This window comes from Actinoplanes sp. NPDC051388, from assembly GCF_055586225.1.
Genome location: NZ_JBVJIP010000004.1, coordinates 341,976 through 398,232, shown reverse-complemented (window position 1 = coordinate 398,232; position 56,257 = coordinate 341,976). Strand labels below are relative to the sequence as shown.

General features: G+C 69.8%; 51 protein-coding genes (2 of these 51 only partly in view). 22 read left to right on the top strand and 29 right to left on the bottom strand.

Translation table 11 applies throughout. The annotated features are described in order from the left end of the window. The 3 genes in view from ACZ6TI_RS13585 to ACZ6TI_RS13575 are tightly spaced (each overlapping or abutting the next) and all read left to right on the top strand, a layout consistent with a single transcriptional unit that may run on beyond the window. On the top strand, positions 1–491 hold the 3' portion of the coding sequence (locus ACZ6TI_RS13585; RefSeq protein WP_465345333.1) for a PadR family transcriptional regulator. The gene continues 100 nt to the left of window position 1, outside the view; only the last 491 of its 591 coding nucleotides appear in the window; the start codon falls outside the window, past its left edge; its stop codon occupies positions 489–491. Next, complete coding sequence (locus ACZ6TI_RS13580) at positions 488–1,213, top strand: ABC transporter ATP-binding protein (RefSeq protein WP_465345332.1); 726 nt, start codon at positions 488–490, stop codon at positions 1,211–1,213. The genes ACZ6TI_RS13585 and ACZ6TI_RS13580 overlap by 4 nt, the downstream gene beginning before the upstream one ends. Continuing rightward, the gene (locus ACZ6TI_RS13575; protein WP_465345331.1) at positions 1,210–3,951 is read left to right on the top strand and encodes an FtsX-like permease family protein; all 2,742 of its coding nucleotides are present in this window, start codon (positions 1,210–1,212) and stop codon (positions 3,949–3,951) included. Before ACZ6TI_RS13580 ends, ACZ6TI_RS13575 begins: the two co-directional genes overlap by 4 nt. A gap of 431 nt (positions 3,952–4,382) precedes the next feature. On the opposite strand, the gene ACZ6TI_RS13570 is transcribed toward ACZ6TI_RS13575, so the two are convergent. The 7 genes from ACZ6TI_RS13570 to ACZ6TI_RS13540 form a co-directional block, all read right to left on the bottom strand. Continuing rightward, complete coding sequence (locus tag ACZ6TI_RS13570) at positions 4,383–5,393, bottom strand: hypothetical protein (protein WP_465345330.1); 1,011 nt, start codon at positions 5,391–5,393, stop codon at positions 4,383–4,385. A gap of 93 nt (positions 5,394–5,486) precedes the next feature. Continuing rightward, positions 5,487–6,386, bottom strand: a complete 900-nt coding sequence (locus tag ACZ6TI_RS13565) for a protease inhibitor I9 family protein (RefSeq protein WP_465345329.1) — start codon at positions 6,384–6,386, stop codon at positions 5,487–5,489. A 194-nt stretch (positions 6,387–6,580) separates the two neighbouring features. After that, the gene (locus ACZ6TI_RS13560) at positions 6,581–7,849 is read right to left on the bottom strand and encodes a serine hydrolase domain-containing protein (RefSeq protein WP_465345328.1); all 1,269 of its coding nucleotides are present in this window, start codon (positions 7,847–7,849) and stop codon (positions 6,581–6,583) included. 369 nt (positions 7,850–8,218) lie between these two features. Next, complete coding sequence (locus ACZ6TI_RS13555) at positions 8,219–10,021, bottom strand: DUF1996 domain-containing protein (protein ID WP_465345327.1); 1,803 nt, start codon at positions 10,019–10,021, stop codon at positions 8,219–8,221. 196 nt (positions 10,022–10,217) lie between these two features. Further along, a complete protein-coding gene (locus ACZ6TI_RS13550; protein ID WP_465345326.1) occupies positions 10,218–11,117 on the bottom strand; it encodes a lactonase family protein in 900 nt (299 codons plus the stop codon). Then, entirely contained in the window at positions 11,117–11,449 is a 333-nt protein-coding gene (locus tag ACZ6TI_RS13545) for a hypothetical protein (protein ID WP_465345325.1), read from the bottom strand. The genes ACZ6TI_RS13550 and ACZ6TI_RS13545 overlap by 1 nt, the downstream gene beginning before the upstream one ends. Before the next feature lie 206 nt (positions 11,450–11,655). Further along, entirely contained in the window at positions 11,656–12,660 is a 1,005-nt protein-coding gene (locus tag ACZ6TI_RS13540) for a LacI family DNA-binding transcriptional regulator (protein WP_465345324.1), read from the bottom strand. 163 nt (positions 12,661–12,823) lie between these two features. On the opposite strand from ACZ6TI_RS13540, the gene ACZ6TI_RS13535 reads away from it, so the two are divergent. Genes ACZ6TI_RS13535 through ACZ6TI_RS13515 form a run of 5 tightly spaced genes read left to right on the top strand, consistent with a single transcriptional unit; the run spans position 12,824 to position 18,284 of the window. Further along, positions 12,824–13,849, top strand: coding sequence for a zinc-dependent alcohol dehydrogenase family protein (locus tag ACZ6TI_RS13535; RefSeq protein ID WP_465345323.1), 1,026 nt, complete (start codon positions 12,824–12,826; stop codon positions 13,847–13,849). A gap of 45 nt (positions 13,850–13,894) precedes the next feature. Further along, complete coding sequence (locus ACZ6TI_RS13530; protein WP_465345322.1) at positions 13,895–15,376, top strand: xylulokinase; 1,482 nt, start codon at positions 13,895–13,897, stop codon at positions 15,374–15,376. Between the two features lie 6 nt (positions 15,377–15,382). Beyond that, positions 15,383–16,162, top strand: coding sequence for an ATP-binding cassette domain-containing protein (locus tag ACZ6TI_RS13525; protein WP_465345321.1), 780 nt, complete (start codon positions 15,383–15,385; stop codon positions 16,160–16,162). Continuing rightward, entirely contained in the window at positions 16,159–17,250 is a 1,092-nt protein-coding gene (locus ACZ6TI_RS13520) for an ABC transporter permease (RefSeq protein ID WP_465345320.1), read from the top strand. Before ACZ6TI_RS13525 ends, ACZ6TI_RS13520 begins: the two co-directional genes overlap by 4 nt. Further along, positions 17,247–18,284 (top strand): ABC transporter substrate-binding protein, encoded by a 1,038-nt coding sequence (locus ACZ6TI_RS13515; protein WP_465345319.1) that lies wholly within the window; start codon positions 17,247–17,249, stop codon positions 18,282–18,284. The genes ACZ6TI_RS13520 and ACZ6TI_RS13515 overlap by 4 nt, the downstream gene beginning before the upstream one ends. Positions 18,285–18,363: 79 nt before the next feature. On the opposite strand, the gene ACZ6TI_RS13510 is transcribed toward ACZ6TI_RS13515, so the two are convergent. Continuing rightward, entirely contained in the window at positions 18,364–19,041 is a 678-nt protein-coding gene (locus ACZ6TI_RS13510) for a hypothetical protein (RefSeq protein ID WP_465345318.1), read from the bottom strand. A gap of 10 nt (positions 19,042–19,051) precedes the next feature. Here ACZ6TI_RS13510 and ACZ6TI_RS13505 point away from each other — a divergent pair, with 10 nt between their 5' ends. The 4 genes from ACZ6TI_RS13505 (at position 19,052) to ACZ6TI_RS13490 (ending at position 23,366) form a co-directional block, all read left to right on the top strand. Further along, positions 19,052–20,434 (top strand): FGGY-family carbohydrate kinase, encoded by a 1,383-nt coding sequence (locus ACZ6TI_RS13505; protein ID WP_465345317.1) that lies wholly within the window; start codon positions 19,052–19,054, stop codon positions 20,432–20,434. Then, a complete protein-coding gene (locus ACZ6TI_RS13500) occupies positions 20,431–21,321 on the top strand; it encodes a tagatose-bisphosphate aldolase (RefSeq protein ID WP_465345316.1) in 891 nt (296 codons plus the stop codon). Before ACZ6TI_RS13505 ends, ACZ6TI_RS13500 begins: the two co-directional genes overlap by 4 nt. A 99-nt stretch (positions 21,322–21,420) precedes the next feature. Continuing rightward, on the top strand, positions 21,421–22,398 hold the full coding sequence (locus ACZ6TI_RS13495) for a LacI family DNA-binding transcriptional regulator (RefSeq protein ID WP_465345454.1): 978 nt from the start codon (positions 21,421–21,423) through the stop codon (positions 22,396–22,398). A 92-nt stretch (positions 22,399–22,490) separates the two neighbouring features. Further along, complete coding sequence (locus ACZ6TI_RS13490; protein ID WP_465345315.1) at positions 22,491–23,366, top strand: expansin EXLX1 family cellulose-binding protein; 876 nt, start codon at positions 22,491–22,493, stop codon at positions 23,364–23,366. Between the two features lie 104 nt (positions 23,367–23,470). Here the strand turns inward: ACZ6TI_RS13490 and ACZ6TI_RS13485 are convergent, their stop codons facing one another. The 3 genes from ACZ6TI_RS13485 to ACZ6TI_RS13475 all read right to left on the bottom strand — a co-directional run bounded on the left by ACZ6TI_RS13485 (position 23,471) and on the right by ACZ6TI_RS13475 (position 27,458). Beyond that, positions 23,471–25,156, bottom strand: coding sequence for an MFS transporter (locus tag ACZ6TI_RS13485; protein ID WP_465345314.1), 1,686 nt, complete (start codon positions 25,154–25,156; stop codon positions 23,471–23,473). Positions 25,157–25,425: 269 nt separating this feature from the next. Then, a complete protein-coding gene (locus ACZ6TI_RS13480; RefSeq protein ID WP_465345313.1) occupies positions 25,426–25,893 on the bottom strand; it encodes a GGDEF domain-containing protein in 468 nt (155 codons plus the stop codon). A gap of 521 nt (positions 25,894–26,414) precedes the next feature. Next, positions 26,415–27,458, bottom strand: a complete 1,044-nt coding sequence (locus tag ACZ6TI_RS13475) for a LacI family DNA-binding transcriptional regulator (protein WP_465345312.1) — start codon at positions 27,456–27,458, stop codon at positions 26,415–26,417. Between the two features lie 197 nt (positions 27,459–27,655). Here ACZ6TI_RS13475 and ACZ6TI_RS13470 point away from each other — a divergent pair, with 197 nt between their 5' ends. Continuing rightward, positions 27,656–28,807, top strand: coding sequence for a sialidase family protein (locus ACZ6TI_RS13470; protein WP_465345311.1), 1,152 nt, complete (start codon positions 27,656–27,658; stop codon positions 28,805–28,807). A 26-nt stretch (positions 28,808–28,833) separates the two neighbouring features. On the opposite strand, the gene ACZ6TI_RS13465 is transcribed toward ACZ6TI_RS13470, so the two are convergent. Genes ACZ6TI_RS13465 through ACZ6TI_RS13450 form a run of 4 tightly spaced genes read right to left on the bottom strand, consistent with a single transcriptional unit; the run spans position 28,834 to position 33,435 of the window. Then, entirely contained in the window at positions 28,834–30,306 is a 1,473-nt protein-coding gene (locus tag ACZ6TI_RS13465; protein ID WP_465345310.1) for a lyase family protein, read from the bottom strand. Next, positions 30,303–31,145, bottom strand: a complete 843-nt coding sequence (locus tag ACZ6TI_RS13460; RefSeq protein ID WP_465345309.1) for a carbohydrate ABC transporter permease — start codon at positions 31,143–31,145, stop codon at positions 30,303–30,305. Before ACZ6TI_RS13460 ends, ACZ6TI_RS13465 begins: the two co-directional genes overlap by 4 nt. After that, positions 31,142–32,122, bottom strand: coding sequence for a carbohydrate ABC transporter permease (locus ACZ6TI_RS13455; RefSeq protein ID WP_465345308.1), 981 nt, complete (start codon positions 32,120–32,122; stop codon positions 31,142–31,144). The genes ACZ6TI_RS13460 and ACZ6TI_RS13455 overlap by 4 nt, the downstream gene beginning before the upstream one ends. After that, complete coding sequence (locus tag ACZ6TI_RS13450) at positions 32,119–33,435, bottom strand: ABC transporter substrate-binding protein (protein WP_465345307.1); 1,317 nt, start codon at positions 33,433–33,435, stop codon at positions 32,119–32,121. Before ACZ6TI_RS13450 ends, ACZ6TI_RS13455 begins: the two co-directional genes overlap by 4 nt. Positions 33,436–33,561: 126 nt before the next feature. Between ACZ6TI_RS13450 and ACZ6TI_RS13445 the strand changes: the two genes are divergently transcribed. Together ACZ6TI_RS13445 and ACZ6TI_RS13440 are read left to right on the top strand one after the other, a co-directional pair. Further along, positions 33,562–34,569: a LacI family DNA-binding transcriptional regulator gene (locus tag ACZ6TI_RS13445; RefSeq protein WP_465345306.1), complete on the top strand. Its 1,008-nt coding sequence runs from the start codon at positions 33,562–33,564 to the stop codon at positions 34,567–34,569. Between the two features lie 261 nt (positions 34,570–34,830). Continuing rightward, positions 34,831–35,688 (top strand): immunity 49 family protein, encoded by an 858-nt coding sequence (locus ACZ6TI_RS13440; RefSeq protein WP_465345305.1) that lies wholly within the window; start codon positions 34,831–34,833, stop codon positions 35,686–35,688. A gap of 32 nt (positions 35,689–35,720) precedes the next feature. On the opposite strand, the gene ACZ6TI_RS13435 is transcribed toward ACZ6TI_RS13440, so the two are convergent. From ACZ6TI_RS13435 to ACZ6TI_RS13420, 4 genes are all read right to left on the bottom strand, one after another. Then, positions 35,721–36,869, bottom strand: coding sequence for a PQQ-dependent sugar dehydrogenase (locus ACZ6TI_RS13435; protein WP_465345304.1), 1,149 nt, complete (start codon positions 36,867–36,869; stop codon positions 35,721–35,723). Positions 36,870–37,003: 134 nt separating this feature from the next. Continuing rightward, positions 37,004–38,476, bottom strand: a complete 1,473-nt coding sequence (locus tag ACZ6TI_RS13430) for a HoxN/HupN/NixA family nickel/cobalt transporter (protein ID WP_465345303.1) — start codon at positions 38,474–38,476, stop codon at positions 37,004–37,006. Then, positions 38,476–39,585, bottom strand: coding sequence for a DUF3500 domain-containing protein (locus ACZ6TI_RS13425; RefSeq protein WP_465345302.1), 1,110 nt, complete (start codon positions 39,583–39,585; stop codon positions 38,476–38,478). Before ACZ6TI_RS13425 ends, ACZ6TI_RS13430 begins: the two co-directional genes overlap by 1 nt. A 60-nt stretch (positions 39,586–39,645) precedes the next feature. Then, positions 39,646–39,819 (bottom strand): hypothetical protein, encoded by a 174-nt coding sequence (locus tag ACZ6TI_RS13420; RefSeq protein WP_465345301.1) that lies wholly within the window; start codon positions 39,817–39,819, stop codon positions 39,646–39,648. A gap of 31 nt (positions 39,820–39,850) precedes the next feature. Here ACZ6TI_RS13420 and ACZ6TI_RS13415 point away from each other — a divergent pair, with 31 nt between their 5' ends. The 3 genes from ACZ6TI_RS13415 (at position 39,851) to ACZ6TI_RS13405 (ending at position 42,964) form a co-directional block, all read left to right on the top strand. Next, a complete protein-coding gene (locus ACZ6TI_RS13415; RefSeq protein WP_465345300.1) occupies positions 39,851–40,852 on the top strand; it encodes a LysR family transcriptional regulator in 1,002 nt (333 codons plus the stop codon). Between the two features lie 57 nt (positions 40,853–40,909). Further along, complete coding sequence (locus ACZ6TI_RS13410; RefSeq protein ID WP_465345299.1) at positions 40,910–41,599, top strand: GntR family transcriptional regulator; 690 nt, start codon at positions 40,910–40,912, stop codon at positions 41,597–41,599. A gap of 129 nt (positions 41,600–41,728) precedes the next feature. After that, on the top strand, positions 41,729–42,964 hold the full coding sequence (locus ACZ6TI_RS13405) for a M50 family metallopeptidase (protein ID WP_465345453.1): 1,236 nt from the start codon (positions 41,729–41,731) through the stop codon (positions 42,962–42,964). A gap of 25 nt (positions 42,965–42,989) precedes the next feature. On the opposite strand, the gene ACZ6TI_RS13400 is transcribed toward ACZ6TI_RS13405, so the two are convergent. Beyond that, a complete protein-coding gene (locus ACZ6TI_RS13400; protein ID WP_465345298.1) occupies positions 42,990–43,979 on the bottom strand; it encodes a phosphoglycerate dehydrogenase in 990 nt (329 codons plus the stop codon). A 79-nt stretch (positions 43,980–44,058) separates the two neighbouring features. On the opposite strand from ACZ6TI_RS13400, the gene ACZ6TI_RS13395 reads away from it, so the two are divergent. After that, a complete protein-coding gene (locus tag ACZ6TI_RS13395; RefSeq protein ID WP_465345297.1) occupies positions 44,059–45,141 on the top strand; it encodes a tartrate dehydrogenase in 1,083 nt (360 codons plus the stop codon). A 3-nt stretch (positions 45,142–45,144) separates the two neighbouring features. Here the strand turns inward: ACZ6TI_RS13395 and pqqB are convergent, their stop codons facing one another. Genes pqqB through ACZ6TI_RS13375 form a run of 4 tightly spaced genes read right to left on the bottom strand, consistent with a single transcriptional unit; the run spans position 45,145 to position 48,123 of the window. After that, positions 45,145–45,972, bottom strand: a complete 828-nt coding sequence (pqqB, locus tag ACZ6TI_RS13390; protein ID WP_465345296.1) for a pyrroloquinoline quinone biosynthesis protein PqqB — start codon at positions 45,970–45,972, stop codon at positions 45,145–45,147. Further along, positions 45,969–47,327 (bottom strand): pyrroloquinoline quinone biosynthesis protein PqqE, encoded by a 1,359-nt coding sequence (gene pqqE, locus ACZ6TI_RS13385; protein ID WP_465345295.1) that lies wholly within the window; start codon positions 47,325–47,327, stop codon positions 45,969–45,971. Before pqqE ends, pqqB begins: the two co-directional genes overlap by 4 nt. Next, positions 47,324–48,016 (bottom strand): pyrroloquinoline-quinone synthase PqqC, encoded by a 693-nt coding sequence (gene pqqC, locus ACZ6TI_RS13380; protein ID WP_465345294.1) that lies wholly within the window; start codon positions 48,014–48,016, stop codon positions 47,324–47,326. The genes pqqE and pqqC overlap by 4 nt, the downstream gene beginning before the upstream one ends. Continuing rightward, the gene (locus ACZ6TI_RS13375) at positions 48,001–48,123 is read right to left on the bottom strand and encodes a hypothetical protein (RefSeq protein ID WP_465345293.1); all 123 of its coding nucleotides are present in this window, start codon (positions 48,121–48,123) and stop codon (positions 48,001–48,003) included. Before ACZ6TI_RS13375 ends, pqqC begins: the two co-directional genes overlap by 16 nt. A gap of 247 nt (positions 48,124–48,370) precedes the next feature. On the opposite strand from ACZ6TI_RS13375, the gene ACZ6TI_RS13370 reads away from it, so the two are divergent. From ACZ6TI_RS13370 to ACZ6TI_RS13360, 3 genes are all read left to right on the top strand, one after another. Beyond that, the gene (locus ACZ6TI_RS13370) at positions 48,371–48,931 is read left to right on the top strand and encodes a hypothetical protein (protein ID WP_465345292.1); all 561 of its coding nucleotides are present in this window, start codon (positions 48,371–48,373) and stop codon (positions 48,929–48,931) included. A 7-nt stretch (positions 48,932–48,938) separates the two neighbouring features. Next, positions 48,939–49,538, top strand: coding sequence for a hypothetical protein (locus ACZ6TI_RS13365; protein ID WP_465345291.1), 600 nt, complete (start codon positions 48,939–48,941; stop codon positions 49,536–49,538). A gap of 82 nt (positions 49,539–49,620) precedes the next feature. Further along, the gene (locus ACZ6TI_RS13360; RefSeq protein ID WP_465345290.1) at positions 49,621–50,673 is read left to right on the top strand and encodes a glucose 1-dehydrogenase; all 1,053 of its coding nucleotides are present in this window, start codon (positions 49,621–49,623) and stop codon (positions 50,671–50,673) included. 268 nt (positions 50,674–50,941) lie between these two features. Here the strand turns inward: ACZ6TI_RS13360 and ACZ6TI_RS13355 are convergent, their stop codons facing one another. The 5 genes in view from ACZ6TI_RS13355 to ACZ6TI_RS13335 are tightly spaced (each overlapping or abutting the next) and all read right to left on the bottom strand, a layout consistent with a single transcriptional unit that may run on beyond the window. Next, positions 50,942–53,008: a hypothetical protein gene (locus ACZ6TI_RS13355; protein ID WP_465345289.1), complete on the bottom strand. Its 2,067-nt coding sequence runs from the start codon at positions 53,006–53,008 to the stop codon at positions 50,942–50,944. Beyond that, a complete protein-coding gene (locus tag ACZ6TI_RS13350) occupies positions 53,005–53,634 on the bottom strand; it encodes a prepilin-type N-terminal cleavage/methylation domain-containing protein (RefSeq protein ID WP_465345288.1) in 630 nt (209 codons plus the stop codon). The genes ACZ6TI_RS13355 and ACZ6TI_RS13350 overlap by 4 nt, the downstream gene beginning before the upstream one ends. Further along, positions 53,631–54,071 carry a type IV pilus modification PilV family protein gene (locus ACZ6TI_RS13345; RefSeq protein ID WP_465345287.1) on the bottom strand — a complete coding sequence of 147 codons (441 nt, stop codon included), beginning with the start codon at positions 54,069–54,071 and terminating at the stop codon, positions 53,631–53,633. Before ACZ6TI_RS13345 ends, ACZ6TI_RS13350 begins: the two co-directional genes overlap by 4 nt. Then, on the bottom strand, positions 54,071–55,144 hold the full coding sequence (locus tag ACZ6TI_RS13340; protein ID WP_465345286.1) for a type II secretion system F family protein: 1,074 nt from the start codon (positions 55,142–55,144) through the stop codon (positions 54,071–54,073). Before ACZ6TI_RS13340 ends, ACZ6TI_RS13345 begins: the two co-directional genes overlap by 1 nt. Beyond that, positions 55,141–56,257: the 3' portion of a GspE/PulE family protein gene (locus tag ACZ6TI_RS13335; RefSeq protein ID WP_465345285.1), read on the bottom strand. The gene runs 683 nt beyond the window's last position; the window shows 1,117 of its 1,800 coding nt (coding positions 684–1,800); its start codon lies off the right edge, out of view; it ends in the stop codon at positions 55,141–55,143. The genes ACZ6TI_RS13340 and ACZ6TI_RS13335 overlap by 4 nt, the downstream gene beginning before the upstream one ends.

The following is a 56,257-nucleotide window of genomic DNA, read 5'->3' as shown; positions in this document are numbered from 1 at the left end:
CGCTGAATATCGGGCAGGTCTACACGACGCTTTCCCGGCTGGAGCGCGACAAGCTGGTGTGCCCGCTTGCGGAGAGCAGCACCGGGCAGCGGCCCTACGAGATCACTGACGCCGGGCGCGCGGAACTGGCGCTGTGGTTCGCCACCCCGATCAGCCACGATGACCGGCCGCGTGACGAACTGGCGATCAAGTTGGCGTTGGCGCTGACGACGCCGGGTGTCGACGTGGCTGCAGTGGTCCAGACCCAGCGCACCGCCACCATGCGGACGATGCAGGAGTACACGCGCCTGAAGAACCGCACCGACCATCCCGCCGACCTGTCCTGGCGCCTTGTGGTGGACGCGATGGTGTTCCACGCGGAGGCCGAGGTGCGCTGGCTCGACCACTGCGAGGCCAGCTTGCTGCGCTACGACCCACCGCCGGTGTCCGAAAAGACGCCGGTGTCCGAGCAGGAGGCTGGAGACGAAGCCGAACGGGAGGCAGCGAGATGACGGTCCTGGAGCTGCGAACGGTGCACCGGGTGCACGGCGCCGGGCAAACGGCCGTGCACGCCCTGCGCGGAGTGACGCTCACCGTCAGGGCGGGCGAGCTGGTCGCGGTGATGGGTGCGTCCGGATCAGGCAAGTCGACGCTGCTCAACCTGGCCGGCGGCCTGGACCGCCCGACGGAGGGCGACGTGGTCGTCGACGGCACGGTACTGGGCGGATGCAGCAGACGCGGGCTGGCCACGCTGCGCCGTCGCCGGATCGGTTACGTGTTCCAGGACCTGAACCTGCTCTCCAGCCTCACCGCGGCCGAGAACGTGGCGCTGCCGCTGGAGCTCGACGGCATGCGGGTGCGCCGGGCCCGGCGGTTGGCGCTGGAGGCGCTGTGCGAGGTGGAACTGGACGGCTACGGTCCACGCTTCCCGGACGAGATGTCCGGCGGCCAGCAGCAGCGGGTGGCGATCGCCCGGGCGCTGGTCGGGCAGCGGCGCCTGATGCTGGCCGACGAGCCGACCGGCGCGCTGGACTCGCAGACCGGTGAGGCGGTGCTGCGCCTGCTGCGCTCCAAGGTCGACGGCGGGGCGGCCGGCGTACTGGTCACGCACGAGGCGAGGCACGCCGCCTGGGCCGATCGGGTGGTGTTCCTGCGCGACGGACTCATCGTCGATACGTCCGGCCCGCTGGACCAGCCCGAGGAGCTGCTGACCACGCCCGGCGGTGAAGGATGAGTGGCTGCCGCGCCGCGCTGCGGGTGGCGCGGCGTGAGGCACGGCGGGCCAGGGGACGCTCGGCGCTGGTCATCGCGATGATCGCGCTGCCGGTGGCGGTCATGGCGTTCGCGTCCGTCACGTACGACACCTTCACGCTGCGCCCCGACGAGGAGGCCGACCGGCTCATGGGCGCCGGACAGGCCGCTATGCGGTGGCCGCAGGAAGACCCGCTGTATCAGGATCCGGCCGAGCTGTTCTACATTTCCGCACCGCAGACAGCGCCCACCGGGCCCACCGGGCCCACCGGGCCGGAGGAGCAGGAGGCCGCATCGACGCTGCCACGGCTTCTGGCGCTGCTGCCACCGGGCAGCCGGGCGATCAGCGACCACACGGGCCAGCTGACCGTGCACACCGCGACCGGCATCGGTGTCGTCGCGACCCGGACCCTGGACTACACCGACCCCCTGGCGCGCGGCGTCCTGCGTCCGGTTGCCGGGCGCCCGCCAGCCGCCGCCGACGAGGTGGCCCTGACCCCGGCGGCCACCGCCCGGCTGGGTGCGCGGCTCGACGGCACCGTGCGCCTCGCCGACGGCAGTCGCACCCTGCGCGTGGTTGGCCTGGTGGAGGACCCGACCGACCTGCGGGCAACGGCGATCGTCGTGCGCCCCGGTGGCCTGCCGCAGGAGATGCTGCCCGTCGACGCGCGTGAGGTGACCTGGTTGGTCGCCACGCCCGGTCCGCTCACCTGGAACCAGGTCAAGCAGCTCAACACCCGCGGGGTGGTCACGGTCTCTCGGCACGTGCTCGCGCATCCGCCGAGCGTGGACGAGCAGTACCCGGAGCTCCCGCGGGAGGGTGATTCGGAAGCCGGCATCCTCACGCTGATCGCCGGGCTGGCGATCCTGGAGATCGTGTTGCTTGCCGGACCGGCGTTCGCGGTCAGTGCCCGGCGCCGCCGCCGCGACCTCGCGTTGGTCGCCGCCGCCGGCGGCACGCCGGCACAGGTCCGCCGGATCGTGCTCGCCGACGGTGTCGTGCTCGGCGCGATCGCCGCCGGGGCCGGCGTCGTGCTGGGTGTCGCCGTGGCCGTCGGCGGCCGCCTCTGGCTGGAGGAGCACCTCACCCACGTGAGGTCGGGCGCGTTGCGGGTCTTCCCGCTGGCGTTGGCGGTGCTCGCGGGTGTGGCCGTGGTGACCGGGGTGTTGGCCGCGCTGGTGCCCGCCTGGATCTCCTCCCGCCAGGACGTCGTGGCCGCTCTGGCCGGGCGGCGCGGGATCACCCGGTCGCGGCGGCGATGGGTGCTGCTCGGCATGGCGCTCGGCGCGGCGGGCGTGGCCACCGCCGCCGTCGGCGCCTGGAGGGTCGCCGCGCCGCTCGTCTTCGCCGGACTGGTCGCCGCCGAGCTCGGGCTGGTGCTGTGCACGCCGGCCATCGTGGGCCTGGTAACCCGGTTCGGCCGCTTCCTTCCGCTGGCCCCGCGCATCGCGCTACGCGACACGTCCCGTAACCGAACCGCGGCGGCCCCGGCGATCTCCGCCGTGATGGCCGCAGTCATGGCCAGCCTCTTCGTCGGAGCGGTGCTCGCCGCGAGCAACGCCCGCGACCGGGCGGACTACCGGCCGCTGGGACGGGCCGGAGACGTGTTCGTGACCGCCACCAACACCGGGCAGACGACGCGGCCGAGCGGCTCGTCCGCGATGCCGCCCGAGGTGTCGTCGGCACTGCGCAGCACCCTGCCGGTTTTGCAGATCCACCAGATCGGCGAAGCGACGTGCGCCACCCAGGAGTGCGTCGTGTTCGCGCGCACGCCACCCGAGCACCGCTGCCCCTATGCGAACCTCGACCAAGGGCACGATCCGACCGCCGCCGAGCAGCGTGCCGCCCGCCGCGACGCCCGATGTGACGGCGTCGACATTCCGTACGACTACCTCGGCGGAGCGTTCAGTTCCAACGTCGGCATGACGTTCGTCATCGATCCCGAGGCGGTGGGCGCCCTCGTCGACAGTCCTGCCGAGGGGGCCGCGCAGGCGTCCGCCGCCATGCGCGCCGGAGCCGTCGTCGTCGACGACCCGCGCCAACTGGACAACGGTCGGGTGACGTTAGAGGTGCACACTGGTCCCTCCCGCGAGGAGATCCGCACCATCACGGCACCGGGCTTCGCGTTCCCGGACCGGCCACGCGCGCCGCTGGCTCTGCTCAGCCCGGACACCGCACGGTCGCTGGGCCTCTCCAGCACAACCCTGGTGACGCTGGGCACCACCAGCCGCGTGCCGACGCTCGCCGAGCAGGACCGGCTGCGGGCCGTGCTCGGCAACGAGTACGACGTGCTGGTCGAGCGCCGCCCACCGTCGGACAACGCGTCGCTGCTGCTGCTGGCCATCGTGGCTGGTGTGATCACCCTCGGCGCCGCCGCGATCGCCACCGGACTCGCCGCTGCCGACGGCCGCGCGGATCTCGCCACACTAGCCGCCGTGGGCGCGTCCCCGTGGGTGCGCCGGGCGCTCTCGCTCAGCCAGGCCGGGGTCATCGCCGGACTCGGCTCGGTGCTCGGCGGGATCGCGGGCCTCGGCGCCTCAACGGCGGTACTCGCGGCCGACAACCGGAACTTCGACAACACCTGGCCCGTTCCTACGCTGTACCCGATCGCAGTGCCCTGGCTGAACGTCACGATCGCGCTGCTCGTGGTACCTGTTGTGGCGATGCTCGGCGCCGGCCTGCTCACCCGCTCCCGGCTGCCGATCGAGCGGCGACTTTAGCGAGTGGGGCGACTCTACAATCCAGGGCCGCCGACCTGAACGCCATGATCGACACTTGGGACAAGTCACTTCCCGGACCCGCCGAACCCAGCCTGGAACAACCCTTGTGATCACCGCTTGCATATAGACGGGTGCCGTGATCGAGTGCACGCTCATCGCCAGATCCGCGTGTCAATCAGTTCCATACCGAACGCCAACAGGCAGCGAAGCTCTAGTTGGTGCCAGCCGAGGTTCGCGCGGGCCGGTCGTGGCACGTCTGACGTGTCCTGGGCATGTCAGGTCGTCCTTGGCGGCTTCGCCATCTGGGCGCAGGCCAAGGAGGACCAGGAAAGCCTGGTCCGGGGCCCATGCCATCCTCGTGGACGGCGGATCGAATGCCGCGGCCGTCGGCGGGGACTCGCGACCGACTGCTGCGGAGGGGCACTGCACGGTCAGGTGCCCGGCCGGCGAAGGTGGTAACTCAATACTGCGAGGACCAGCAGGTTGAAGGGCAGCTCGGCGACCGCGGCGAACTGGCTGTCGGTGAAGTTGAAGATCTGGCTCACCAGCAGCTCGACCAGTACCGCGACCCGGAACCAGCCGTACGCCGCGCGCTTGTCGGCCCGCCACCGCAGGAGCCCGGCCACCACGCACGCCAGGGCGACGCTGCGGGCCACAGCCCCGCCGGCTATCGCACCGGGCTCGGCGCCGGAGCTCAGGTCGTGGCCCGTCGTCAGGAAAAGCGCCTCGCTCACGAACACCACCGCGACCACCACCCGCGACACGATGAACAGGCCCAGGACCGCCGGCGTGAACCAACGCCCGTCCAGCAGCCGCCGCGCGACCGCCTCGGCCCGGTCGAGCAGGTCTTGCACCCGTTGCGAGTGCCCGCGGTGCGGCGCGGCGGAGAGCAGCCTGCGCACGGCCTCGACCGCCTCGCCCTCCTGTCCGGCCAGCAACTCGTCCGCCGCGTGACGCTGCCGGCTGGTCAGTCCCGAGGTCACCCCGGCGGAGGCCAGTTGCGCGGCGGTCGCCAGCCGGTTCCGGTCCTCGACCGCCCGCCGCGTGCGCAGTTGGGAGGCGGACACCAGCAGCGCGGCGAAGACGAGATAGATGATGGCCGCGGCGGGTCGGTAGAAGTAGTCGTTGCGCTGGGTGATGAACTTGCCCACCTCGTCCACGAACAGACCCAGGCCCACCCCACCCAGTACGGCCGTGCCGGTCCGCGCGCCGCCACCGGCGAAGAGCAGGGCGCACAGCAGGCCGGCGAGCATGAGCAGGCCGCCCCACAGAACGTGCGCGATGTGTAGGGTGCCGCCGCCCACCTGCGGATAGCCAGCCAGGACCAGGAAGGCCCGGACGATCAGGACAGTGGCGACGCCGGACAGCGCCATTAGCTGAAGGTAAGCCGCACCGTCGGTGACCGTGGTCAGCGGCCGGCCACCGCGGGAAGCAATGAGCATCAGTCCAGCATAGTTACGAAGATCGACCGCCGGCCGCCTGCTCCCGACGTCAGGCGGAGGCTGGTTTCGTGGTCAACCGGACGTCCGTAGTCGTCAGCACACCTGGGCATAGGAGTTGTCCTCGACGTCCACGACGTCAGGGTCTTGGCGTAGGGCTTGCACTTGAGCATCCGTCATGTCGGCGGCGAAAGCGTTGATGCTGCTGTACACGCTGCTTGGAGACACCCCGGCTCGTGCGGCGACTGTCACTGGATCACCGCTGAGGCGAATGTTGACGAAATACTGACCATCGACGCGGTGCTCCTGCGGGACGCGAAAGTGTGGCGCTAGTCGATGGGGGTCGCGCTCGATCCGTTCGATGTCGGGATCCTGGGAAATGGCGATGCCACCTGCGGTCGCAGGGTTTTCGGCCTGCCCGCCGGTCAGTGTGGCTGCGAACCCCCACGAGGCGATGCGATACAAGCTCTCGGGCTCAACACGGTGACGGCTCAGGACCTGATACGGGTCGGCCGCTCCGGGCTTGATGAACACGAGGTAGTCGCGGGAGGTTCCACGTTCGATGCCCCGCGCCTTCGATGAGTCTGGTTCGGGCTCGGGGCTGTTGAGCATGTCGGCGAGGTCGTAGCCGAATTCGCGGGCCTTGGCGACCAGATGCGCAGGGGGACGACCCTGCCGCCGCACCACTTCGGCGAGCGTCATCCTGCGCTCATGAACGTGACGCAGGAGAGTGCCCGGATCAGCATCCCAGGGCTGGTAGGCGTTCGGATATTCGTCAATCAGCGCGTCGTAGTCGACCGGCGGCTCCTGAATCGTCACCCGGACCGAACGCAACGATCGCGTCGGAAGATTCGCGAACCCACCGACGGCATCACTGACGAACACAAAATCCGGTGTCATCGTCACAAGATGTGCCGGATGAATCTGGACTTCGCCGTCCTGCTCGATCGCAACCGAGTACGGCACGTACACCGTGGAGTCAGCCCAATCCGTCATGAGACCATTTTCTTTGCCAGATGGCGCCAGGCCAACGCGCGCGTCCACATTCTCGTCCCCGAGCGATCTTCAGCAACGCCTGAAATGGATCTCAAGACGGAGCATGGCCACCAACTACCAGGCTGGGCGTGAACCCACTCACGAAAACGCCAGGAGATCCCTTCTCCTCGTGCCGGCCCGGCCGTGCCGGCGCGTCAGCCGCCGCCGCCTGGTGGCGGGTTGACTGGCGCGCCGGTGATGGCAGCCTCTTGCCGCAGGAGGAGGTCCTGTATCTGCACGTTGTCGTCGTTGCTGAGGGCGACACCTACCCAGCCGGTGTCTGGGTAGATGCTCCAGTTGGCGCCGATGCCGGGGCCCGCGCCGCCGCGCCCGATCACCCACTGGCCGTTGCTGATGCTGAGCGGCATCGTGTACCCGTGGAACGACGTGGGCTCCGGACCGGGGAGCTTGGCGCCGGCGAACAAATCGGCGTAGGGCCGGTCCAGTAAGGTCCCGTCGCGAAGCGCTTCGGCGAACCGGACCAGGTCCGGCGCGGCGGCGAAGCCGTCGCCTGAGGCGTGACCGATGAAGCTCCGGCCCGGATTCCTGCCTTTCAGGGGCGGGAACACACTGCCCTTGTCCAGGTTGCGGACGGCGTCCACCAGGCTGCCGTCGGCTTGCAGCATGTACGGGTGCGCGATGTGCTCGTCGGTGAGCCACTGGTCCCTGGTGTAGAACGCCGAGCGGCTCATGCCGCAGCGCCGGAAGACATGCTCGTGCACGTAGTCCCAGAACGTCATGCCGGACACGGCCTCCACGATCTGCGCGGCCATGGCCAGGCCGACGCCGGCGCCGGGAAGGTGACCATTGGACCCCGCGCCGGGTACCCCCACCAGCGTCGCCTGCCGGGCCCACTGCTCGCTGTACTCGTGCACCTCCGCCCGGCTGTGGAAGACGCGTTGCCAGTCCGGCATCGGGGCGTCCAGCCCGGAGGTGCTGGTGAGCAGGTGGTGGATGGTCACCTGCTCGGCGATATCCGGGGCGATGCCGGTCAGGTGTTTGCCCACCGGGTCCGACAGCGTCACCCTGCCCTGCTGCAGCAACTGCAGGACGGCCACCGACAGGAAGGGCTGGCTGGCCGAGGAGAGGTTGAACGCGATGCCCTCGTGGTTGCGGATCCCCTTCTCCTTGTCGGCCATGCCGTAGCTGCGTGACAGCACCGTCCGGCCCCGGTGCGACAGCAGCACTACGCCGGAGAACTTGCCCTCGGCGGCGAGCTTCGCCACGTACCGGTCGAAGGCTCCACCGGGCCGGGTGTCCGGCGGAATCCGGTCGCGCCCGGCCGAGCCGGTGGGGACCGAGTGGGCGCTGGCGGTCCTGACGCCGACCAGCGGCGCGCCGGCCGCCGCCACGCCGGCGGCAGCCAGCCCGCCCCATGTGACCAGCCGCCGCCGGTCGATGCCACGTACCGAATCGGAGTCCATGATCACAGGCCTTTCCCGGTGGACAAAACCTGGTGTTGACAGTGATGCGCTGTGGTCCATGCCTCCACTGAAGACGAATGACTGTTGCGGCGGTGTAAGCGAATTTCGATATGCGCGCAATACATCGAATCCCCGCGCATGATCCACTCCTGCGATCCTTACCAGTGGCATGGCTCATCGGCGCGCGGGCGGCGATCACGACCGGATGGCGGAGTGGTCGCGAGCCCGACTATGGTCGGCCGCTGGTCGACGGCAGCTGACCGTTACGCCTCTACGGTGGCCGCCGAGTGGCCGCCCTCCATGCCAACTGCGCCGCCGAGGTCGGTGAACCTTGGCGGCGCAGTTGGGGTGTCGGTGCGTGGACTTCGGTCAGCGGCAGGTCTTGCCCTTGTTGATGCAGGTGGCGATCTTCTGCATGGTTTGGGCGGAGTTCACGTTGATGAAGTCGTTGTGGTCGGAGAAGGGGTTGTGGTCTTCCTCGGGGAAGGAGTCCAGCGCGAACTGTCCCTTGGTCTGCACGTCGCGGGGGATGTCGTAGGAGATGGTGATTCGCAGCTGGGGGATGGCGACGAAGCCCTGCTTGCAAGCGCCGGTGTTGGGGTCGGCGAAGGCGAGGTGATCGCGGTGGTTGGTGCTGTCGATGTTCTTGCCGTCCCAGCAGCCGGGGAAGTCCTGCACGCGCTGGACCTGCTGACCGGCGGGGCAGATCGGGTATTTGTCGGAGAGCCGGTCGGTGAAGCCGGAGCAGGTCCAGGTGGCGCGGGCGTTGGCGGGGCCGCGGCTGGTCGGCTTGGCGTCACCGGTGAGCGCTCGCAGGAACTTCGGCATGGGCACCACCTTGCTGGTGGGGTTGCCGCGGTACTCGATCAGCACGGCCGCAGGCCGGACGATGCCGCCGGTGTTGTTCGGCAGTTCCAGGTTGGGGCCCTGCGGGTCCGGCAGCGCGGGGGGCGTGGCCGGAGCCGGCTGGCCGTTCTGCCCGTTCTGGCCCTGACCGTTCTGGCCTTGGTTGTTCTGGCCCTGGCCGGCGTTTGGCTGGCCGCTCAGCGTGCAGCCAGCGAGCCGCTCGAGCCCTTGCGGACGGGCAGCGGCGCGGCCGATGGCGATGCCGATGCGGTCGAGCACCGCGGTGCGCTTGGCCTTCAGCGGGCCGAGGATGGCGTTGTCGACGAAGTTCTTCCCGCCCTGCCCGCGCGTAGTGACCAGTCGCTCGTTGGCCTCGGACAGCTGCCGGTCCAGCTCGGCGAGGCTGCGGTTGACCTCGTCGAGGGCTCGGGCGGGCACGCCGGGCAGCTTGTCACGCACGGTCGGGCACTGGATCTGCGCGGAGGCGGCCAGGCCGGCCTTCACACTGGCGGTCGAGTGACGCATCGCGGCGTGCATGCCGTCGTAGTCAGTGTCGCACTCCACCAGCGACACCATGCCGGAGGTGCGGCCGCCGCCGGCCGCGGCGATGCTGTCGCTGATGCCCTTGACCAGCTCGCCGCGCTGGGTCCGCAGGTCGGCCAGGACGGAGGCGTTGAGGCGGGCGTCGATGCGGCCCTTGCTGGTGGCCATCCGCTTGTTGGCGGCGGCGACTGCTCGATCGAGTGCGGCCAGGCGGGCGTCGACCGCGGCCCTGGCCCGAGCCGGCACGGCGGGCAGCCGGTCACGCACATTGGGGCAGGTCACCATCGGGGTCGTCGCGGCGAGGGCGCGTGCGGTGTCGTTCCCGGAGCGGACGGTCTTGTCGATGCGTACGACCGGCCAGAAGTACGAGGACTTGTCGCCGTTCTTGCAGGTGGTGCCGGAGGCGTCCAGGTCGGCGTTGGAGGAGTTCGTGGTGATGGCGAGGTTGCCGATGAAATCGTGCAGGTGTTCGGCGCCGTTCTTGATTCCGGGCTGCGCGACCGGGTTGTCCGGGCTGAACTTGCCGTTGCCGTTGGTGCCACAGTCCACGACGAATGAGCCCTTGGAGGCCTTCGCGCCGGGCGCCGGGTTCTGCACGTTGGGCCGCACGTTCTGGATGGGGACGAACTGGTTCAGTTCGGTGGCCGCGTCCGCGCTGCCCTTGCCACCGCTGGTGATGAATGTCGCGGTCAGTGCCCCAGACGCGGCGACGACCGCCGCCGCCATGATGATCCTCGTGGTGCGTTTCTGCATGAGCCCTACTCGGCGTGGTGTGGTTCGCACGCTCTCCTCCTCGTAGCCTCTTGGTGCCGGGGCGGCTCCGGTAGAGAGTCGCCACTCGCAGGTACGGGCGGCACGATGCGGCGGACGGGTTCGAGGTCACCGCGTAAGCAGCCGGTAAGAACTCGGGCAACCGACCTTTCACCGCCGAACTCCCTACCGGACCGGGGCCGCCGTCTCCTCCGCCACGACCGCGGCCTCAGGGACTCCCACCTGCCATGAGTCCCGCAGGGCGAGCACTTCGGCTGTCGGCGCAGCGAATCCGCCGAGGCGGCCACCGATCGGTGGCCGCCTCGAGTGTGCCGTCGGCCGTGGCGGCCAGGTCGATCGGGCCGGCGCCCGGGGCCTTGGCCGGTTCGGCGTCCGGGTTCTCCTTCGCGGCCTCGGCCGCGGCGGCCACCTCCGCGACCGCTTCCGGGCCGCCGGCGTCGGCGATCACGCCGTCCTCACCGCCGATGCTGATCTTTCCCCTGCCGTCGATGGTGTAGAGGCTGATGGTGGAGCTGCCCGGGTTGGTGCCGTAGAAGAACTTTCCGGCCCGGGTGATCCAGCACAGCACCTGCTGGCCCGACTCCACCGACGGAGTGATGACCTTGAGGGTGCCGTCCTTGCGCAGCGTGTACGAGGTGACGCCGGATTTGGCGGCCTCGGTGACGAGCAGGTGGCCGGCCTGGTCGAAGACGAACGAGAACGGCACGTCCCCGGTCGACGTGGTGGTGACCGGCTTGGCGGAGAGCATGCCGTCGTGGGCCGCCGCGAAGACCTCGATCGTGTTTTTGCTCTTCGTGGTGACCAGCATGTGCCGACCGTCGGGGCTGAAGCCGACCTGGGGCGGGGAGTCGGTGAACAGCGGCACGGCGTCGTTGGTGATGCCCAGGTTCCGGGTCGAGCCCCGCAGCGGGCGCAGCCCGTCGTGGGTCAGCCGGAACCCGGTCACGTTCGTGGTGCCGCCGGCGTTGAGGACATAAACGGTCCGGCCGGACACCGCGATGCTGACCGGGAAGTCACCGCCGGACTTCACCGTGCGCGGGTGGGTGAGTTTGCCGTCTCGCACCCGGAAGGTGGTGACCGAGTTGCTGCCGGCGTTCACCGCGATCATCACGTTGGTCCGGCGGTCGAAGACGAGCGATTCTGCGACGCGAGGGGGTCGAACGGGTTGTCCTTCTGAGCGCCGCCGCGGCCCCCGGTCGGGTACTCACCGGCGGCCGTCAGCTTGCCGTCGGCCGCGCGCCGGAAGGCCAGGACCGAGTTGCGCTCCGGGTCATTCGACTGGACGAAGACCATCCCGCCGCGTCCCGCCGCCGCGCCGCCCCTGGCTGCCTTGGAGTTCTTGCCGGCGGGATTCTCATGCGCCGAGGCGATCCCCGTGGACACACCACCGGCCGTCAACAACAGGCCCACCGCCAACGCGATACCGGTTCTCCTACGCATGTCTGCCCCTACCTCCGACGAACGAACAGTGCATTCCGTCATCCGGTACGGCACCGCCGCGGTGTCAGTTGAACGTCGGAGCCCGTCGTAAGGACTGCGTAATGCCTTCCGCAGCAGAGTCTCCCTGCCATGGCGGGCGGTCGGCTGCTGATTCGGCTACTCAGGTCGCTCGCGATCTCCGCAGCCAATTTGAGCGGTAGCGCGACTTACCCGACAGCTGCGGGTTGGCGGCAACCGCAGCCGCGGAGGATCAGGGGGACCGGGAGCACGATCTTGCGCTTCATCCGGCGGTGGGGATGGTCGATGCGGTCGAAGAGGCGGGTCGCGGCGACCCGGCCGACCGACACCGGATCCTGGTCGATCACGGATGGCGGCGGTTGGATCGCTTCGGCCAGGGGGAAGTCGCCGAAGCTGATCAGTGGGATCGTGCTGTGCCCGACGCGTTGCAGGGCCGGGATGACACCGATGGTGCACCAGGCGTTGGAGGAGAAGATCGCGGTCGGCGGTTCGTCCAGTGTCAACAGGTCGACGGCGGCCTTCCCGCACGCGGCTTCGGTGGTGTGCCCGACCGCGACTATTCGTGGATCCTCCGGGATGCCTGCTTCAGCGAGCGCGGCCCGGTAGCCCTCGAGGCGGCGTGCCGTCGTGGCGGTGGTGATCTTGTCGCCGATGAAGGCGACACGGCGATGGCCGTGTCCGATCAGGTGCCTGGTGGCTTCCTGGGCGCCGGCCTGGTCGTCTTCGACGACGCTGTCTGCGGTGATCCGCGCGGGCATCCGGTCGATGAACACGATGGTGGTGCGGTCCTGCCACGACCGAAGATAGGACTGGTCGGCGGAGACCGGGGTGGTGATGAGTCCGGTCAGTTGCCGCCCGAGCAGGGCTTCCACACGACCCTGTTCGTCGGCGCCGTTCTGCCCGAGGCTGGAGATGAAGACGGCGGCGCCGCGGGACCGTGCGATCTGTTCGACCTCGCGGGTCAGGGTCGCGAAGAACGGGTCGGAGATGTCCGGGATGGCCACGCCGATCACCGGATCGCGTCCTGATCGAAAGGTCCGGGCCAGGAGGTTCGGAACGTACTTCAGCTCCGCGATGGCCTGCTGCACGCGGCGGCGAACATCGTCGGACACGTACTTGTCGTCGTTCATCACTCGCGACACCGTCTTGGCGCTGACGCCGGCGTGCTTCGCGACCTCGCGCATCGTGCTCATGGGGTCAACCTCCCGACCAGTGACGATACGCATGACACCGGTGTCTGTCACCGATGACATACGTTCAAGATTTGTGGCATGACACCGGTGACAGACACCGGTGTCATGTCCTAGTCTCCGTTACAGCCGAGTTACGAATCGGTACCGTACAGCTGGAGGCTTCATGAAGGCAGTCGTCTACGAAGCAGCACGCAGCTACGCCATCAAGGACATCCCCACGCCGGAGGCGGGCCCTGGAGAGGTGCGGATCAAGGTCGATCAGGTCGGCGTGTGCGGTACTGACCTACACATCCACGAGGGCGACTTCAACGCCGTCTTTCCCTTGATTCCCGGCCACGAACTCGTCGGCGTGGTCGACCAGGTGGGGGAGGGCGTCCGTCGGGTCCGAGTCGGCGAGCAGGTCACGGTCAACCCAAATGTGAACTGTGGTTACTGCGACTACTGCCTCGCCGGTCGGCTGATCCTGTGCGAGAACCTGCAGGGGTACGGCAGCAACTTCCCGGGCTTCTTCGCCGAGCAGGTGACCGTGCCGGAGCGGCTGGTGTTCTCGGTCGACGGGCTTCCCAAGGACACCGCGGTGTTCGCCGAGCCGGCGGCCTGCGCCATGCACGGCCTGGAGACACTGGACGTGCGCCCGGGCGCCAGCGTGCTGGTCTTCGGCGCCGGCCCGACCGGCCTGCTGCTGGCCCAGCTGATCGCCAGCGGGGGAGCGTCGTCGGTGACCGTCGCCGCGCCCAGCCGGTTCAAGCTCGACACCGCGGCCGCTCTGGGGCTCGACCGCACCGTGCAGATCAGCCGGGACGACCCCGAAGGCAACATCGCCACGCTGAAGGCCGCCTCGCCAGGCGGCGACGGCTACGACATCGTCGTGGAGGCCACCGGCTCGACCAAGGTCGGCGACATCTGCGTGCCGCTGACCCGCAACGGCGGCACCGTCCTCGTCTACGGCGTGACCCGCGCCGACGAGCGCGTCACGTTCCACCCCTTCGACGTGTTCCGCCGCGAGATCACCATCAAGGGCTCCTTCGCGGAGATCACGTCGTTCGCGGCCGCGATCGCCGCGCTGCGCGGTGGCCGGGCGAAGACCGACGGCATCATCACCCATCGCTTCTCGCTCGACGACTACCCCAAGGCTCTGGACGCCGTCCAGAACAACCCCGAGGTCCACAAGGTCGTCATCGTTCCCTGACCCGGCCCGCCCATACCTCTCACCCGGAATGAGGTGATCACCACCATGTCGCTCTCTTCGCAGCCGTCGACTCTCGGCATCGATCTGGGCACCAGCTCGGTCAAGGCCGTGGTGGCCCGCCTCGACGGATCCGTTGCCGGGCAGGCCACCGCCGAATACCCGGTCCACAGCCCGCACCCTGGCTGGAGCGAGACCTCGCCGCAGGACTGGCTCACCGCGACGGCGACCGCGGTCCGGGCGGCGGTCGCACAGCAGCGCGCCGAGCCGTGCGCGATCGGCTTGTCCGGGCAGATGCACGGCGTGGTGGCCACCGCCGGCGACGGGCGCGCGCTGCGCCCGGCCCTTCTCTGGTCCGACGCCCGAGCCGTGTCGGAGCTGTCGATCTATCGGGGTCTGCCTACCGGCACGCTGGCCGGGCTGGCGAACCCGCTCAGCCCGGGAATGGCCGGACCCATGCTGGCCTGGCTGGCCACGCACGAGCCGGCGACCTGGGCCGCCACGCGGTGGGCGTTGCAGCCGAAGGACTGGCTGCGGGCTCAGCTGACCGGGCGCTTCGCCACCGAGCCCAGCGACGCCTCGGCGACCCTGCTCTACGCCATCACCGAGGACCGCTGGGACGACGACGTCGTCAAGGCGCTGGGTCTCGACGCCGGCCGGCTCCCGGCCATCCTGCCGTCCGCGGGCGCGCGCGCCGGAACGCTCACCGGCGCAGCGGCGAACCTGTTGGGCCTGCCCGCCGGCATCCCCGTCGCGGCCGGTGCCGCGGACACCGCGGCCGCCGCCCTCGGCGCCGGGCTCACCGACCCCGGCGCCGTGCAACTGACCATCGGCAGCGGCGCCCAGATCATCAAGCCGATGGCCGCGCTGCCCGCCCGGCTGCCCACCCACCCGGTCACGCATCTCTACCGAGCGGCCACCGACACCGGCTGGTACGCCATGGCCGCCGTCCTCAACGGCGGGCTCACCCTCGGATGGGTCTGCCGCACCCTCGGCGCCACGTGGCCCGACCTGTACGCGGCCGCCGGCGCCACGCCGCACCTCGACGACCCGTACTTCCTGCCGCACCTGAACGGCGAACGCACCCCGTACCTGGACCCGGGCCTGCGGGCCGCCTGGACCGGTCTCAGCCCACGCCACGGTCGCCCGGAACTGCTACGCGCCGCTCTCGAAGGTGTCGCCTTCGCTCTGCGCGACGCTCTCGGACATCTCCTCGAGGCGGGTGAGCGACCGGCTCACCTGCGACTCGCCGGCGGCGGCACCACTGATCCCGGCTGGCGGCAGATGCTCGCCGACATCCTCGGTCATGCGGTCGCACCGGTCGAGGTCGCCGCGGCCTCCGGGCTCGGCGCCGCGCTGCTCGGCGCTCAGGCGGCCGACCTGACCACCACCCTCAGGACCGTGGCTCCGGCGGCCGAGACCTGCCCACGCGACGGCAACGCCGCCCTCTACCTCGAGCGTTACCAAACATTCCGACGCAATGTCCACGCCCTGCGAGAACAATCCCTCCCTCCCAAACCGAAAAGGTGACAGCACATGGCACCCCTATTGGAAGCACGAGGTCTGTCTCGAAGCTTCGGGCATGTCCGAGCCCTCGACAACGCCTCCTTCGACGTCAATGCCGGTGAGGTGGTCGCCCTGATCGGCGACAACGGCGCCGGTAAGTCCACCATGGTCAAGGCGCTGACCGGCAACCTCGCGGTCGATGCCGGCGAGCTGTTCTTCGAGGACCGGCTCGTCTCGATCACCAGTCCGCATCAGGCTTCCGAGATGGGCATGGAGGTCGTGTACCAGGACCTCGCGCTGGCCCCGCACCTCAATCCCGTGCAGAACATGTTTCTGGGTCGGGAGATCCCCCGCAAAGGACTGCTCGGCTTCTTCGGGTTCATGGATGAGAAGCGGATGCGGGCCAAGGCCGAGGCCGGATTCAAGGACCTGGGCGGGACCGTACGGTCGTTCACCGCGCAGGTCGGCGCGATGTCCGGCGGTCAGCGCCAGCAGATCGCCATCGTCCGTGCCATCAGCTGGGCCGACAAGATCGTCTTCCTCGACGAGCCCACTGCCGCGCTTGGCGTGGTCCAGACGAAGAACGTGCTGGACACGATCAAGCGGGTCCGGGACAAGGGGATCGCCGTCGTCCTGATCTCGCACTCCATGCCGCATGTCATCGAGGTCGCCGACCGGGTCCAGGTCATGCGCCTCGGCACCCGGGTCGCGACCTATCGGGCCGCGGACACCAGCGTGGAACAACTCGTCGGCGCCATGACCGGCGCTCTGGACACGACCAACGGCAACCGAACGGATGGTGCGGCATGAGCGTCATCACCCCGCCCGGCCAGACACCGGAACAGCAGGCCGTCGCCGACGCTCCGGCGAAGGACTCCTACCTCAAGCGCGTGGCGAACCTGCAGTCCGTGTGGATTCTCGGCGTCCTGCTGGTCATCGTCGTCGCGTTCTCCATCGCGGCCGGCGACAAGTTCCTGTCCACCAGCAACTTCTCCTTGATCTCACAGAACATCGCGGTCTGGGCGGTGCTCGGGGTCGGGATGACCTTCGTGATCATCACTTCCGGCATCGACCTGTCCATCGGCTCCGTGCTCGTCTTCTCCTCGGTCGTCGCTGCCAAGGTCATGCAGGCGGCGGGCGGCGAAGGTGTTGGCGTCGCCGCGCTCGGCATCCTGGCCGCGATCGGCGCCGGGATTCTCTGGGGCTCCCTGAACGGGTTTCTGATCGCGAAGGCGAAGATCCCGCCGCTGATCGTGACCCTGGGAGCGTTGTCGGTCGCCCTCGGTCTGGCTCAGGTGGTGACCGGCGGCATCGACATCCGCGCCGTGCCCGAGGTGCTGACCGACTTCAACACGTACATCAAGGTCGCCGGCATTCCGGCGTTGCCGTTCGTCGCACTCGTCGTCGTCATCATCGGCGGGATCGTGCTGCACAAGACCAAGTTCGGCCGGTACACCTACGCGGTCGGCTCCAACGAACTGGGCGCCCGCCGGGTCGGCATCAACGTCAACCGACACCTGATCTACGTCTACACCTTGTCCGGCGCGATGGCCGGCCTCGGCGCGGTCCTCGCCCTGGCTCAGTTCGGCACCACCACGATCGCCGGTCAGTCGCTGACCAACCTGAACGTCATCGCCGCGGTCGTCATCGGCGGCACCTCGATCTTCGGTGGTGAAGGCTCGATCTTCGGCACCGTGGTCGGCCTCTTCATCCCCGCCGTCCTGCAGGCCGGCTTCGTCATCGTCGGCGTCGAGTCGTTCTGGCAGGGCGTCGCCGTCGGCTCCGTGCTCGTCGCCGCCGTCTACGTCGACCAGTCCCGCCGCGCCGCCGCTCTGCGCGGCGCCAAACCCACCAACCCCCTTCTCGCCATGGTCAAAACTCGAAAGGCAAATTCATGAAGCGTTCTTTGATACTCACGGCCGCCGGTCTCGCGCTGGTGATGCCCCTGTCCGCCTGCTCCAGCTCCAAGCCCGAGGACACCGGCACGGGCACCGGCTCCGGCGCGTCCGCCGCCCCGGTCGCGTCCGGTCCGGTCACCGCCCCGGGCAAGGCGTCGAAGAACTACAACCTGCAGTTCATCCAGGGTGTCGCGGGCGACGAGTTCTACATCTCCATGCAGTGCGGCATCGAGGCCGAGGCCGCCAAGCTCGGCGTGACCGTGAAGACGCAGGGCCCGCAGCAGTTCGACCCCACCCTGCAACGGCCGATCCTGGACTCGGTCAAGGCCGCCAAGCCGGACGCGATCCTGATCGCCCCCACCGACGTCACCGCCATGCAGCAGCCCCTCGAGGCCGCCGCCGCGGCCGGGACGAAGGTCATCCTGGTGGACACCACCACCGAGGACCCCTCCTACGCCGCGTCGCAGATCGCCTCCGACAACATCGGCGGCGGGAAGGCGGCCTTCGACGCCATCAAGCAACTCAACCCCGACGGCGGCAAGGTCATGGTGATGTCGGTCAACCCCGGCATCTCCACCACCGACCAGCGCGCCCAGGGCTTCGAGGACGCCGTCAAAGCTGACTCCAAGTTCACCTACCTGCCCATCCAGTACTCCAAGAACGACCCCGCCACCGCCGCCAACCTGATCAGCTCCGCCCTGCAGAAGGACCCCGACATCGTCGGCGTCTTCGCGGCCAACCTGTTCGCCGCCGAAGGCACCGCCACCGGCGTCCGGCAGGCCGGCAAGACCAGCACCGTGAAGATCGTCGGCTTCGACGCCGGCCCCAACCAGATCAAGGCCCTGCGCGAGGGCACCGTCCAGGCTCTGGTCGCCCAGCAGCCCGGCATCATCGGACAGTACGGCGTCGACATGGCCGTGGCGGCCCTCGACGGCGGGCAGGTCACCCCGAAGGTCCAGACCGGCTTCACCGTCATCACCAAGGACAACATTGACGGCGAGGGCACCCAGGCGGCCTACAAGTCGAGCTGCTGATTCCTCCTGCCAACCCCGCTGTGGGCGCGGGCCGCCGCGCCCACAGCGGACAGGGGTTGCTGCCAGGTCAAGGGCATCGTCAGCGCGGACGCTGAGGATCAAGAACGCTCGGTCCGAGGGCGGCGAGCACGCGGGAAACCTGCTGGTCGGTGGGGAGTGCGGCGTCGATCGTGATGACCGGTACGCCCGGGAGCGGCGCCGCCGACTCCGGAATGCGGTGCCGGTCTCGAGGCTCGCCGCGTCCCGCGCGCCGTGCGGCGAACAGGCCGGCGTCGCCGGCGATGTGGACCATCCGGAGATCCGCCGCGCCGACCGCCTCGCGAAGCAGATCCCAGTCCTCGCCCCCGCGCAGTTCGGCGGTGAACGGGGCGACCAGGACGGCCTGTCCCGCCGTGCCAACGGCGTCGCGCGCCACGCCACGCAGTGCGGCGTACCGGCCGTCGCGGATCGCCGCGCGATGCGGTGACGCCAGCCAATGACCGCCGAGGACAGCTTCCGGAAGCCGGTCGAGCAGGGGATTCGTCACGGAGTCCAGGTCGAGCAGCGGTGCGCGCAGGGTTGTCGCGATCGCCCGGCCGAGCGTGGACTTGCCGCTGCCGGCGACGCCTGCGACCGCCACCACGACGGCTCCGGCGGACCGGCGACCCACTGAGAACTGCCAATTCATGAGACCCATGTTACCGGTGACAAGGCTTTCCATGACACCGGTGACATGGATACGGTTGTCACCGATGACATGGCGATCCGACAACGGCAAGGAGACTCACGTGGCAGACCCCGCCGGCGCGTCGGCGCCTCTGGTCGCCGGCATCGATCTGGGCAGCACCGGCATGAAGATGCTCGTTACCGACGTGGCCGGGAACGAGGTCGCCGCCGCACAGGTGCCGACGCCCTGGCGTTCCGGTCCGGGCGGCACCACCGAGATGGACGCCGCCGCACTCCACTCCGCCGTCGGTTCACTGCTCCATCAGGCCGCCCGCCGGGTGTCCGAGACGACTGAGGCGCCGATCGAGGCGATCGCGTTCTCCGGCATGGCCGAGACCGGAATGCTGATCGACGCCCACGGCACCGCCGTCGCTCCGGCGTTCGCCTGGTTCGACCCGCGTGGCGCCGAGCAGGCGGCGGCTTTCCCCGCCGGGATCCGTGCCGAGTTCGCCGGCCGCACCGGGCTTCCGCTGGGCGCGCAGGTGAGCGTGGCGAAGCTGGCATACCTGCGGGACCAGGGCCGATCCCTGTCCGGCCTGCGCTGGCTCAACCTGCCGGAGTTCGTCGCGGCGTCGCTGGGCGGCCGGACAGCGGCCGAGTACTCGCTGACCTCACGAACGGGCCTGATCGACCAGGACACCGGCCGGCCGTGGATCGAGATGCTGCACGTCCTCGGCGTCGGCGAATCGTTCCTGCCGCCGCTCGTGGACGCGGGCAGCCCGTTCGGCGAGGCCTCCGGCGAGACCGTCCCGGCGAACCTGACCGGTGCCCACCTGACCGTTGCCGGGCACGACCACCTCGTCGCCGCCGAAGCGACCGGCGAGTTGCCCGCCGACCACTACCACGTGTCGATGGGCACCGCCGAGGTCCTGCTGCGTGTGATCGACGCCCCGATGAGCGTCGAGGCGCGGTGCCGGCTCGCGGACCACCTGATCAACGAGGTCCGGCACATCGTTCCCGGCAAGCATGTGCTCGTCGCCGGGGTCAAGTCCGGCCTGCTCCTGCGGCGGGCCCTGCAGGCCGCGGGCATCCACGACCGGGTCGGCCGCGACGGCCTCGACACGGAGATCATGACCCTGCCGTACGAAGGGGCACTGCCGCCCGACGCGATCGAGGTGTCCGGAGCGCGTAACGACGACGGCGTACTCGCGCTGACCGTCCGCAGCGACGGCGCCGGTCCGGCCGAGGTTTTCGGCGCCGTCCTGCGGCACAGCAACGATGAGATCCGCCTGCTGATCCAGGCGATGGACCGGGAACTGCCACCGGCGGCCACCTCGACACTCACCGGCGGCTGGGCCGGCATGGCCGCGGTGCAGCGGGCCCGGGCCCGGGTGCTGCCGGCGATGTCGGTGTCGGACCGCGAACAAGAGACCGCGTACGGCGCCACCCGAGCCGCCGTCCGATTGCTGAGCACCATCCCTGCGAAGATTGGAAGCGCACTGTGAACCCGCTCACCACCATCGAACGGCGCGGCATGGCCGCGATCTCCACGCCCGGCGGGCGGATGCTCATCGTCGCCGCGGACCAGCGCAACGGCATGAAGGCAGCGATGAAGGACGCCCCGGACGGGCCCGACTCGATCAGCACCTCCGAGCTCGCCGAGGCCAAGGCCGACCTGCTGCGCTACCTGGCGAACAACGCGCCGGCGATCCTGCTCGACCCGGAGGTCGCGCTCCCCGCCGTGGTCGATGACGGGGTGCTGGCCCGGGGCACCTCGCTGGTGGTCGGCATGGACGCCTCCGGATTCGAGACCGAGGACGGCCTGCGCTACACCCGCATCGTGCCCGGCGTGAACGCGCGTCGCGTCCGCGAGCTGGGCGGCGACGCGGCGAAGATGCTGTGGTATCTGCGCCCGGACCTGCAGGACGCGAACTCGCGCGTCGCCGCGGAGATGCGCGAGCAGATTCAGGCCTGCGCCGACGAGGGCGTGCTGCTGATCGTGGAGATCCTCACCTATCGCGTCGCGGGGGAGACCGAGGAGGAGTACGCGGCGGCGTTCTCCGGCCTGGTGGCCGGCGGCGCGAAGCTGGCCGTCGAGTGCGGTGCGAAGGTGCTGAAGCTGCAGTACCCCGGTTCGGCCGAGGGTTGCGCAGCGGTTACCGGCGCCGCGGACGGCGCGCCCTGGGCGGTTCTCTCGGCCGGGGTCGACCACGAGACGTTCCTCGGGCAGGTGGCGACCGCGATGGCCAACGGCGCTGCCGGCGCGATGGCCGGCCGGTCGCTCTGGAAGGACAGCCTCTCGGTGTCCACGGACCTGCGCAAGGACTACCTGACCAAGCGCGCCTTGCCGCGCCTGTACGAGCTCGCGGACGTCGTGGACGGGCGCAACTGACGACACGGTCCACGTGGTGGGCCGGCCGTCGCAGCAGTTCCGTTATGCTGCGGCGGCGCTGACAACGGGCAGGCGGGGACGGAGGCGGCCGTGGCGACGATGCGTGAAGTCGCCGCCCTGGCCGGGGTGAGCGCGAAGACGGTGTCGCGGGTGTTCAACGGCGATCCGCACGTGCTCCCCGAAACCCGGTCCCGTGTCGAAGAGACCATGCGGGAGCTCAACTACGTCCCGAACATCATGGCCACCACGTTCCGCTCTGGGCGTTCGTCGGCCATCGGCGTCGCCGTGCCGGACATCGTCGACCCCTACTTCGCCGCCATCGCCCGCGCCGTCGACGATGTCGCCCGCCGGCGTGGCGTCGCCACCCTGCTCACCAACCTGGGCGACGACCCCGACCGGGAACGCGACGTCCTCGAGTCCTTGCTGAGCCGCAGGCTCGCGGGCCTGGTCGTCGCTCCGATCGGCACCGATCACTCATGGCTGAAGCGATGGCAGGAGAGCACCCCCGTCGTCTTCGTCGACCGGGCGCCGATCGGTCTCACTGCGGACTCGTTCGCCGACGACGACGAGGCCGGCGGCTATTTGGCCGCTCACCATCTGATCGAGCACGGGCATCGCGGGGTGGCGTACATCGGCGACATGATGCACCTGTCCACCGAGGTCAATCGCCTGGCCGGATATCGCCGTGCGCTTGCCGAAGCCGGCATCCAACCCGACGACGAGCTGGTCGCGGCGCACGTCAGCGACCGCCGATCCACCGAAGCCGCCGTTGCGCGGCTGATGGCCCTGCCGAGCCGGCCGACCGCCGTCGTCTCGTCCAACGCGCGCACCTCGATGCTGCTGGTCCACGCCCTGCCCGAAAGTGAACTGGCTGTCGTCGGCTTCGGTGACTTCCCGATGGCAGACCTGCTGCGCCCCGCGCTGACCGTGATCGACCAGGATCCCGATCAGATAGGTCACTTCGCCGCCCAACGGGTATTCGACCGGGCCGATCACCCGAGGCGCCGGCTGAAGCGGACCAACATCCTCGGCGTCGCCTTGATCGAACGCGAATCATGCAAGATCGCTCAGCGATAACTGTCCCGGGTGGGTGACGAGGTGACCGTCGCGCCTTAGGTCCCTCTTAAGTTCATTGCTCCCGAGGTGCGCGCACCGAAAGATCGGTCGGCGTGACCGCACACCGCCTGTTCTCCCCACGCTGGCTCACCACCGGCGGCGCCATCGTCCTGGCCGGTGTCGTCGGCGTGGCGATCCTGCTCAACCAGGGCGATCCGGCGTGCGCCGCGGCCGGGGCCAAGGCCTCCTTCTTCGAGCTGGGCAGCGGCACCGGCCACTGTTCGTTTCCCCAGCCGCCGGCCGACGACCTGTTCGTGGCGGTGGGCCACGGGGTCTACGGCAACGCCGAGCCGTGCGGCAGCTACCTCGACGTCAAGGGTCCGAAGGGGAAGGTGCGGGTCAAGGTGATCGACTCGTGTCCCGAGTGCGCCGACAACCACCTCGACCTGAGCCGGACCGCGTTCAAGAGGATCGCGAACGAGGTCGACGGGGTCGCCCCGATCTCGTTCACGAAGGTGCGATCGCCGACGGTGCCCGGGTCGATCTCGGTGCGGATCAAGGCGGGCGCGTCGCGGTACTGGTTCGCCGCGCTGATCGACAACCACGCCAACCCGCTGGCCTCGGTCAAGGTGTCGAACCGCGGCGGCGCCTTCACGTCCGCCCAGCGCGCCGACTACAACTACTGGATCATCGACGACGGCGCGGGGTCGGGCCCGTTCAAGATCAAAGTCACTGATGTGTACGGGAAGACGAGCACCCTCTCCGGCATCAAGATGAAGCCGGGCATCACCCAGAACGCCGGCGGCGCGGTGACCAGCACCCAGGCGGCTTCGGAGAAGAAGCCGGTCGTGAAGAAGAAGGCCCCGAAGAAGTCTCCGTCGCCCTCTCCGTCGACATCTGCGCCCGCCCTGGAGCCGGTGACCGCGACCGCCACCTCCGCGCCGCCGCCCCCAGCGCCCGCCCTCGCGGCCAAGTCCTGCGGCAGCTAGAGACACATCTTTTTCGGGGTGGGGCCGAGCGGTCCGCCACGACCGCCCGACAGGCCACCGCCAGCGCGACAAGTTTTGGCACGGTACACGCAGGTTCGTGTTGATCAGCTCATTGAGCCGCCGACCTGGTGCAGCTCAGCACCCTCGGCTGGAGTGAAGGACACCATCAGGACCCGATCGGCCTGGAGATAGATGGACAGATCGGCCGCGACGTTGCGCATGTCCGCCGCCCGCGTGACAGCGATCGCGAGAGTGCCGGCGTCGACGTATTCGCCGAGCATGAGGGCGTCTCGCCCGAGCTTGGCGGAGTCCTGGCCGACGCGGACGGCCACCACGCTGTGCCGGGGCAGCCGGCCGCGCAGTCCGGCCGCCATCGCGTTTGCGCTGACCCGGGATTTCACTTCGGCGGCGCCGTAGACAACGAGTAGTTCATCGTTGGTGGCCAGGTCGGCCAGGCGCGCTACTACCGCGGGCCCGCCGAGACGGGTTTCGGGCTCACCGACGACCGCGATCGTCATCGCCGTCGGACCGGCCTCGGGTTCGGACCGCATCGCGAGCCCGAGCCCGACGGACAGGCCGTGAGTGCCGACGTACAGCGCCGCCGCCGATAGCAGGACCGCGAGCAGGATCCAGGCCCCGGCGTACGAACGGGTCAGACCGGCGGCACCCGCCATCAGAGCCGGTGGCACCAGCGCACCGAGCGCCCCCACCGAGCCGGTCACCCCCATCACCGCACCGGCACCGCGCGGTCCTGCGGCCTTGGCAATCAAGGCCAGCAGGGCGCCGCTGGCGATTCCGTCGCAGACGGCGATCCCGGCGATCACCGGTGCCGTCAACCACCACACCGGCGGTATGAGCGCACCGACCAGGCACAACGCCGCGGCGACGCCGTAGCAGACAAACACCAGCCGAGCGGTGGGCCGCCGGTCGGTCCACCACCCACCGGCCAGCCGGCCCGTCGATGCCAGGCCGACCACCACCGCGGTGACGGCCAGGGCGTGGAACCACTCGATGCCGACGGAGATGGTCAGAAAGAGGGGCAGGTACACCGCGACCGACACGATCCCGCCGAGAGCGAGAAGATAGAGCAACGACAACGATGTGGACGAGGCGAGCCGGACCATCGCCGCGCATTGACGTACCAGGGATCCGCGGTGACCAGGCGGGACCGGATCCCGGAGCACCACCGCGGCCAGACCGGCATAGCCGGCCAAAATTCCGGCGAGTACGAATGCGGCTTGCCGCCCCTCGGGGTCGAATCCCCAGGACACACCCGAGACCCCGGCGGCGACCACCACGCCGAGACCGAACAGCCCCAGACTGAGGCCGCGCCGGCCGTAGGGCAGGGTCCGCGACACGAGGGCGGCGCCCACGACGAACGCGGCCCCGGCGACTCCGGTCATGGCACCGGCCACCGCCACCGCCGGGAGCGAGCCGGACAATCCCAAGGCGGCAACCGACACCGCCGACGCGAGGCTGACGGCGGGCATCATCACCCGTGCGCCGTAGCGATCGGTCAGCACGCCCACCGGAAGTCGCACCAGCGCCGCAACCAGCAGCGGCAATCCGATCAGGACCGCGTATCGCCCGGGACCGACGTCGAACCGTTCGTGCAGGTGCGGTCCGATCAAGACCGAGGCCCGCAGGTTCAGCCCGAGCCCGAGCGTGGCCACGATCAGCGTGGTCGCCGTCCGCGGCGACCGCGAAGGTGGAACCGGCAATCCCTGAAAGGTCATCGTCGCGCCCCGATCCGGCTCGTCGGCACCGCACCCACCCAGGACGGCTCCCACCAGCCTCTCGCTCCTCGACCGGCTCCACCATCCCTTCAGAAACACTTTCACAAACCCGGGACGGCCCGGCGGACCCACGGTGCGGACCAGCCGGATGGATCACTCAGGGCGGCTCGGTCCAGGTCGTGGTGAGCAGCGAGTAGTTCGGCGGCGCGGGCATGATCCGTCCGTCCGGCTCGCTGCCAAGCGTCCGCGGCCTCGAGCAGGATCTCGGCGCGCTCGTAGGCGTCGGCGCTGGCTTGGAGTTCGATCCGGCCGGGGCGCCCGGTTCAGCGCCGCGCGGCCGCCTTCTCCGTGTACATCGCCCGGTCGGCGGTGGCGGTGAGCTCCTCGAGCGAGGCGTCTTCGCCCGGTTCGCGGTAAGCCGCGCCGATGCTCACGCCCACCGTCAGGTCGTGGCCGCTGACCTCGACCGGCTTGGTGATCTCCGCGCGCATCCGCTGGATCGCCGGGGCGGCCTGCTGCGGGTCCGTGTCGGGAAGCAGCACCTGGAACTCGTCACCGCCGACTCGCCCCGCCAGGTCGCCTTCCCGGATGGCGGCACGCATGCGGTGGGCTGTGGCGCGCAGCAACTCGTCGCCCGCGGCGTGGCCCCATACGTCGTTGACCTGTTTGAAGCCGTTGAGGTCGAGGACGAGTACCGCGACGGCTCTGCCGTCGTACTTATCGGCGAACCGGGCGAGCTGTGTCCGGTTGGGCAGATCGGTGAGGGCGTCGTGGCCGGCCTGGTGCTCCAAGGCCCCCAGGCGACCAAGGCGCCGGCAAGCCGGAACCGGAGCGCGGCGGCCACGATCGGCACGATCAGCGCGGGCCACACGGTGATCTCGGTGTAGAAGCTCAGGCCGCCGGCGAAGGCGCACATGACGATCAGGTCGGCGGCGACCTGTACGACGCTGCGCGGCGCATAGCCGTGTCCGGACGGGCTGCGGAAATTCATCACGCCCAGCACCTGGGCGATCGCCATCACCGCCGCCATGCCCAGGCAGGTGAGCTTCAGCGCGGGTGGCATGCCGTCCGAGAAGAAGTCCAGGAGACCGGCCAGCAGCAGTGCCGTCAGGACGATGCCGCACCCGCGCATCGCCAGCTGACCCGCCTCGACCGCGCGGCGGTGCCGAGCCATGGACGCATGGGTGGCGGCGGTCACACTCGCTTCATCGGCATTCCGCGAACCGTCCTGAGCGTTCAGTGTGCCGGGTGTCCGGCCGGCGGCGCCGCGGTGAAGGCGGTGCCGCCGGTGGTGGGAGAACCCTCGGGTTGCTCATGTTTGTTGCGATTCCGGTGCGTGCTCGCGGCCCAGTGTGCTCTCCCTCGCCAGCAGGGTGTGAGTGGCGCGGACCTCCATGGGCGGCGAGGGCGTGCCGTCGTCGATGAGGGCGACCAGTTTCTGCACGGCGAGGGTGGCGATCTGTTGCTTGTCCGGGGCGATGGTGCTCAGGCTGGGGGTGCTGAACTGGCCCTCCTCGATGCCGTCGATGCCGATGACGGCGATGTCGTCGGGGACGCGGATGCCGGCGGTCAGCAAAGCTCGGATCGCGCCGATGGCGAGCAGGTCGTTGTAGCAGAAGATGGCGTCCGGTGGCTGTGGCAGGGCGAGCAGGTCGAGCGCGGCGGCGGCGCCGAGGCGGCGGTGGAAACGGGCGGTGGGACGGACGATTTCCGGGTCGTAGGGTAGGCCGGCCCGTTGCAACGCCTGGCGATATCCGGCCGTACGGAGCTGGGCGGTGTCGCCGTTGCGATAGGGCTGGTCGCCGATGGTGGCGATCCGGGTTCGCCCCAGGCCGATCAGGTGCTCGGTCGCTTCCCGCGCGGCGGCGACGTTGTCGATGGCGACATGGGAGAAGCTGCCGTCGAACACGTGCTCGCCGAGCAGCACGATCGGGGCTCGGTTGCCGCGCGCGCGGAGGTCCTGGGCCTCGAGCGTCAGCGGGCTGAGGATCAAGCCGTCGAAGAGTGCCGGACCGGTTCTCCCGGTGAGCAGCTCGCGTTCGCGCTCCGGATCGGCGTCGGTCTGGTCCAGCATGACCATGTAACCAGAGTGCCGGGCGGTGGCTATCACCGCGCGGGCGAGTTCGGCGAAGTACGGCACGTCGAGCTCCGGGACGACCAGGCACAGGATGCCGCTGCGGCCCTTCTTCAGGTTGCGGGCGATGAGATTGGGCCGGTAGTCGAGCTCGGAGAGTGCTTGCTCGACGCGTGACCTCAGCGACTCGGACACCGGAGCGTAGCCGTTGACCACGTTGGACACGGTACGGATCGACACCTTCGCCCGGGCCGCCACGTCGCGGAGCGTGGCGTCACGCATGCCTGTTCCTCTCGATCGGTGCGGACAGCGTACGACCGGTTGCCGCACCCTGCGGAGTTCGTCGACGCGTCACCCTCTGAGCGGTCTATGCATCGACGGCAAAGAGCATGTTCAACGGCTTGCAACGATGGCAAAGTCGGGGCATGGTGAGGTATCGACATTCGCCTATGCGATCGAGGAACTGTGTGAGGAGAGAGATGACCGGCAGATCAACGGCGCGCGGATGGACCCGGGCCTTCGTCGCGGTCGCGGTGGTCGCGGCCTGCCTCGTGTTCCCGCGAGCTTTCAACGCGCTCGCCAGCACTCCGACCGACCGGATCGCCTGGGACACCGGAAGCCGCCGGTTCGTCACCACCGGGGTCTATGCGCGGGTGAAGCGCGTCAACGGCGGTGACCTGGTGATGGTCTACAGCGACGGCGCGGGCGTCAAGCTGCGGCGCAGCCGCAACAACGGCTTCACCTGGGGCGCTCCGACGAACGTCGCGCAACGGAGCCGATACAACTACACCAACGCCGAGCTGACCCAGCTCGCCAACGGCTGGCTCCTCTACCAGTGGAACGGGCGCCCGGTCGCGGACGGCGGCGCGGAGCGCTACGTGATCATGTCGAAGATCAGCCGCGACGGTGGCAATACCTGGTCGGACGAGCGGACCGTGTACACCGGGGACAATGTGTTCAGCAACGGTGTCTGGGAGCCGGCCGCGATGCAGCTGCCGTCCGGGGAGATTCAGCTGTTCTTCGCCAATGAGAGCCCGTACCGGTCGTCGGACGAGCAGGAGATCACCCTCGTGCGGTCGTTCGACAACGGCTCGAGTTGGGTGAACCCGAGACGGGTCTCGTTCCGGGCCGGCCACCGTGACGGCATGCCCGTGCCGGTGCGGCTGGCGAACAACGCCGGACTGGCCCTCGTGATCGAGGATGACGGTCTCAACGGCGCGTTCAAGCCGGCCGTGGTCTGGTCGTCCACGGCGGACAACTGGAACCGGGGGACCGCCGGCCGCTGGTCCGCTCTCCGGTCCGACCAGCAGCTTCCCGCCGCCGTCTACGCCGGAGCGCCGTATGTGCAGCAGATGCCGACCGGAGAGACGGTGCTGTCGGTGCAGTCCACCGAGGGCCGGGCGCAGAACAACCTCGACGTCGCGAACATGCAGGTGTACGTCGGCGACGGCAATGCGAGAAACTTCGCGAACCGGTCGACGCCGTTTCCGGATATGCCGCCCGCCGGGCACGCGCTGTGGAACTCGGTGGCGGTGCTGGACGCCGACACCGTGCTCGCCGTGAGCTCCGTCGCCGGCCTCGGCAGCAACGGTGTCTGGACCGTCCGCGGCCGCCTCGTCAGGGGCGGCTAGCCGACAGCTCCTGACCTTTGGTGAGGTCATCTCGCTTCCGCGACGAGTGCGGCGGCGTCGCTGAGCAGCCGGGCGCGGGCATGCGCCACAGAGTCCGTCAGGGAGCGCACGGTGCGTCGCTGATGCTGCAGGTCCGTGGCAGCCATGGCAGCCAGCTCGCTGCGCTCTTTGGAGGAGGTGCCGCCGGCGCTCGTTCGGCTCTCCACGAAGCCGCGTGCGTCCAGCAGGTTCGTCAACTGCCTGGCCGAGTACGGGTGCAGCCCTCCGTCGACGTGCTCCGGCCGGATGTCGCCGTCGTTCTCCTGTGCGGTGATGAACCGGGCCACGGCGTCGTGCGCCTGCCGATAGCTCAGGTTCCGGGTTTGGACCAGGTCGTCGGCGAGCGCGCTGGAGGTCGACCAGTGCCGCCCGGCCGAGGCGGCGAGCCGATCGACGTCGATCTCCATCGTGGCGACCGCTTCGCGCAGCAACGCGATGGCGCCGGCGGTTTCCCGGCAGTAGCCGGGCAACCGGTTGTGCACGTATCCCTGGTCCGCGTCGGTGGAGGTGCCGAAGTGCAGCAGCCCCAGTTGGCTGGCACCCCAGCCGGCGGCGTCGCCGGCCAGCGCGCGGATTCGTTCCAGGGCGATGGGGTTGCGTTTCTGCGGCATCATGCTCGATGTGCCGCAAAGGGACGGGTGCAGCCGGACCATCGCGACCTCCGAGGAGGACCAGTAATACAGGTCCGACGCGCACCGGCTGGCCCCGGAGAGGGTCAGTCCGAGCGCTCCGGCAAGTTCGGCGCCCACGTCGATGGCCGACATGCCGGCATCTCTGGCGTTTCGCACCGGGCGGTCGAACCCCAGGTACGCCGCTGTGAGATCGCGGTCGATCGGCCACCGGGTGCCGCTGTGCGCGGCGCCGCCCAAGGAGCACTCGTTGAGCCGCTCATATCCCTGGATCAGCCGTCGCAGGTTGCGTGACGTGGACCAGTAGTGGGCGTTGAAGTAGTGCCCGAGGGTGGTGGGCTGGGCGTGCTGGAGGTGGGTGTAGCCCGGGATGAGCACGCTGTCGTGCTCGTCGGCCGCTTCGAGCAGCGTCTCCGCGAGCCGCACCAGTTCGGCGAGCACCACCAGTGTTCCGGCTCGGTCGGCCATCCGCAGGCCGGTGGCATTCTGGTCGATCCGGCTTCGGGCTCGTTGGATGTCGAGTCCGCCGGGGCCGCACTGTTGCTCCAGGTAGCGCTCGATGTGCAGGGTGATGGTGCCGATCTCCGGATCATTGCCGAGCAGCTGCGCGGCGTCTCCCGCCAGGAGCGCGAGCAACGCGGCGACGATCGCGCGGCCCTGCTCCCGGTCGAAGATGTGTTGCCGGGTGAGCATGAGGGCATGGGCCAGGTCGATCAGGACGAAGGTCTCGGCCTCGCGCAGTTCGTCGGCGAGTTCGACGGCGTTGACGTGCTGGACGAGCAGCGGTGCCGGGGGCACCGACAGTCTGCCGTCGGTGAGCCGAGCCGTCATTTGACCGCTCCCGCGGTCAGGCCCGAGGTGATGTGTCGTTGCAGCAGCAGGAAGGCGATCACGATGGGTGCGGAGACGACCAGGGAGGCGGCCATGACCTGGTTCCAGTACACGTTCGCCTCGCTGGCGTAGGACTGTAGACCGATCGAGACGGTGCGGGTCTGCTCGCTGGTGAGTACGGATGCGAAGAGCACCTCGCCCCAGGCGAGCATGAACGAGAAGATCGAGACCGCCACGATCACCGGCCGGGCCGCCGGGAGCAGGACGCTGACCAGGAGGCGGACCGGGCCGCACCCGTCCACCTTCGCGGCGTCGTCCAGTTCACGCGGGATGGTCTCGAAGTAGCTCACGAGCATCCAGATCGCGTAGGGCAGGGCGAAGGTCAGGTAGGTGATCACCAGGCCGGTGCGGCTGCCGACCAGCGCGATGCCGGTCGCCCGGTCCACCATCACGAAGAGCAGGAACAGCGGCAGCAGGAACAACACGCCGGGAAACATCTGGGTGGACAGGACCGCGAGCCGGAACGGCTCCCGGCCGCGGAACCGCCAGCGGCTGACGGCGTACGCCGCCATGATCGCGACCGAGACGGACAGCACGGTGGCGGCGCCGGCCACCACGACGGAGTTGGCGAAGTATCGGGCGAGCGGGACGGTCGACCACATCTCGACGAACGGGCGCAGCGTGGGCTCGGTGGGGATCCAGCGAAAGGCGCTCTGCACCTGGCTCAGTGGCTTGATGGCGGTGCTCACCATGACCACCAGCGGCGCGCCGACGAAGACCGTCAGCGCCACCAGCGTGGTGTGGCGAAAGATCCGGTAACCCGCTGTTTCCCGCATCATGAGCGCCTCCGGGTGATGGCAAGATAGCCGGCGGTCATCAGCATGAGGAACACCAGGAGCAGGACGCTCATCGCGGACCCCAGCCCGAAATTGAAGGTCTGGAACGAGTTCTGATAGATCTCGACGCTGATCAGACGAGCCTGTTCCGGCGCGCTCCCGCCGAACAGCACGTACGGCGTCTCGAAATCGCGGAACGTGCGCAGGGCCAGCACCAGGATCAGCACCTGGTTCACCGGCGCGATCATCGGCAGCGTGATGCTGCGCAGCTGCCGCCAAGGGCCGGCACCGTCCATACCGGACGCCTCGTAGACGTCCTCCGGAACCGACTGCAGCGCAGCCATGATCATGAGGAACGCGAACGGCCACTCGCGCCAGATCGTCACCACGCACAGCGACCAGAACGAGTTCGGCCCGATGAGGTAGAACGCGTTGCCGTCCAACAGCCCCAACTGATCCACCAGTACGTGGTTGAGCATCCCGTTGTCGCGTTGCAGCAGGAAACGCCAGGTGATGACGGCCGCGAAGACCGGCAGGGCGTACGGGACGAGGAAGAGCGTGCGCAGCGTGCCGCGCCCGATCCGCACCCGTTGCAGGGAGATCGCGCCGGCCACCCCGAGGCTCCAGGAGAGCGTGACGACGATCAGCGTGAAGGCGGCGGTGATGAGGAAGGAGCGCAGAAGCGACGCCCCGGTCGGCTGGTGCACGTCGAGGACCACCCGGTAGTTGGCCAGGCCGGCCCACGGCGCGTCCCACCACCGACCGAGTTGGTACTGAGTGAGTTTGAGCGTGCTCATCACGACTCCAGCGATGATCGGTCCGAAGTGGATGAACAGCTCCAGGGCGAGAGCCGGAAGCAGGAACAGATAGGGCGTACGCCATCGGCTGTTTCGAGGTTTCCGCCCCGCCGGCCGGTGGGGCGCGCCGGACCGCACGGGCACGGTCGCGTCCCTCCGGGTCTGATCGGTCGATGCCCTCATCCGCCCGCGCTCACCTTGCCCGCGGCGGCCCGCAACGCGGCGCTGATCTGCGCTGCTCCGGGCTGCTTGCCCGTTGCCGTGTCCGCGAGCCAGGCCACGACGTCCTTGCCGATCAGCGTTTCGAACTGCGTCTCCTGCGGCACTCTCGGCATCGGTACGGCTCGGCCGGCGATGGTGTCCCGGGCGATCTTCACCTCGGGCGTTTCGAACGCGGGACCGGTGGCGTCCTTGACCGGCGGGACGGTCCCGAACGCGGTATTGAGCGCGACCTGTTCCGGCGCGCTGGTCAGGAACTTGACCAGCTCGATCGCGCCCTTCTGGTTGCCTGTCGAGGCGAAGACGGCGATGTTCGTGCCGCCCACGAAGGAGCCGACGTCTCTGCCGCCCGCGACGGTGCTGGCCGGCATCGCGGCCACTCCGTAGTCGTCGGCGGTGAGCTTGTAGTCCTCCAGGGTTCTGCCCAGCGTCTGGACGAGCATCATCGCGGTCTTGTCATTGGCGAACGACTCGTAGACGTCGGCCCAGTCGGCGTTCTCCGCGTCCGACGGGTTCACGATCTTGTCGGTGCCCATCCAGGAGAGGTATTGCTGGATGCCGGCCACGGCGGCGGGCGAGTCGAATGTCGGCTTGCCGGCCGAGAAGTACTCGGCGCCCTGGGCGGAGCCGAGGATGTAGGCGTAGTGCAGCGCGACGGTGGCCGCCTGTCCCCGCAGGGCCAGACCCCACTGATCGGGGGTGCCGTCGCCGTTGGTGTCCCGCGTGAGCTTCTTGGCGTCGGTGACGAACTCGTCCCAGGTCCTCGGGGGTTGGCTGATGCCCGCCGCGGAGAAGAGCTTCTTGTTGTAGTACAGCTGGTAGACCTTGTTGTACAGCGGCACCGCCGCGGGGGTCTGACCCTCCGCTCCGGTGGTCTGCAGCGCGGCCGGCTCAAACCGACCGGCTCCGCCGATGGCGTCCAGCTTCGCGCTGTCCCAGGGCATCAGCGCGCCGGTGGACTGCAGCGACGTCGACCAGGTGTTGCCGATGTTGAGCACGTCGGGGCCCTGGCCGCTGGTGGTCGCGGTCAAGATCTTGTTGAGCAGGTCGGTGAAGGGGATGACCTCGAGCTTCACCTGGATGCCCGTCTGGGCGGTGAATCTGCTCAGCTCCGGCGTCAGGATCTCCTTGTCCCGCTGGACGCTCGGGGACTGCTGGGAAGCCCAGTACGTCAGGACCTTCGGATCGGCTTCGGAACCGCCCCCGCAAGCGGCGCCGGCCAGCACCACGACGCCGGCGACCAAGGCACCCAGCGACGCTCTCCACGATCTCCGCATGACGTCTCCCACCTCTATGTAATCGATAACATTTCCAGCGAGTGTCAGACATGCCGCAGGAGATGTCAACGATTACATTGGGCTGTGAGAGCCTAGAGAGGACGACGGAACACTTCAGGAGTGAGCTTGAGCGGGCACGGTCGGGCCAGGGTGACGGTCAGCGATGTGGCGCAGGCGGCGGGGGTGAGCACCGCGACGGTCACCCGCGCCCTTCAGGAGTCTCCGCTGGTGGTGCCCGCTACCCGGGAGCGGGTCGTGGAGGCCGCGCGACGGCTCGGCTACACGCCGGACCACACGGCGCGCGACCTGCGCCGCGGGCACCGGACCGCAGCCGTCGGGCTGATCACCGCGGGCTTCACCAACATGTTCCAGGCCGGCGTCGCCGCCGGAGCGGAACGGGAGCTGCGCCGGGCCGGGCTGCAGTTGCTGATCGGTTCCACTGACGACGACATCGCCAGGGAACCAGACCTGGCCCGGACCATGGTCGATCGGCGAGTGAGTGCGCTGATCACGATGCCCGACGGCAACGACCGCGACTTCCTGCACGCCGACCGGACCTTCGGCACCCCGATCGTGCTCGCCGGGCGACCGGCGAACGGCCTCGCCGCCGACGTGGTGATGACCAGCGACGACAGCGGCGTCCAGGACGCCACGAGCCAACTCCTCGCGCTCGGGCACCGGCGGATCGCGGCCCTGGCCGGGCGCGCCGATTCCTTCCGCGCCGTCCAGCGCCTCAGCGGCTACCGCACCGCGCTCACCCGCCACGGCATCGAGGAGATCCCCGAACTCGTCGTGACCGGCTTCACCACGAGTGAGCAGGCGCGCACGGTCGCCGGCCGACTGCTCGACGGACCGGAACCGCCCACCGCTGTCCTCGCCCTCAACCTCGGCATCGGCACCGGACTGCTGCTGGACCGCATCGCCCACCGGCGCGGGAACGCGTTGATCATTCTCGACGAAACCGAGGTTTCCGCCGGACTCGGCATCTCGGCGATAACCCGAGACCCGCAGGAGGTGGGACGCGCGGCGGCCGCGCTGGCCCTCGAACGCATTGCCCGCCCGGACACCCCCGCCCGGACCATCACCATGCCGACCACACTGATCAAGCGCGGCTCCGGTGAACTGCCACCGTGAACGCCGCCAAGATCGGGGCGGTCGTGCTCCTGCTCTCGCCGTCGTTCTCTACCTGGCGGTCGTAGCCGCGGCTTTCGCTGGTTCGTTCGTCGTGGTCGGGACTTTGCTTGGCGAGCGCGCTCGAACGCCACTATGATGCCGGCGGGTCGGCGATTCCGATCGACGTCCTCTTCGGACTCGCGCTCCTTCGCGGCGCTCACTTGGCCTGCTCGCGGCGCCGACCGGAGCGTCCGCGCCGCCTGAGCCGAAGCCGGAGGATCGTTGTTCATCGCGCGGCACGACATCGACTGGGAGCAGGCCGACCTGATCGACCAGATCGCGGTCGAGGAGCGCCTGTTCCGTCGCGGCTGGCAACGCCTCCCGCAGCGTCCGGGCAACATCGGCGTGCTGTTCCCTGACTCGTTGAAGGCTGCCGGGCTGCAGGCGGTGATCGATCCCACCGCTCCGCAGCTGCACCTCTGGCTGACGCGATCGGTGCGCGCCGCCTGCGCGTCGATCGAGTTGATCAAGCCCGGTGACGCGCCGGTCGAGGTGGATCTCGGGCTCGGTCCGGCGGTCCCGATCGAGCGGCTCGGCCGAAACCGGATCTTCAATGCGCAGGACCTGAAATGGGCGCTCTTCGCCGCGATGATCTGCCGCGACCGGCCCGCGATCGAGCTGCTGTGCCGGGTCGATCCAGTCGAGTTGCGCACGCCGGGAGGCACAGTCGACGAGTTCCTGGAGACGTTCGTTCGTTTCCTGCAGACGATGCTCACCCAGCGGGCCGGCGCCGGTGAACTGCTCGTGCGGGCGATGGCGCAGACCGATCCGGCGAGCCTGCGGACCGGAGCTGTGGACTACACACTCCACATCGCGGTCGGTGAGATCGATTGTTTCGCCGGCCTCGGGACGCCGTTCGCCGAGGAGTTCAGCGAGAAGCTGGCCCTGGCACTGCAGCGGCACCGCACGTTCTACGAGTCGGTGCAGATCACGCCCGGCCGGTCGCAGCGCCGGGACCCGCGCGGCTTCATCGCGCTGGGCCCGCTGGCCGCGGCGACCGCGGTGCACGACCTCGGCGGCACGATCACCGTTCGTTCCGACTACCTGCCCGAGGCGTTGCTCAACGGCCGCGCGCGATAGCCCGATGAACATTTCCGTCCCCGCTCTTGTCGTCAACGGGCGGGGAAGCGCAGGACGCGGTCGTCGCCGTCGCGCGCGTTGCCGCTGCGCTGACGGTTGGACGTGGTGAGCCAGAGCGCGCCGTCGGGGGCGACCTCCACCGTGCGGAGCCGGCCGTAGCGTCCGGACAGCTGGGCCGTCGGCTCGCCGAGACGCCCGTCCCCGAGGAGCGGGATCGTCCACAGTCGCTCGCCCCGGAGGGCGGCCATGTAGAGGGTGTCGCCGGCGATGGTGATGCCGGACGGTGATGCCTCGGCAGTGGTCCACGTGCGCAAGGGGTTGGTGAAGCGGCCGTTCGCGGTGTCGCCGGTGCCCTCGACGATCGGCCACCCGTAGTTGTGGCCGGCTTCGATCAGGTTGATCTCGTCGAGGGCGTCCTGGCCGAACTCGGCGGCGTACATCCGGCCGTCGGCGTCCCAGGCGATGCCCTGCGGGTTGCGGTGGCCGAGGCTGTAGACGGGGGAGCCCGGGAACGGGTTGCCCGGCGCCCGGGCGCCGTCCGGGGTGAGGCGCAAGATCTTGCCGTTGAGGCTGGACATGTCCTGTCCGCGATCGGTGAAGGTGCCGTCGCCCACCGTGGCGTAGAGCATGCCGTCCGGGCCGAACGCGATGCGCCCGCCGCTGTGCCCCCGCCCGCGCGGGAGCGTGAGCAGCACTTCCGGAGCTTCGTCGCCGTCGAGCCGGAACCGGGCGATCCGGGCGTCATCGGCGGTGGTGTAGTAGGCGTACACCCGGTTGTCCTGGGCGAAGCCGGGGGAGAGGTCGAGGCCGAGCAGGCCGCCCTCGGTCAGCACGACCACGCCGGGGATCTCGCGGACCAGGCGGGGTTCGCGGCCGCCCGGCCCGATGCGCAGGATGCGTCCGGTGCCTCGTTCGGTGACCAGGGCGTCGCCGCCGGGCAGGAAGGTCAGGCCCCACGGCACCTCGATGCCGGTGGCGATCTCCTCGGGCGCGGTCAGGTCGGGCGTGCGCGCCGGCGAGCCCGAGGAAGCAGCGGGCGGCGGCGTGGCCGGCGAGAAGGACGCGGCCGGCGGCGAGGCCGTGGGAGGGGGATCGTCAGCGCCGCCGGCGGTGCAGCCGGCGAGGAACAGGACGGTCAGAGCAGCGGCGGTGATTCGCGGCGGTGAGGCGTACGTGATCACAGGTTCTCCTCGGTCGAGGGCAGCGGAGATGAATTCCGCAACGCTTCGAGGCCGCCTCGCGCATCCTCCAGTGCGAGGCGCTCGGCCGTGGCGGCGTCGTGTGCCCGGAGAGCCCGGACCAATGCGTGAAAGGCTTAGGAAAGCAGCGGGAAACCGCTGTTCAGGCCACTCAGGAGCAGCCCGGCGCCGAGCGCGGTGACCACCGCGGCGCTGGCGAGTGGAATATTGGTTCGCCACCGGGTGCCGAGGCGTTCGAAACGGCTGAGAAGGTGGCGAGATCGGACGAGAATGATGCCGAGTCCGATGAGGACCGCGGCGAGGCCGACGCTGAAGGAAAGGATCAGGCTGAGGCCGAGAACGGTGCGATTGACGCCGACCGCGAGGACCATCACGCCGAGGGCCTCGGGACACGGCACGAGTCCGCCGGAAACTCCCATGGCGATCAGATTGCGCGGGGTGATGCCGCCGGCCGGGAGTGTGTGCGTGTGCGACCGCCCGCCATGGCTGTGCGGGACGCCGCCGGCCTCATGGTGATGGTCGTCGTGGCTGTGCCCGTGAGCCACGCCGGCGTGCACCAGCGCTTGGTCTGGATGGTGCTCGGGCGCCGGCGGCCGGGCTCGGGCGGCGGGCCGGCGTCGCCTGATCAACTGCAACCCGATCACGAGGACCAGGACGCCGGAGACTGTTTCCAGGGCAGGCACCAGGACTCCGGGCACGAGGAACCGGCTTGCGAACAGGGCGACCAGGCCGATGACGATGACCGAGGCGGTGTGGGTGAAGGTGATGACCGCGCCGAGGGCGACGGCGTTGCGGGTCGTGCCACCGCTCCCGACGAGGTAGGCGGCCATCAGCGTTTTCGCGTGGCCGGGCGTGAGCGCGTGCAGGGCTCCGAGCAGGGCGGCGAAGCCGATCGCGAGGAGCACCACGGTCAGCGACAGCGTCGGGGACTCGAGCAGGCCGGCGAGCCGGCCGGCATCAGCCGGGGGCGCGGCACCGGCCGCGTCGGAGGGCGCGGCCGGCGCGCCGGGGCCGATGCGATAGGTGACGCGGCTCTGCTGCTGCACCGCGTCACGCTGCTGGGCGCCGAGCACGACGGGCGTGCGGGCGCCACTGACGGCGTTCACCTGGTAGGTCGCACCCTTGGGGGCGTTGTCGTTGCGGAAGAAGAGTTCGTGCTCGCCGCCGCTGGACGGTGCGCCGTCGGCCCGGGCGTGCAGCCGGACGACGCCGTAGCCGGCCTGGATGGTCAGGTAGGACGGCATGTCCACATCGGTCAGGACGATGCGCAGCGGCAGGTCGTCCGCGCGGAGCTGGAGGCGTCCGAGGACGCGCTCGCCGTACGCGTGGGCCTCGGTCTCGCTGATCTGCCGGTTGTCGTCGGAATCCAGGTCGGCAAGGGCATCGGGCGCGACGAGCACGCCGGGCGAGATGTCGAGGTCGACGCCGATCGTGGCCGGCGCCGGGGTCAGATAGGCCGCCTGGAGGTAGGCGTCGAGTGGGTGCGCCGCGGCGGAACCGGCCGGCAGCAGCACACCGATCACCAGGCCGATCGGCAGGAGCAAGGCCGCACCGGTGGCCCGGCGGATGATCAGGGCGCGACGGCTCATCAGCAGACCGTGCCGCCGTAGTCGTTGGTGGGATCGCGGTAGATGCCGTGGATGTGGTTCTCCGGATCGCCGCCCATGGCCTGCGGGGAGTACTCGATGACCACGTGCGGCCCGGTGATCCGGAAGTACGCGGCGCTGCCCGGCGTGGTCGGTCCGTACCAGGCGAAGTGGGTGCCGGCGAGGTCGGCTTCCAGCTGCGCCTGCCGGGCGGCGGCGTGCTGGGCATTGCCCAGTCCGCCGTACTTGCCGAGCAGCGCGAGGAACGCGGTTTGCTGGGCGGCCGTCATCGCCGAGCCGGGCAGCCCTTCGGGAGGGATGGTCCGGCAGTCCTGTCCCGCGCCCAGCACCAGGTCGATCGGCTCGGTGCCCAGCACGGCCCGCTGCCGCAGGCCGCCGTTCAGCGAGTTGACCAGCGCGAACGCCTGGTCGGTGATGTCACCGAGCGGGCGGACGGAGTTCCCGTCCGCGTCGTAGGTGGCCGGCTCGGCGCCGAGGAAGCTGGGCGTCATCGACAGGGCGCCGCCCTCGATGGTGGCGTTGACCGAGAGGTGGTGGCCGCCGAACTGCCACTGCCACGGTTCGGTCGGCGACGGTTCTCCGACGATCGCGAGCCAGTAGTACTGCCGGCCGATGCTCCCGCCGCGGCGGGAGGACAGCGCATCGTCGGCCGCCCACTCGTCGATCACCCGGTTGTAGCCCTCGGGGCTCATGGTGGCCCGCATCATCGCGAGGAAGGCATCGACCTTGCCCTGCTCGAGGTCGCCGATCATCAGGCCCGCCCGGTCGAACACGCCTTGCGGCAGGTTGGACCAGCGCTGCTTCTGCTCCCGGTCGTCGCGGTCGAACAGCACGCTGTCACGCTCCTGCTCGCTGAGGGCGGCGAGGAAAGCGTTCGCGGTGTCGACGATCCCCGCGGTGGCGGACGTGGACGGGCCGGAGGCGCTCGGCGCTCCGGACGGTGGCGTGCTGGAGCCCGTCGAACCCGAGGCGCTCGGCGCACGTGGCGCCGGTGGGAGCGTGCTCTCGTCGTCGCCGCACGCGGCCAGCCCGAACGCCAGCACGAGGGCGGCGGCCAACGAGCCGGCGCGGGGGGCGTCGCGAACCGTCATCGAGGCCCTGTCGGAGATTCTGGTGGTAGGGAGCCGATGCATGGCACGGGCCCTTCAGGCTCAGGCGGGCCCGACGCGGTCAGGCGCGGAGACGACGAGGCGGTTGGCGTACGGACAGTCGAGGTCCACCACGAGCGACAGCGATTCCGTCGCCAGCGACAGCGGTTCCGACTGCTGGCGTACGGTCGGCACAGAGGCGAGAAGCAGTCCGGCGGACACCGCCAGGGCGGCCACGCCGAGAGACATTGACTCGAGTGGGCGAAGCATGCTCGTCAATCTGCCCGCGCCGGCACCGGACCGCCAACGCGAAAAGCGCATGCATACTATGCGCATGCCGCATAGCGATCTTGGCTTGCTACAGGAGCTGCGTGCCCTCTATGTGCTGCTCGATGAACGGCACGTGTCCCGGGCGGCCGAGCGGTTCCACCTCAGCCAGTCCTCGATGAGCCGCACGTTGCAGCGCTTGCGCGCGCAGTTCGGCGACGAGCTCCTGGTGCGTTCCGGCAGCGACTACGAACTCACCCTGCGGGCGCAGGAGGTGCTGAGCGAACTCGCGCTCCTGCTGCCGCGGCTGGAGAATCTGGTCACCGGCCAGAACTTCGATCCGTCCACGGCCACCGGCATCGTACGCATCATCGGCACCGACTACACGACCGCGACCCTGGGCCCGCACCTGCTGCCGCAGCTGTTCCTGGCGGCGCCCGACCTGGAGATCCGCGTCGAGCAGCGGGACCAGGACAGCTACGCGGACCTCGAGAGAGGCCGGGCCGACATCGCCCTGTCCGTGATGCGCCCACCCACCCCGTTGCGCTGGGAGCAGTTGTTCACCGACGACTTGGTCTGCGTGGTGGATCGCGACCACCCCGTCCAGGACGGCTTCTCGCTGGCCGACTACCTGGCCGCCCGCCATGTGGTGATCACCCTGATCTCGCAGGAACAGCCCATGATCGAACGGTGGTTGCAGAACATCGGCCAGGCCCGCACGGCTGCCGTGCGGGTGACGCACTTCGGCGCGGCCATCGCCGCTCTGCCCGGGACGGCTCTGGTGGCGTCGATCCCGCGCCGGTTGGCGGAACTGCACCAGGGCGATCCGCGGTTGCGGCTGGTCGAACCTCCGGAGGTCTTCGAGGCATTTCCGTACGGGATGATCTGGCATGCGCGCATGGACTCCGACCCGACCCACCGCTGGCTGCGCACCATGCTCCGTACGGCGGCCAAGGAGCTGACCTTCGCGGGCGCGGGACGGACAAGCGACCATTTGCTGTAGCAAAAGTCTCACGGGGTTGCTAGTGGGCTTGGCCATGGCAGGCGCTAAAGTTTCGTCATGGCTGCCACCGAGACGCTCGCCGACCGGGCGTACCGTCATGTCCGCTCCGCCATCGCCGCCGGCGAGCTCGCGCAGGGGGAGAAGGTGACCGAGCGCGGTGTGGCCGAGCGGTTGTCGATCAGTCCCACGCCGGTCCGTGAGGCGCTGCGCCGGCTGGAGCTGGACGGGCTGGTCGAGCGGATCGGGCCGCGGACGATGCTGGTGGCCACCATCCGCGACACCGCCATCGACGACCTCGTCGAGGTGGAGATCGGCCTGCGCGGTCTGGTCGCCCGTTTCGCCGCCCGGCACGCCACCGGAGCCCAGCTGGATGCCCTGGATGCGATCCTCGACCGTGCCGACGACCTGCTGATCCTCGTCAAGCAGCGGCTGGCGCGCGGCGAGTCGTCGCGGCGGCACCTCACCGAGCTGCTCGACACCATGCAACAGTTCAACGACACCGTGGACGCGTGTGCGCACAACCCGGTCCTGATCCGGATGCTGGAGCAGAGCCGGGTGTTCACCCGCCCCGAGAAGCGCGAGATCGTGCTGCAGCGGGTGGCGAAGGACAACACGTTCGGGCTGGAGCGGTACACCAGCCATCGCGCCCTGGTGCGCGCGCTTCGCGAACGGGACCCCGCCACCGCCGAGCGCATCGCGGTGGAGGACGCGCAGGCCGGGATGGCAGCCTTGCGGGAAGCGCCGTGACGAAGACACCTGACGTCCGTCCGGCCTGCGGTGAACGTCGCCCGGCGCTGAGCCGTCGGAAAAGGCCGGCCTGCGGGATCTCGGCCGTCCCGACAGGGTCGTGCGAGTCCGGTACCGTTCTGCGCTGTGATGGTGAGGGTGTTGTTCACGGTTGCCTTCGCGCTGGCCATTCTCGTCTCGGTGAGCCTGCACGAGGCGGGGCACCTGCTCAGCGCGAAGCGCTTCGGGATGCGGGTCACCCAATACTTCGTGGGGTACGGGCCGACGATCGTCTCGTGGCGTCGCGGCGGGACCGAGTACGGGCTCAAGGCGATTCCGCTCGGCGGATTCTGCAAGATCGTCGGGATGACCCCGGACGACGACGTCGACCCGGCGGACCAGCACCGGGCGATGTGGAGGTTCCCGGTGTGGAAACGCACCGTCGTCATGGTCTCCGGAGTCATGGTGCAGTTCGCCCTGGCCGTCGTGACGCTCTGGTTCGCCGCCGCGTACGTCGGTGTGCCCAATCTCGACTACCCGCAGAGCGAGGCCGACCTGGCCGCGGAGCCGGCCGCGATCACGATCGGCGACTGCGTCACCCCGGACGCCGCGCGGGCCTGCACCCCCGCCGACCCGGTCGCGCCGGCCAGGACGGCGGGGCTGCGCACCGGTGACGTGCTCACCGCCGTCAACGGGGTGCCGATCGCGAACTACGCCGACATGCTGCGGGTCGTCCGGCAGACCCGGCCTGGCCCGGCGGAGGTGGCTTACACCCGCGACGGGCAGCCCGCCGTGGTGCGCGCCGACCTGAGCGCGGTGCGGCGCCCGCCGCTGGACGACCCGGCCGGCCCGGTCGCCACCGTGGCCGCTCTGGGCGTCGGCCTGCACATCTCCGCCCCTCGCGAGGTGACCTTCGGCCCGGCCGGCGCCGTCGGGGCGACCGTGACCTATTCCGGCTGGATGGTCGGGCAGACCTACGAGTCGGCCAAGCGGATCCCGTCGAAGATTCCCGCTCTCTGGCACTCGATCACCGGTGCTGAGCGCGACCCGAACACGCCGATCAGCGTGGTCGGGGTCAGCCTGATCGGCGGGGAGGCGGCCTCGCTCGGCCTCTGGTCGACCGTGTTGATGATCTTCATCGGGCTGAACGTGTTCATGGGCTTCTTCAACCTGCTGCCGCTGTTGCCGCTCGACGGCGGTCACATCGCCATCGCCTGGTTCGAGCGGGCCCGTTCCTGGGTCGCCGCGCGGCTGGGCCGGCCCGACCCGGGCCGGGTGAACTATCTCAAGATGATGCCGATGACCTACACGGTCATCCTGATCGGCGGCGCCTTCACGCTGCTGACACTGACCGCCGACATCGTCAACCCCATCACCATCCGATAGGGACCGCTGCCCCGACGGCCCTGGCTCACCCTCTCAGCGGCGGGCGAGGGCGGGGCGCGGTGATCAGGTGCGCGTTGACGGACGAGGCGGGTTTGCCGTCGAGGGCCGCCACCAGCTCGCGGGCGCCTTCGAGGCCGGCGTCGCGCCGCGCCTCGGCGGTTTGACCGGCCATGTGGGAGTAGATGGTGATGCCGTCGACACCGCGCAGCACGCTGTCCGCCGGCACCGGCTCGACACCGGCGACGTCCAGTGCCGCCCCGGCGATCCGGCCGCCCCGGACGGCGTCGGCGAGGGCGGTCTCGTCGACGATGGGTCCTCGGGCGGTGTTGATCAGGTAGGCGGTCGGCTTCATCCGGCCGAGCGCCGCCGCATCGAGGAGGTGCCGCGTCCGATCGGTCAGCGACGTGTGGACGGAGACGTAGTCCGCTTCGTGCAACAGCTCGTCCAGGCCGGCGAAGCGCACCGGCGTGCCCTCGTCCGCCGGGGCCGGTCGGGACGAGGAGCACAGCACCGTCATGCCGAACGCCTCGGCGAGCGGCGCCACCCGCCGTGCGACCGCACCCCAGCCGATCAGTCCGAGGGTCTTGCCGCGCAGTTCCTGCCCGTCGAGGCGGGGCCAGCCGCCGGCGGCGACCGCGGTGGCCATCGGGACGAGGTGGCGGGCCTGCGCGAGCATCAGCCCGATGGTGTACTCGGCGACCGCGTTGGCGTTGATCCCCGGCAGGTTGCTCACGCTGATGCCGAGCCGGGTGGCAGCGGACACGTCGATCGAGTCGTAGCCCACCCCCGTGCGTGCGATCGCCCGCAGGCTTGGTGCCTCCGCCAGCACCCGCTCCGACATCGGCTCGTTCGCGATCAGCGCACCCTCGACACCGGCGAGAGCGGCGATGAGCTGATCGGCCCGGCGTGGTCCGCGCATCGGTTCATGACGGGTCACGAAGCCGAGTCCGGAAAGATAGCCGTCGACCTCGTCGCCCGGGGCCAGGTAGTCGGTGGTGATGAGGATGGAGGCCATGGGCAGTACGTTAATTTGCTATTGCATATCGGTCAACAGCGGCTTCATGCTTTGCCATAGCATGCGATAGGGTGCTGCCATGAGCGCGCATCGCATCGCTGTGATCCCCGGTGACGGCATCGGCGTCGAGGTGATGCCGGCCGGCCTCGACGCGCTGCGCGCCACCGCCGCCCGCTTCGATCTGCGGCTCGAGTTCGACAGCTTCGACTTCGCCAGTGCGGACTACTGGCAGCGGCACGGCACGATGCTCCCGCCCGACTGGGAGCAGACCCTGCGGCGATATGACGCGATCTATTTCGGTGCCGTGGGCTGGCCCGCGGTCGTGCCCGACCACGTCTCGCTGTGGGGCAGCCTGCTGCAGTTCCGCCGGGTCTTCGATCAGTACGTGAACCTGCGCCCCTGCCGCCTGATGCCCGGCGTCCGCAGCCCGCTCGCCGGCCGCGAACCGGGTGACATCGACTTCGTCGTGGTCCGCGAGAACACCGAGGGCGAGTATTCGAGCGTCGGCGGGCGCATCTTCGAGGGCACCGAGCGCGAGACCGTGCTGCAGGAGACGGTGATGACCCGGATCGGCGTCGACCGGGTGCTGCGGTTCGCGTTCGAGCAGGCGCGGCGCCGCTCCGCGCGGCACCTGACCTCGGCCACCAAGAGCAACGGCATCTCGATCTCGATGCCCTATTGGGACGAGCGGGTGGCTGCGATGGGCGAACGGTTCCCCGAGGTGCGGCTGGACAAGTTCCACATCGACGCGCTGGCCGCGCAGTTCGTGCTGCACCCGGAGTGGTTCGACGTGGTGGTCGCCAGCAACCTCTTCGGCGACATCCTCTCCGACCTCGGTCCGGCGTGCACCGGCACGCTGGGCATCGCCCCGAGCGCGAACATCAACCCCGAGCGCGACCACCCGAGCCTGTTCGAGCCGGTGCACGGCTCGGCGCCGGACATCGCCGGCCGCGGCGTCGCCAACCCGGTCGGCCAGATCTGGTGCGGGTCGATGATGCTCGAACATCTCGGCCATCCGGAGGCCGCGGCCCATCTGCTCGGCGCGATCGAGGACATCCTCGCCCTCGGGCCGCAGGGCGCGCCGTTGACCCCCGACCTGCACGGCACCGGCACGACGGCCGAGCTCGGCGGCGCGATCGCCGAGCGGGTGGCCGAGCGCTGAGCGTCAGATCTGCCGGCCGTCGGTGACGATGTCGGTTCCGGTGGAGGCGTTGGTGTTGTTGAGGTGGCCGTAGTGGAAGCGGGTCCGCGGGTGGCTCGCGGTGTGCGGGCGGGACTCCTCGATCGGCAGGTGGCCCATCGACCGGGCGCTGCCGGGCCGGCCGGTGACGCGGGTCAGTTCGTCGTCGGTGGCGAACGTGCCGTCCAGCAGCACGTCGCCGGCGCCGGTGAGGAAGTCGTCGAAGTCGCTCGTCCAGGCGGGCAGGCAGGTGGCGTAGACGAACGACGACCCGGTGCGCGTGTCGGTGAGACGCAGCGCGGACTGCCAGTCGGCACCGGGCATCTCGCTCGCGTAGCGTGGCCGCTTCTGCCCGACGGTCAGGCGGGAGACGGCCAGGCCGCCCGCCAGGTCCAGTCGCTCGGGCAGCTCACGCCAGTCCAGCCGGGTGTAGTGCGCCAGGGTCGGCGCCAGGGGGAAGGCCTCGGTCAGCGCGGCGGTCACGGTCCGCGTCGCGTACACAATCAGGGCGGTCGCCTCACGCAGGCTCAGCAGACCGAGCGTGTGGTCCAGCTCGGCGGTGGTCAGCAGGACACCGCGCAGCGGTGTCTGCCGCGGTCCGGGTCCGGGTGCGAGATCCGGTGCGGCGATGATCTGGGTACGGATGTCCGGCGACGCGTTGATCAGATACCAGGCCGACCCGTCACCGCTGACCGCAACGCAGTCCTGGAGCCGGTCGGTTCCCGTCCGGCGCGCCTCCTGGCAGGTCGGGCAGGCGCAGTTCCACTGTGGAGCCCCGCCTCCCGCCGCGCTGCCGAGGATCCGGATCCTCACGTATATCTGCGCGGGATCATGGCCGGTCGTTCGGAGGGTCCGGCGGCCGACGCGATCAGGTCGTGGTCCGGTGACAGCGTGCAGGCCGGGTCGGTGGCGGAGGCGTCACCGGTGAGCTGGAACGCCTGGCAGCGGCAGCCGCCGAAGTCGATCTCGCGCAGCGCGCAGTCGCGGCACGGCGACGGCATCCAGTCGGTGCCACGGAACCTGTTGAACAGCTGCGAGGAGTACCAGATGTCCGCCAGCGAAGCTTCGCTGACGTTCGGCGGAGGCGGCCCCGGCAACTGTTCGGCGGCCAGGCAGGGCAGCATGGCGCCGGTCGGCGACACCGAGAACTGGCGGCTGCCCCACCCGCTCATGCACGGTTTCGGGCGGCCGGTGTGGTAGTCCGGCTCGACGTACACGATGTCGATGTCCCTGCCGTAGCGGTCGTGCGCCTCGGCGGCGGCGAGACCGGCGCGGCGGACCTGGTCGGAGGTCGGCATCAGCGCGGCACGGTTGCGCAGGCCCCAGCCGTAGTACTGGGTGTGCGCCAGCTCGAGCCGTTCGGCGCCCAGCGAGGCGGCGAAGCCGGCGATGTCCAGCAGCCGGTCGACGTTCGCCGCGTGCAGCACGACGTTGATGGTCAGCGGGAGCCCGGTCGCCTTGACCAGCCCGGCGACAGCGATCTTCCGGTCGTGTGCGCGCAGGCCGGCGATCGCGTCCGCGGCCTCGGCGTCGGCGTGCTGCACGGAGAGCTGGATGTGGTCGAGCCCGGCATCGACCAGCCGGGCCAGACGAGCCTCGGTCACACCGATGCCACTGGTGATCAGGTTGGTGTACATGCCCAGCCCCCGCGCGATCGCGATCAGTGAGGGCAGGTCGGGACGCAGGACGGGTTCGCCGCCGGACAGATGCAGCTGGAGCACGCCCAGATCGCGTGCCTGCGTCAGAACGGTGATCCACTGTGCCGTGGTGAGCTCCGGTTGCGGCGCGAGCTGCACGGGATTGGAGCAGTAGCCGCATTTGAGCGGACAGCGGTAGGTCAGCTCGGCCACCATGCCGATCGGCATCGGCGAAGCGTCGGCCGGGGTGCCGGCGCAGTGCATCGGCGTCACCGGTGCGCCGCCGTCGGCGAGCAGCCGCCGTTCGACCAGGTCATCGATGAGGGCGGTCACGTCCTCCACCCGTACCCCGGAAAAGCTGGCCGAAAGCACCTGGACCAGCCCCTCGATGTCCCGCTTGCCGTCACAGGCACGCACGACATCGGGGGCCGGCCCGGCCAGCAGGATGCTGCCTTCCGGATAGAGCAGCGCGTCGGAGTCGCGCACCGGATCGTGCACGAGCCGCACCCCACGGGCCAGGCCGGGTCTCACTCGATGCCTCCCTGGTAGTCGACGGCGTCGAGCATCGCGTTCAGCACGTCGCACTTGAACGCCAGTGCCGCGATCGCCGCCTGCTGTTCGTCCGCACTGCGGCAGTGCGTCAGGACCACGTCGAGCGTCCAGTCCGCGTCACCGCGTACGACCGGGATACGACGTTCGAAATACGCGTACCCCTCGGGCTTGATCCATGGGTAGTGCTTCTGCCAGGCCACCACCCGGGCGGCCATCAGGTCCGGCGAGAACATCTCGGTCAGCGCCGCCGCCGCGGACTCGGTCCACGGCCGCGTCTGGCAGAGGTGCAGGTACGCATCCACCGCGAACCGCGTGCCCCGGACCACGTGCCGCTCGTCCAGCAACTCCTCGCGAGCCAGCCCGACCGCGTCGGCGAGGACGAGCCAGTCGGCCAGCCCGCCCTCGTCGTCGCGCGTGCCGTCGTGGAACACGACCCGTTCCAGCCACCGACGCCGGATGTCCGGCAGCGGACATGCCGCGATCACCGCGCCGTTCTTGCGCGCGAGGATCTTCTGGTAGTACCACCGGTTGGCGACCCACGACCGGACCTCATCCGGCGTGCAGGTCCCGGCGTGCAGACGCAGATGGAACGGATGGCGGTCCCAGTAGCGTGGCGCCAGAGCTCGCAAAGCGTCCGCGAACTGCTCTCGGGTCAGCGGTTCTGCCACGGCTTGGCGATACCGACGTACGCCGAGATCTCGGCCCGGGACTCCAGGCACTCGATGCGCGGCTTGTTCCAGGCGCGTCGCTCGTCCTTCTTGGATTTGACAGTCATCACAACTCCTTCGTCGGGAATCGATGTGCTGAATCCAACGTGCACCGGCCGGTGACGGAACACCAACGCGTCAAGCGCATAGCCGTCATCCCTCATCCGCATAGCTGAAGGTCGCGTGAGGTTTCGCATTGTAGGTCCGCGGATCGCGAGCTAGGAAAGACACATGTCTGGACACGGTCCGCCGAAAACGGCCGATCTCCGCGCCGGTTCGCGGCAAGGGTGACGATTCGCTGATCAGGAGCGTTACATGGACGGCACGGGAAGGAATCTGCGGCGCATCGGGCTGGCCGGCTTCATGGTCCTGGTGGTCGCCGGCGTCGTCGTCGCGCTGCTGACCAGCGAATTGTCGGGCACCGGTGCGGAGAACGTCGGCGGCCGGGCCGACACCGCCGCAGCACCCGCGCCTTCGACGGCCTCGTCGCCGGCCGCCGGCTGTCCGGTCACCCGGTCCAATCCGGGCGGGGACAACAACTACCTGCCGGATGCTCCGCAGGGCGAGGATCTCGGCGACGGCTTCATCATCCAGGGCGTCGTCCGCAGCGCGGAGGACTGTCGCCCGCTGCTCGACGTACGCATCCAGATCTGGCTGGCCACGCGGACCGGCAGTGAGTCCGACAACCGGACCAGCGTGCGGACCGATGCTCAGGGACGGTACCGGGTGGAGACCGCGCCGACCGTGGCGCAGTTCGGCGAACCGAACATCCATGTCGCATATGACGACGGCGCATACGACTCGGTCTTCATCCGGAACGTGGTGGACCTGGACGACACGTCGGCCACGATCGACCTCAATCTGCGCCCGAGGTGACCATCCGGTGATCGCCCGAGGAACAGCTCTGCTGCTGTGCGCCGCCGTTGCCGTGCTGATGTGGCTGACGGTGACCAGCACGCACCTGAGCGCCGGCCCGGTCAGCCTCGTCGCGTCGGCGGTCACCGCCGCCCTGGCCACGGTGCTGATCGCCTTTCAACCCCTGTTGGCGCTCCTGGCCCGGTCGCGGCCGGCGGCCTGGCGCGGTCACTGGGTGCTGGGGCTGGCGGCACTCGTGCTGGTCCTGGCGCACGTCGCGGCGCTCTGGCTGCTCAGCCCGGAGGATGTCCTGTTCGCGGTCTCGCCGGATGGCCCGACGCGGGCACGGATGGCGGTGCTGGCCACCATCTCGCTGGTGGTCGTCGTCGGCCTGGGCGTCGCCCGGCGAGGGAGCAGCGTCGCCCCGCAGGCGACCCGCATCCTGCACGCCTTCTTCGCGTCCCTGGCGCTGCTGCTGGGCGTCGGGCATGCGGTACTCACCGACGGCGCGCTCGACGGGCCGGGCACGGTCGCGCTGCTCCTGCTCGCCGCCCTCGGCGTCGCGGGAATCGTCGCCGCCCAGACGGCTCACCTGAGCTCGCCGTCGCCAACCCGCGAAACGCACTGACCGCGCGGCCCGGCCGCGCTGTTTTCGCACCCTGATCGACGGGTACGCGAACTCGTCCACCCGTCTCGCTGAGGAGTCATCCATGCGCGCGTTGACCGTCCACCCGTCGGTGCGGAACTCCGCTGACGTCCGTGACGTGCCGGACCCGGTGGCCGGCCCGGGGGAGATGCTGGTCGAAGGGCTGGCACTGGGCATCTGCGGCACCGACCGGGAGATCGTCGCCGGGGAGTACGGCTGGGCACCGCCCGGCCGTGACCGCCTCGTCCTGGGTCACGAGTCGCTGGGCCGGGTCCGCACCGCCCCGCCGGACTCCGGCTTCGCGCCCGGTGATCTGGTCGTCGGGGTCGTGCGCCGCCCCGACCCCGAACCGTGCGGGGCGTGCGCCCACGGCGAGTTCGACATGTGTCGCAACGGCAGATACACCGAGCGCGGCATCAAGGAGATCGACGGATTCGGCAGCCGGCTGTGGACCGTCGAGACCGGGTACGCGGTCAAGCTCGATCCCGGCCTCGAGCGGGTCGGCATGCTGATGGAGCCGACGACCGTGGTGGCCAAGGCGTGGGAGCAGGTCGAGAAGGTCGGCGCGCGATCGTGGTTCGAGCCGAGGAGTGTCCTGGTCACCGGTGCGGGGCCGATCGGGCTGCTGGCGGCGTTGCTCGGCACGCAGCGGGGCCTGGAGGTACACGTCCTCGACGTGGCGACCGAGGGACCGAAACCGGAGGTGGTGCAGGCGCTGGGCGCCCACTACCACTCGGCCGGTATGGGTGAGGTGACCGCGCGAGCCAAGCCCGACGTGATCATCGAGGCGACCGGGGTGTCGAGCGTGGTGTTCGACGCGATGGCGAACACGGCGTCGTACGGCATCGTCTGCCTGACCGGGGTCTCCTCGGTCGGCCGCAAGATCGCGGTGGATGTCGGCGCGACCAACCGCGACATGGTGCTGGAGAACGACGTCGTCGTGGGCTCGGTCAATGCGAACCTGAGCCACTACGCCGCCGCGGCGGCCGCGCTGGCGAAGGCCGACGTGGCGTGGCTGGAGGGGCTGATCACCCGCCGGGTGCCGCTGGAGAACTTCGCCGACGCCCTCGAGGCACGGCCGGACGACATCAAGGTCGTCCTCGACCTGACCGCGTGAAAGTCGTCCTCGACCTGACCGCGTGAAAGGCAGCTCGGCGCGCTCGTCGACGCGGTGCACGCCGGCAGTTGCGTCGGGCTCGCCGTCTTCTCGCCGCGCCGGCGCCGCCTGGCGTTGATCGACGCACTTGTCGAGGCGGGATTCGCCGCCTCCGGCTGGAGCAACCGGAGAGGCCGCGGCTCCCGTCGCCGGTGATGGACGCCATCGGCGTCGCCTGCCTGAACGCTGCCCCAAGCCTGCGACACGGTCTGCACCGAAACGCTGCCGCTCAGCCGGCCGGCACCCAGCTGAGGATCACGACCTTCCGCCTGCCCGCGACCGGGTTCGACGGGTCGCCGTCCACGAAACTGACCTTCGCCCGCAGGTTCGCTGTCCCGGTCGCCGGGCAGGTGCTCGCCCCGTTCGGGCAGACGTAGGCGCTCAGGTAGACCGCGAAGGCGTATCCCGGCGCGTCGTCCGGCACCTCGATGACCGGGCCCAGGTAGGAGAAGCTGCCGGTCTGCTTGACCCGCAGGGCGCGGGCGATCACGCCGAAACGGAAGACCTGCTCCGAGATGTTGTTGAGGGTCACGTCCACCACCGCGCGGGGGGTGTAGGTCGTGCCCTGCACGTAGAACCGGTTCTTCGGGCTTCCGGCGTTGGTGATCACCGCGCATGTCGTCGACGAGCCGGTCGTCGTGTAGGGGCCGGTGGTCACGCAGCCGCTTCCGGCGCGCAACGCGGGGGGCACGTAGGTGAGGTCGAGCTGGATGGTGTCGATGTCCTCGGTGTCCTTGTTGGTGACCAGGCCGGCGGTCACCGCCACCCTCGCCCCGGTGAAGGTGCCGGCGTAGACCGCCTTGGCGATGGCGCCCGTACCGGTGTCGAGGGTGGCCTGGTCGGTCTGCCATGCCGTGGAGCCCTTGCGACCGGTGAGCGCGGCGCTGATCGGTGTGCCGCCGGACGGGGTGACGGTGACGCCGAGGCTGTCGGTGGTCGCCACGTCGCCGTGGCGGCGTACGACCCGCACCGTGGCGCTCTTGAGCACCGAGCCGGCGGGTACGGCCGCGGGCGGGGCGAAGCCGTCGACCGTGACCGTGCCGCTGCTGTCGTTCTGCTTGCCGCTGGTCCAGCGGGCGAACTTGGTGGCGTCGGCGTCGGCGAGGTTGGCTGCCGTCGCGGTCGCGCCGAAGGTGCCGGCGGCCGGCACGCCGGTGACCTTCGTGGTGATCGCGGCGGCCGCGTCACTTCCGCTCGTCAGGCCGTAGACGGCGACGGGCGGTCTGGTCGCGCTGTAGGTGCCGCAGATTTCCGCCTGGCCGTCCTTGTTCACCACCATCTGGCTGTCGCCGCCGAAGATGAACTGCACCCCGACCGCGGTGTTGTTGCTGATCGGGTTGTCGCACGCGCCGGGGATGGCGGCCGGCACGGACGGCGCCGCCACACGGGCGCCGCCGGCGTCGACCGGGTTCCCGGCCACCAGGTAGCCGTCGGCGATCGTCCAGACGTTCGCGCCGGAGTTCAGCAGGGGGTTGCTGTTGCCGCCGGAGTTGTGGAAGTCGAAGTAGTAGGTGCCGGGCTGGAACCACCAGGTGCTGTTCTTGCAGCTGCTGTTGCCGTCCATGATCGCCGACAGGCCGGCCGCGTCGTCGTAGTAACCCGGCGTGAAGCGCACCACCGAGTTCGCGGTGGTGCAGGCCGGCAACTTCTGGAGCGCCGGCACGCTGGTGACGGCGGGCGCGTAACCCGGGTCGGTGCCGAGCGGGCTGGCGCCACTGTACGAGCACTGCGCCGCCGGCGTGCTCGTGATCGTTCCCGAGCAGGCGCCACGGGCGTAGACGGAGCCGCCGGTCGTGGTCAGCGAACCGCCGTTCACGGCGACGGTCGAGTGGGAGAACACCGCCCCGTGCACCCGGAACGCCGACGTGTTCGGCTGGCTGATCGACACGCCGTCCTCGCCGGGGATCGTGCCGAGCGTCAGGATGGCGGTGCCGGGCCGATTGCACTGGGTCAGTGACGGGCACTGGATGAGCACGGTCGCCGGGTCGGCGCTGCACGACACGGCGGCGGACGTGCTGCCGTTGAAGCCGGGCAGATCGAGCGTGTCGTCTCCGCCGAAGCACTCGGTGCCCGTCGCCGCGTTGAAAGTGCTGTTGCGGATGCCGGTGATCGCCGCCTGCATCGCGCCGTCCGCGTCGGCCGCGGTGGACGCCTGGCCGCGAAGGTGCACGGTGGTCCGCAGACTGGTGTCGGCGAAGGACAGCAACGCGCCCAGGCCGACGGCGATGACCGTGACGAGCACGAGCACGAGGACGAGGGCGGCGCCGTCGTCGTCGCGGGGGGCTGGGCGGATCACATCTGCCTCCGTTCACCGGTCAGGGTGACCGGGAAGGTGCCGGCCTTGGAAAGGGTGACCGCGAAGGCGATCGTCACGGTCCGCGGAACCGCCGCGCCGTCGCAAGTGGAGGGTCCGGTGCAGGTGACGTCCAGGGTTCCGGGGTCGACATTGTGCGCGATGACCACGTCGGTGCTGGTGCCGCCGGCACACAGCAGCCGATGCAAATCCCGGGACGCGAGGTAGTAGGCGACCACGCGGGTGCTGTGGTTGTGCGAGCCGGTGGAACTCCAGTCGTCCGCCAGCAGCCGCACCTTCGCCTCCGGCGTGGTGGCCGAGCCGCAGGTCTGCCCGCCTTCGTCGTAGGGGGCGTTCAGCTGGATCGAGGGCTTGAAGGGGATGCTGCCGTCCGGCCCCGGCGCCGCGGTCAGGTCGCGGACTCCGAGGGCGGCGACGTCACGCGCCACGTACGCGGCACTGATCTGCGCGTCGTGCGACAGCGCCATTCGCGCGCTGGCGGCGTCGCTGTTGCGCAAGTAGCCGATCACCGCATCGGCCAGTGGCACCGTGATCAGACCGAGGATCACCACGACGAGGAGCACCTCGATGAGCGTGAAGCCCGCGTCGCGCGCCGGTGCGGTCTTCACGAGCACCATCCGTCGGCGGGGCCGCAGGGCTTGCGGACCACGACCACCAGTTGCTCGGTGGCCCGCTGATCGGCGCTGCGCACGCTGAGGGTGAGCTGGCGCAGGCCGGTGTCGCCGCCGCACGACGCGCTCCACCCCGAGCCGGTCCAGTACCGTTGCGACTCGATCGAAGCGGTGAAGCCGGCCGGGGGCGTGAACGCGGCGGCCACCGGCGCGCAGGTGGCGGGATAGCCGCCGCTGCCGACCGCCGCGGTGATCGTCTCGGCGTAGTTGCGCACCGTCGTCTGCGCGGTCGCCTGTTTGCGGTGCACGTCGGACATGACGATGGCGGTGCCGAGGCCGCCGATGAGCGCCACCACCGCGACCGACATGACGCTGAGGGCGATGAGCAACTCGATCAGCGTCTCGCCGCGATCGGACGCGGGCCGGGCGGGCATCAGATCTGCACCTGGTTGAAGATGCCGTACATGGCGGAGATCAGCGCGACCGCGACGAAGCCGACGGTGCCGCCCATCACGATGATCATCAGCGGTTCGAACATCGAGGTGAGCTTCTTGATCTTGTATTCGAGCTCGCCCTCGTAGTAGCGGGCGGTGACCTCGAGCTGGGTTTCCAGCGTGCCGGTCTCCTCGCCGACCCGCATCATCCGGGCCGCGGTTCCGGGGAAGAGCGAGGTCGCCGCCAGCGGGCCGGCCAGGCCCTCGCCCTCCAGGACGGCTCCGGTCACGCCGGTGAGCGAGCGGACGAAGACCGCGTTGCGCAACGACTCGGTGGACACCCGCAGCGCGGTCGGCAGCGCGACCCCGGCCCCGACCATCGACGCGAGGATGCGGCAGAACCGCTCGACCATGGTGAACTGGATCGTGGAGCCTAGCACCGGGATGCGCAGCAGGAGGCTGTCCTGGAAGTACCGGCCGCCCGTCGTCCGGCGGGCGATCACGTGACCGGCGATCAGCGCCACCGCGCCCAGCACCAGCGCCCACCACCATTGCGTGATGAAGCCCGTGACGTCCAGCATGATCCGGGTCGGCAACGGCAGCGTCGCGCCGAGATCGTCGAAGAAGACGCGGAACCGCGGCAGGACGAAGGCGGCCAGCACGACGATGGTCACCAGGCCCACCACCGCGATCATGATCGGGTAGATCATCGCCGAGATGATCCGGCGGCGGGCCTCGAGGTCGCGTTCCAGATAGCGGGCGAGCTGTCCGAGCACGGTGTCGAGCTGGCCGGTCAACTCGGCCGAGCGCAGGATGCCGCGGTAGAACTCCGGGAAGGCGCGCGGGTACCGGTCGAGGCAGTCCGACAGTCGTTCGCCGCGCCGCAGGTCGACCTCGATCTCCGCCATCATCGAGCGGATCGCGGGTTTGGTGGCCTCCTCGCCGAGGATGTGCACCGCGTCCACCAGGGTCAGCCCGGCGGTGATGAAGGCGCCGAGCTGCCGCGACAGGTGCATGACCTCTTCTCGCTTGATGCGCGGGGCGGTCAGCTCCAGCTTCAGGATGTTCTTCATCGCGTCGTCTCCCCGGGAACGTAGATCGAGCGCAGAATCTCGGCCGGGGTGGTGACACCTTCCGACACCAGGCGGGCCGCCTCCTCCTGCAACACGTGCATGCCCTCCGCGCGTGCGGTGCGGCGGATCTCGTCGTGCCCGGCGCGGGCCAGGATGTGGGCGCGGATGGTCTCGCTGACCGGCATCATCTCGTAGACGCCGACCCGGTCCATGAATCCGGTGCGGGCGCAGAAATTGCAGCCGGAGCCCCGGATGAAGCCGCCCTCGGGCGCCTCGCCGCCGATCACCTCGAGCAGCGCCAGCTCCTCCGCCGCCGGCCGATAGCTCTCGGTGCAGTGCTTGCAGATCCGCCGGACCAGGCGCTGGGCCAGCACGGCGGTGACCGACGAGGCCACCAGGAAGTGCTCGATGCCCATGTCGAGCAGCCGGTGCAGGGCGGAGACGGTGTCCGTGGCGTGCAGCGAGGACAACACGAAGTGGCCGGTCAGGGCCGATTGCACGGCGATGCCGGCGGTTTCCACGTCCCGGATCTCGCCCACCAGGATGACGTCCGGGTCCTGCCGCAGGATCGACTTCAGCCCTCCGGCGAAGGTGATGCCGGCGGCCTCGTTGATCTGGATCTGATTGATCGACGGGAACGTGTACTCGACCGGGTCCTCGATCGTCATGATGTTGCGTTCCGGGGTGTTGATCTCGTTGAGCGACCCGTACAGCGTGGTGGTCTTGCCGCTGCCGGTGGGCCCGGCACAGATCACCATGCCGTACGGCGAGCGCAGCAGCGCCGAGTATCGCGCGGTCATCTCGGCGTTCATGCCCAGCTTGCCGAGCTCGAACAGCGGCCGGCTCTTGTCCAGCAGCCGCAGGACGACCTTCTCCCCGCCCACGACGGCCGTGGTCGACACCCGGATGTCCACCGCCCGGCCCTCGACCTCGGTGCTGATCTGGCCGTCCTGGGCGCGCCGCCGCTCGACGATGTTCATCCCGCCGAGGATCTTGATCCGGCTGACCAGCGACGCGCCCATGGCGCCGGGCAGGTCGAGCATGTCGTGCAGCGCACCGTCGATGCGGAAGCGCACCCGGACCCGGTCGTTCTGCGGCTCGATGTGGACATCG

What these genes read in the sequence shown, in the direction of transcription:
- ACZ6TI_RS13580 (WP_465345332.1), top strand. Translation starts at nt 488, where the DNA reads ATGACGGTCCTGGAGCTGCGAACGGTGCACCGGGTGCACGGCGCCGGG.
- ACZ6TI_RS13575 (WP_465345331.1), top strand. Translation starts at nt 1,210, where the DNA reads ATGAGTGGCTGCCGCGCCGCGCTGCGGGTGGCGCGGCGTGAGGCACGG.
- ACZ6TI_RS13570 (WP_465345330.1), bottom strand. Translation starts at nt 5,393, where the DNA reads ATGCTCATTGCTTCCCGCGGTGGCCGGCCGCTGACCACGGTCACCGAC.
- ACZ6TI_RS13565 (WP_465345329.1), bottom strand. Translation starts at nt 6,386, where the DNA reads ATGACGGATTGGGCTGACTCCACGGTGTACGTGCCGTACTCGGTTGCG.
- ACZ6TI_RS13560 (WP_465345328.1), bottom strand. Translation starts at nt 7,849, where the DNA reads ATGGACTCCGATTCGGTACGTGGCATCGACCGGCGGCGGCTGGTCACA.
- ACZ6TI_RS13550 (WP_465345326.1), bottom strand. Translation starts at nt 11,117, where the DNA reads ATGATCGCGGTGAACGCCGGCAGCAACTCGGTCACCACCTTCCGGGTG.
- ACZ6TI_RS13545 (WP_465345325.1), bottom strand. Translation starts at nt 11,449, where the DNA reads ATGCGTAGGAGAACCGGTATCGCGTTGGCGGTGGGCCTGTTGTTGACG.
- ACZ6TI_RS13540 (WP_465345324.1), bottom strand. Translation starts at nt 12,660, where the DNA reads ATGAGCACGATGCGCGAGGTCGCGAAGCACGCCGGCGTCAGCGCCAAG.
- ACZ6TI_RS13535 (WP_465345323.1), top strand. Translation starts at nt 12,824, where the DNA reads ATGAAGGCAGTCGTCTACGAAGCAGCACGCAGCTACGCCATCAAGGAC.
- ACZ6TI_RS13530 (WP_465345322.1), top strand. Translation starts at nt 13,895, where the DNA reads ATGTCGCTCTCTTCGCAGCCGTCGACTCTCGGCATCGATCTGGGCACC.
- ACZ6TI_RS13525 (WP_465345321.1), top strand. Translation starts at nt 15,383, where the DNA reads ATGGCACCCCTATTGGAAGCACGAGGTCTGTCTCGAAGCTTCGGGCAT.
- ACZ6TI_RS13520 (WP_465345320.1), top strand. Translation starts at nt 16,159, where the DNA reads ATGAGCGTCATCACCCCGCCCGGCCAGACACCGGAACAGCAGGCCGTC.
- ACZ6TI_RS13515 (WP_465345319.1), top strand. Translation starts at nt 17,247, where the DNA reads ATGAAGCGTTCTTTGATACTCACGGCCGCCGGTCTCGCGCTGGTGATG.
- ACZ6TI_RS13495 (WP_465345454.1), top strand. Translation starts at nt 21,421, where the DNA reads ATGCGTGAAGTCGCCGCCCTGGCCGGGGTGAGCGCGAAGACGGTGTCG.
- ACZ6TI_RS13475 (WP_465345312.1), bottom strand. Translation starts at nt 27,458, where the DNA reads ATGCGTGACGCCACGCTCCGCGACGTGGCGGCCCGGGCGAAGGTGTCG.
- ACZ6TI_RS13470 (WP_465345311.1), top strand. Translation starts at nt 27,656, where the DNA reads ATGACCGGCAGATCAACGGCGCGCGGATGGACCCGGGCCTTCGTCGCG.
- ACZ6TI_RS13465 (WP_465345310.1), bottom strand. Translation starts at nt 30,306, where the DNA reads ATGACGGCTCGGCTCACCGACGGCAGACTGTCGGTGCCCCCGGCACCG.
- ACZ6TI_RS13460 (WP_465345309.1), bottom strand. Translation starts at nt 31,145, where the DNA reads ATGATGCGGGAAACAGCGGGTTACCGGATCTTTCGCCACACCACGCTG.
- ACZ6TI_RS13455 (WP_465345308.1), bottom strand. Translation starts at nt 32,122, where the DNA reads ATGAGGGCATCGACCGATCAGACCCGGAGGGACGCGACCGTGCCCGTG.
- ACZ6TI_RS13450 (WP_465345307.1), bottom strand. Translation starts at nt 33,435, where the DNA reads ATGCGGAGATCGTGGAGAGCGTCGCTGGGTGCCTTGGTCGCCGGCGTC.
- ACZ6TI_RS13430 (WP_465345303.1), bottom strand. Translation starts at nt 38,476, where the DNA reads ATGAGCCGTCGCGCCCTGATCATCCGCCGGGCCACCGGTGCGGCCTTG.
- ACZ6TI_RS13425 (WP_465345302.1), bottom strand. Translation starts at nt 39,585, where the DNA reads ATGACGGTTCGCGACGCCCCCCGCGCCGGCTCGTTGGCCGCCGCCCTC.
- ACZ6TI_RS13415 (WP_465345300.1), top strand. Translation starts at nt 39,851, where the DNA reads ATGCTCGTCAATCTGCCCGCGCCGGCACCGGACCGCCAACGCGAAAAG.
- ACZ6TI_RS13410 (WP_465345299.1), top strand. Translation starts at nt 40,910, where the DNA reads ATGGCTGCCACCGAGACGCTCGCCGACCGGGCGTACCGTCATGTCCGC.
- ACZ6TI_RS13405 (WP_465345453.1), top strand. Translation starts at nt 41,729, where the DNA reads ATGGTGAGGGTGTTGTTCACGGTTGCCTTCGCGCTGGCCATTCTCGTC.
- ACZ6TI_RS13400 (WP_465345298.1), bottom strand. Translation starts at nt 43,979, where the DNA reads ATGGCCTCCATCCTCATCACCACCGACTACCTGGCCCCGGGCGACGAG.
- ACZ6TI_RS13395 (WP_465345297.1), top strand. Translation starts at nt 44,059, where the DNA reads ATGAGCGCGCATCGCATCGCTGTGATCCCCGGTGACGGCATCGGCGTC.
- ACZ6TI_RS13375 (WP_465345293.1), bottom strand. Translation starts at nt 48,123, where the DNA reads ATGACTGTCAAATCCAAGAAGGACGAGCGACGCGCCTGGAACAAGCCG.
- ACZ6TI_RS13370 (WP_465345292.1), top strand. Translation starts at nt 48,371, where the DNA reads ATGGACGGCACGGGAAGGAATCTGCGGCGCATCGGGCTGGCCGGCTTC.
- ACZ6TI_RS13360 (WP_465345290.1), top strand. Translation starts at nt 49,621, where the DNA reads ATGCGCGCGTTGACCGTCCACCCGTCGGTGCGGAACTCCGCTGACGTC.
- ACZ6TI_RS13345 (WP_465345287.1), bottom strand. Translation starts at nt 54,071, where the DNA reads ATGCCCGCCCGGCCCGCGTCCGATCGCGGCGAGACGCTGATCGAGTTG.
- ACZ6TI_RS13340 (WP_465345286.1), bottom strand. Translation starts at nt 55,144, where the DNA reads ATGAAGAACATCCTGAAGCTGGAGCTGACCGCCCCGCGCATCAAGCGA.